Raw genomic sequence first — 56233 nt, 5'->3', positions numbered from 1 at the left:
TTCGACCCGGCGACGCTGTCGGAGCTGCTGACCGGGCGGAGCGTGGTGCGGACGCACCTGATGCGCCGCACCGTCCACCTCGTCACCGCCGACGACGCGCTGGCCTGGCGGGCCCGCCACGAGCCCATGCTGCGCCAACGGGTGCTCGGGGTCTACCGCCGCGAGCTCGACGGGGTGGATCTCGACGAGCTCGCGGCGGCGGCCCGGGCCGTGCTGGCCGACGGGGAGCCCCGCTCGATGTCCGGGCTCGCGCGGGCGCTCGCCGAGCGCTGGCCGGAGCCGGGGCCGCGGGCCCTGGGAGAGATGGTGATCACCGCCCTCGTCCCGGTGGCGCAGCTGCCGCCGCGGGGACTGTGGCGCATGAAGGCGGGGGTGCGTAACCTCCCGCTCTCCTTGTGGCTGGGCCGGGAGGTCGACCCGCCGTCCACGGACGGCTCCGATCCTGTGGGCCGGGCGATGGTGCGGCGTTATCTGGCCGCGTTCGGCCCCGCCGCCTCGGCCGACCTGCGCGCCTGGTGCGGCCTCGCCGGGCTGCCTGCCGCGGTCGCCGCGTTACGCGAGGAGTTGGTCACCTTCCGCGACGAGCGCGGCCGGGAACTGCTGGACCTTCCCGACGCGCCGCGCCCCGACCCCGACACACCCGCCCCGGTGCGGTTCCTGCCGGCGTTCGACAACGCGCTCCTCGGCTACCACGACCGCGGCCGGATCGTCGACGACGCCCACCGCGGCCTGTCGGTCGCCGGTGCTCGCGTCGTGCTGGTCGACGGCCGGGTCGCCGCGACCTGGAGCGTGGAGGCCGGCACCGTACTGGTCACCCCGCTGCGCCCCTTCTCCCGGGACGACCGCACCGCCGTCGCCGAGGAGGGGCGGGCGCTGGCGTCGTTCCTCTCCGAGGGCGACAGCCGACGCGTACGGATCGCGGCGTCCGACAGTTGAGCCCACGGCGCTGGGCGTATCGCCGCGTCCGGACAGCCCCGGGCACTGGGCGCATCGCCGCGTCCGGACCGCTCCGCCCCGGGCACTGGGCGTATCGCCGCGTCCGGACAGCCCTGGGCACTGGGCGCATCGCCGCGTCCGGACCGCTCCGCCCCGGGCACTGGGCGCATCGCCGCGTCCGGACCACTGAGCACGAGCTGTGCCGCTGAGCACCGAGCGCTTGCATGCCGGGTTCCGGGCGGGGCACCCATGGGCCGCGGCTTGCCGCGGGTCAGCGCTCGCTCCGCCGTTCCTCCCGTATCCGCCGCAGCCGATTGACCGTCACCGGGTCGTGCCGCAGGGCTCGCTCGTCGTCGAGGAGGGCGTTCAGGAGCTGGTAGTAGCGCACCGGAGCCAGACCCAGCCGCTCGCGTATGGCGCGCTCCTTGGCGCCGGCGGAAGGCCAGCCCCGCTGTTCCATGGCGAGGATGGCCTTCTCCCGGGCGGCGAGCTCTTCCATGGAGAAGAACGTAACCCGCGCCACCGACAGGGCTACTCCCGGGCCCGCTCCGCCGCGACCGCGTCGCGCTGCAGCTGCCCCAGCACCGCCGTCGGCCCGGCCGACCCCACCGCCTTGCCGATCTGCTTCTTGATGTCCGCCGACACCTCCGCCCAGGACGTCTTGCCCACGGGGTACAGCTCGGAGGTGGTGAGCTGCTCCAGGAACGGCACGAGCGCGGAGTCGGCCTTGTTCTGCCGCATCAGGTCGGACGCGGAGGACGTCACGGGCAGCAGGTTGTACTCGCGGGCGAACTTCAGGACGTTGTCGTCGTTGTAGACGAAGTCCAGGAAGTCCCGGATCTGCTCGCGGTGTTCGTTCTGCTTGAACGCCATCATCCAGTCCGCGACACCCATCGTGGCCTTGGACTTCCCGCCATTGCCGGGCATCGTCACAACGCCGAACTCCACGCCGGTGGACCTGGCCATTCCCATCAGCGTGGGGTGGCCGTTGAGCATCCCGACCTCGCCCCGGGTGAACGCCGCGAACGCCTCGGCACGGTTCAGCTTCCCGGGCGCGACCGGTCCGGTCAGTCCGTTGTCGACGAGGTGTTCCTTCAGCCAGGTGAACGTCTCGATGTTCTGCTCGGAGTCGAGGTTGTAGCCACCGACCTGGTCCGTGTATCCGTCACCCCCGCTGAGCAGCCACATCATCGTCTCCGCCTGCGCCTCCTCGGGCCCGAGCGGAAGCGCGTAGGGGTACTCGACCCCCTGCGCCTTGAGCGCCTCGGCGGCGCTCTGCAGCTGGGACCAGCTCTGCGGCGGGGTCAGCCCGGCCTTCTTGAAGAGGGTCTTGTTGTAGAAGAGCAGCCGCGTGGAAGACACGAAGGGCATGCCGTACTGCACCATGTCGACCTGTCCCGCCCGGCTGAGCTGCGGCAGGAAGTCGGCCTGGGTGGCGATGGAGAGGACGTCGCCGGCCCGGTACAGCGCGTCGTCGGCGGCGTAGTCGGCGTAGGCGCCGATCTGTGCGAGGTCGGGTGCCTTGCCGTCCTCGACCAGCTCCTTGACCTTGGCGTCGACGACGTTCCACGAGTAGACGTCGACGTCCACGTCGATCCCGGGATGGTCGGCCTCGAACTCCTTGACCAGGTCACCCCAGTAGACCTTGGAGCTGTTCGCGGCGGAATCACCGTAGTCCGCCGCAATCAGCTTGAGCGTCACGTCGCCGGTGGCACCCGCGGAGGTGCCGCACCCGGCGAGCGTGCCCGCCATGCCCAACGCGGTCACCACCGCGAGTAGTCCTGTACGCCGCTTCACGTGCTTCCCCAGCCCTGGATCGAAAGGCTCCTCGACGGAGTCCTTGGCTTGATCGACTCCCCGAGAGGAGTCCTCGGGGCCCTCGGCCTGACCGATCCCCGGGAGGAAATCCCTGGCCAAAGGCTCCGTGGAGGGACCCTTGATGCAGGGGCCTCCCAAAGGAACCGTTGGCCTGAAATGTGCTCCATAAGGTCTATACCATGCGAGTGGACTAGACCTCTAGAGGGTTCAAGCGCGACACTGTCACCCGTGAGACATGTCATCGCCCTCGACGTGGGCGGCACCGGGATGAAAGCCGCCCTCGTGGGGGCGGACGGCGGCCTGCTGCACCAGGACCGCCGGGCCACCGGCCGTGAACGCGGACCGGAGGCCGTGATCGAGGCGATCCTCGAGTTCGCGGGCGACCTGCGCGCCCACGGTGAACACCGCTTCGGCGAGCCCGCCGCGGCCGCCGGAGTCGCCGTCCCCGGCATCGTCGACGCCGACCGCGGGATCGCCGCGTACGCCGCCAACCTCGGCTGGCGGGACGTCCCGCTGCGCGACCTGCTCAGTGACCGGCTGTCCGGTATCCCGGTCGCCCTCGGCCACGACGTCCGCACCGGCGGCCTCGCCGAAGGCCGGATCGGCGCCGGCCGCGGCGCCGACCGCTTCCTGTTCGTGCCGCTCGGCACGGGCATAGCGGGCGCCATCGGCATCGACGGCTCGGTCGAGGCGGGAGCGCATGGGTTCGCCGGCGAGATCGGCCATGTCGTCGTACGCCCCGGCGGCACGGACTGCGCCTGCGGTCAGCGCGGCTGTCTGGAGCGGTACGCCTCGGCGTCGGCGGTCAGTCAGGCCTGGGCGCTGGCCAAGGGAGACCCGGACGCGGACGCCGCGGACTGCGCCAGGGCCGTTGCGGCGGGCGACCCCTCGGCGGCGGCCGTCTGGCAGGACGCCGTGGACGCGCTCGCCGACGGTCTTGTCACCGCCCTCACCCTGCTCGACCCGCGCACGCTCATCATCGGCGGCGGGCTCGCCGAGGCCGGGGACACCCTGTTCGTCCCCCTGCGGGAGGCCGTGCGGCGCCGCGTCACCTTCCAGAAACTGCCGGAGATCGTCCCGGCCGCACTCGGGGACGGCGCCGGCTGCCTGGGTGCCGGACTGCTCGCCTGGGACCTCCTGGCGGCCGCCGCGACTCCACCGGCAGCCGGTGGATCCGGCGCGACCCCAGCAGACCCGGCCACCCCAGCCACACCGGCCACCCACGTCGGCCCGAACGGCCCGGCCACCCCGGCGTCCCCCGCCACCCCCACCACCCCCACTGACCTTTCGGAGGTAACCACCTGATGGCCACTAGCAAGGTGCTCACCGGCGCCCGGGTGGTACTGCCCAGCGGGACGATGCCCGATGCCCGGCTGACCGTGGACGGCGCCCGCATCGGAACCGTCGGCCCCACCACCGCCGACGCCACACCCGAGGGCGCAGAGGTGCTGGACCTGACCGGGCACTGGGTGGTCCCCGGCTTCGTCGACCTCCACAACCACGGTGGCGGCGGCGCCTCGTTCACCTCCGGGACGGTCGAGGAGGTCCTCAGGGGCATCCACACCCACCGGCTGCACGGCACCACCACCCTCGTCGCGTCCACCGTCACCGATGAGATGGACCTCCTCGCCCAGCGCGCCGGGCTGCTGTCCGAACTGGCCGAGCAGGGCGACATCGCGGGCATCCACTTCGAGGGTCCGTTCATCTCCCCGTGCCGCAAGGGCGCGCACTCCGAGGCGCTGCTGCGCCACCCGGACCCGGCGGAGGTCCGCAAACTGATCGACGCGGCGCGCGGCCGGGCCGTGATGGTCACGCTCGCCACCGAACTCCCCGGCGGCGTCGACTCCGTACGCCTCCTCGTCGAGCACGGCGTGATCGCCGCGATCGGCCACACGGACGCCTCCTACGAGCAGACCGTCGAGGCCATCGACGCGGGCGCGACCGTGGCGACCCACTTGTTCAACGCGATGCCCGTGCTCGGCCACCGGTCCCCGGGCCCTATCGCGGCACTGCTGCAGGACGAACGGATCACCGTCGAGCTGATCAACGACGGCACCCATCTGCACCCCGCCTCCCTTGAACTGGCGTTCCATCACGCGGGTGCCGGCCGTGTGGCGTTCATCACCGACGCGATGGACGCGGCCGGGTTCGGCGACGGCGTCTACTCGCTCGGCCCCCTCGAGGTCGAGGTGCGCGACGGCGTGGCCCGCCTCGCCGAGGGCGGCTCCATCGCCGGCTCCACGCTCACCCTCGACCGCGCCTTCCAACGAGCCGTCACCGTCGACGAACTGCCGGTCGAGGAAGTCGTCACCGCGATCTCCGCCAACCCTGCCCGGCTGCTCGGCGTCTACGACCGGGTGGGCTCCCTGGAACCGGGCAAGGACGCCGACCTCGTCGTCCTCGACGACACCTTCGCGCTCAAGGGCGTGATGCGGCGCGGCGATTGGGTGGTCCATCCCCAACTGGGGTGATCTGTCCCGTCGTTGGGGGCGGTCGGCCGGCCTCCCGGGGCTGGGCCGACCGCCCCGTTTTTGGCATGATCGGGCCCCGGTATGTCGGCTAGCGCGTGTCGGTCCCCAGGCTGCGCACTACCTTCGGGGGGAGGTCCACGTGATCCTCACGGTCACGCTGAACACCGCTCTCGACATCACCTACCGCGTCCCGGCGCTGCGCCCGCACACCGCGCACCGGGTGACGGAGGTGACCGAACGGCCCGGCGGCAAGGGGGTGAACGTCGCCAGGGTGCTGGCCGCCCTCGGCCACGAGGTGACGGTCACCGGCTTCGCCGGCGGCGCCACGGGCCGCGCCCTGCGGGAGAGGCTCACCGGGGTGCCCCGCCTCACCGACGCCCTTCTCCCGGTCTCCGGCGTGACCCGCCGCACGACGGCCGTGGTCGACGCCACCACGGGTGACACGACTCAGTTCAACGAGCCCGGCCCGACGATTGCACCCACCGAGTGGTCCGGGTTCGTCGAGGTGTACGAGGAACTGGTGGGCGCCGCGTCGGTGGTGGCGCTGTGCGGGAGTCTGCCGCCGGGGGTTCCGGTGGGGGCGTACGCACAACTGGTGCGCGTCGCACGGTCCCTGCACGTCCCGGTGCTGCTGGACACCAGCGGGGAGCCGCTGCGCCGCGGGGTCGCCGCGCGGCCCGACATCGTCAAGCCGAACGCCGAGGAACTGGCCGAACTCACCGGCTCCCACGAGCCGCTGCAGGCCGCCCGCGACGCCCGCCGCCGGGGCGCCCGCACGGTGGTGGCCTCGCTCGGCGAGGCGGGCCTGCTGCTGGAGAACACGGAGGGCCGCTGGCGGGCCGCTCCCCCGCACCGCGTCCAGGGCAACCCCACGGGCGCCGGCGACTCGGCGGTCGCGGGCCTGCTGTCGGGGCTCGTGGAACGCCTGCCGTGGCCAGAGCGCCTGGCCCGCGCGGTGGCCCTGTCCACGGCGACGGTGCTGGCGCCGGTGGCGGGGGAGTTCGACCGGGGGGACTACGAGGCGTTGCTGGAGCGGGTCACGGTGACGGGCGGGGCGTCGGCGGCCTGACGTGCCGCCTGATCGCCGGATTTCCGGCGGACCGCTCGGGTTGCTGAGAACCTACTGCAGCCACACTTGATCAAGGTTGGCGTCACACTGATTCCCTGCGGCGCAGGAGATCTCCAGCACGTTGGTGCCCTCGTTCAGCGTGACGGGCGCCCACGTGGACTGCCAGCCCTTCTCGTAGTCGCCCTTCGGGGAGTTGATGAAGTTCTTCATCCCCAGCGGCTGGGTGTTGGCCTTCCCGTTGACCACGAGCGTGGCGTTGGCGTCCACACCAGGGATGCCATATCGAACATACAACCGATACTTGCCGGCCTTCTCCACACTGGCAGTCCAGGTGACTTTGGCTCCGACGGCGTTGAAGCCCTTTACGTAGATTCCACCGGCCGCCTGCGCACCCTTGATGTCGGAGGCTGTCTCCGGGCCGCCCTCCAGCTTCAGTGCCTTCGCGTCCGCCTTCGGCAGTTCGCCCTCCTCTGCCGCCGACTTGCTGGCGGTCGGGCTCGGCTGAGCGCTCTGCGACTGCCCCACGGACGGCGTGGCACCGGCGTTGTTGCCGGACTTGTCGTCCTCCCCGTCCCCGCCGAGCATCGCCACGCCGATACCGATCACCACGGCCGCGACCACGGCGATCGCGCCGATCAGCAGCCCCTTGGTGTTGGGCCCACGGCCCCGGCCGCCGGACGACGGCGGGGCGTGGCGGACCGGCGCACCGGTGGCCTCGGGCGCGGCGTAGTGCGGGCTGGGCGCCCCGTACGCGCCCTGCTGCGTCTGCTGCGGCACCTGCCCGTACTGGGCGGTCTGCGCGGTCTGCGACGGCGGGGGCGTGTACTGGCGCTCGCCGACCGCACGGACTCGGTTGGCTGAGGAGCGCGGCCCCGGGTAGCCGTAGCCGCCGCCGCTCGGCGGGGTGGCCCCGTTCGCCTGCCCGTCGGCGTACAGGTAGCCGAACGGGTCGTCGTCCTCGGGCGTGCTCGCGCCGTTGTTGCCGGGCGTCATCCCTAGGTACTCCTCAACAAAGTGCGGTTCGGAAACGGCAAAGACATGTGGATGAAGGGCGAGCCTACCCGCTCTTGGTGTACTGAAAGGGTGGCGTGCGCCTCACTGGCTCACCGACCTGCTGATCATCGCGCATCGCCGGGGTCCGAGTACATCGGCTGATCCCCGTGCGTCAGCCGGCACGTCTGTGCTGCCTGGGCCGGGAGCGCTTCTCCACGTACATGCGCTCGTCGGCTGACTTAAGGACCTCGTCGGCGGTCATGCCGCAGTGCGCCCACCCTATGCCGAAGCTGGCTCCCACCCGGACGGCCCGGCCGTCTATGCGGATCGGCGGGATGATCGCGTTGCGCAGCCGGACCGCGAGGTCCTGGGCGTCGGCGCGGCCGAGGCCGTCGGCGAGCACCACGAACTCGTCGCCGCCGAGCCGGGCGACCGTGTCCCCGTCCCGGACGCCGCTGGTCAGCCTGCGGGCGACCTCGACGAGGACGGCGTCGCCGGCGTTGTGCCCGAACCGGTCGTTGATCGACTTGAAGCCGTCGAGGTCGCAGAAGAGCACCGCGAGACCCTTGGTGCCATCGTCCGCCTCCCGCTCGTCGGGGGCGACGGTGTGCACATGGTGGTCGAAGGGGTCGTACGCGCCGGCGCCCGGCCGGGAGCCGAAGTCTCCGTGCCCGGCCAGGTCGTAGGCCCGGTGGTCGGCCGGGAGCTGGTCGTAGGCCGCGTCCAGGGAGTCCACCACGCCCTGCGGCAGGGTGAACGGGCGCTGGCAGAGCCGGGAGCTGAGCCGGGAGCGCAGTTCGGCGGAGTTGGGCAGGCCGGTGAGCGAGTCGTGCGAGGCGCGGTGGGCGAGCTGCAGCTCACGGCGCTTGCGGTCCTCTATGTCCTCGACGTGGGTGAGCAGGAAGCGCGGCCCGTCGGCGGCGTCGGCGACCACGGAGTTGCGCAGGCTCACCCAGACGTAGGAGCCGTCCCGGCGGCACATCCGCAGCTCGGCACGGCCGCCCTCGGCGGAGGTCCGCAGCAGGGTGCCGACGTCCTCCGGGTGGACGAGGTCGGCGAAGGAGTAGCGGCGCATCGCGGAGGCGGGGCGGCCCAGCAGCCGGCACAGCGCGTCGTTGGTGCGCAGGATCCGGCCGTGCTGGTCACCCCCCATCTCGGCGATGGCCATGCCGGAGGGGGCGTACTCGAAGGCCTGCCGGAAGCTTTCCTCGCTGGCGCGCAGGGCCTGCTGCTCGCGCTCCAGGCGGACCAGTGCCCGCTGCATATTTGCACGTAGACGCGCGTTGCTGATTGCTATGGCGGCCTGGAATGCGTACATCTGCAGCGCCTCACGGCCCCATGCGCCGGGCCGGCGGCCGTTGCGGGGCCGGTCCACGGACAGCACGCCGATCAGCTCGCCGCAGGCGCCACCCGGGACACCGGGCGTGTACATCGGGGCGAAGAGGCGGTCGGAGGGGTGCCACTCGTCCTCGAAGCGCGGTTCGGGGCCGTCGGTGTACCACTGCGGGACGTCGTCCTCGTCGAGGATCCAGCCCTCGGTGTGCGGGATGAACCGGAGATCGCCCCAGGCCTCGCCCATCCTCAGCCGACGCTCCCAGGAGGCCCGGGAGCCGACGCGGCCGGTGATGAGCGCCTCGGCGGCGGAGTTGCCCGCGAGCGCGGCCACGACCAGGTCGCCGTCCGGACGCACGAGGTTCACGGCGGCCAGCTCGTAGCCCAGCCCCGTCACCACTCCGTCGGCAACGGTCTGCAGGGTGTCGGCCAGGCTTCGCGCCGTGTTCATGTCCGCCATGACCTGATGCAGCTGCCGCAGGGTCGCAAGACGGACGTACGGCTCCGACTCGGTCTCCATGCTCGCTCTCCCCGAGACCTCGGCAACTCCAGGATTCTGATCGGCCTACTCGTCGTATCGTCACCGCCACTGAATCACAGCGCGCTCCCCACTCGGTACACAGTGTCAACAAAAACGGGCGCTTGTGACTCAAGTCACAGCAAAAGGTGAACAATTGCTGACTGTTTCTGTGTTTACACGCCCGTTTTACTGAGTCGGAATTCGACGCCATGAGAGGCCGACGCGCCCCTGCGGATTCGCTTTTGTGACGGGTATCACAGGGCCGGAATTCACGGTGCCCGCAGCGGCGGGGCCGACGGCAAGACGGCAGCTGCCACGGCGACCGCGGCGTCCTGCCGGCCTGTCCCTGTTCCTGGCCTCCTTGCCCGGCCGTAGCGAGGGTGCAGGGCCGGGGGCAGGGTCCAGGGCAAGGGGCCGGGGGCCCGGGCTACCGGCCGGGGGCCGGGCAAGGGGCCGGGGGCCGGGCTACCGGCCGGGCGCCGGGCCACCGAAACCGAGGACCGGGCCACCGGCCAGGCGCCGGCCAAGGGGCCAGGGGGGCAGGGGCCGGCCCACCGGAACCGAGGACCGGGCCACCGGCCAGGCGCCGAGCCACCGGAACCGGGGACCGGGCCAGCGCCAGGGGCCGGGCCACCCGCCGGGGGCCGGGCTACGGCCCGTAGCCGTGGTCCTAGTCCCGGTCCTAGGACCGGGCTCGGCCCGGGGCCCGATGCGGCGCCCCGGAGCCGGGGGCTAGCGTCTCCGCCGTGCCGAACCTTCGCCCCGCCCCCGCCCTGCCCACCTCCACCGCCCCCGGAGGGCATCCTGTGGGGGTGAGCGAGGACGAGTTCCGGGCCGCCATGTCGCGGCTCGCCGCGGGTGTGGTGCTGGTGACCGCGCACGAGCCCCAACCGGATCCGGAGGGGCCACGCGGCGAGGACGTCGGCATGACCGCGACCGCGTTCATGTCCGTCTCCCTGGACCCGCCACTGGTCCTGGTCAGCCTCCGCGAGGGCTCCCGGATGGACGAGCTGCTCGCCGAACAGCCCCGGTGGGCGGTGTCGGTCCTCGCCGAGAGCCAGCGCACGATAGCCGGCCGCTTCGCGATGAAGGGCCGCATCAGCGACCGCCTCCTGTTCGAGGATCTCCGTCACACCCGCGGCGAGGCCTCCGGCGCCCCCCTGGTCAGCGGCGCCCTGGCCACCCTGGAATGCCACACGGAGCAACGGGTTCCGGCGGGGGACCACACACTGGTGATCGGACGGGTCCTGACGGCATCGCTCCCGAGCGCGGACGGCCCACTGCTGTACTTCCAGGGCCGCTACCGCCAGCTGGGCTAGCCGGGGCTGGACTCACCGACAGGCACCGGCGCCCGCCACCGCCGCCGCCACCACCGCCGCCCGAAAATCGCTTGATCGGTCCGCGGAACACCCTCCTAGGGTGCGGCGTATGACGATCACGCCGCGCCTGGAGAAGATCACCTCGAAGAACCTCGACACCGCCCTCGGGGTGAGGATCCATCCCCACCAGGAGCACCTGGTCGAACCCGTCGTGAAGTCGCTCGCCGAGGCGTACGTCCATCCCGGCGTGGCCTGGCCCCGACTGATCGTGGACGGCGATCGGCCCGTCGGGTTCCTCATGGCCTTCTTCGACATCGACTGGAACGGCGACGGCACGGGAAGCGACCTGCGCTCGGGCCTCTGGCGGCTGAACATCGCCGCCGGCGAACAGGGCAAGGGATACGGCCGATTCGCGGTCGAGTCCGTGGCCGAGGAGATCCGGCGCCGGGGCGGCAGCCTCCTGCACGTCACCTGGCACGCCGGCCCAACGGGCCCCGAGGCCTTCTACAAGGGTCTCGGCTTCCGCCTGACGGGCGAGACGAGCGGGGGCCAGACGGTGGGCGTGCTGGAGCTGTCGCCCACCCCCTAGGGACCCTGGGGGCCCGGGGGTGGGGGAGCAGCTCGGGGACTGGAGAGACCCGGAGAACTCGGAGGGCCCGGGGAGACCCTGGGGACCCTGGGAGCCCGGGGAGATCGGGGGCGGAGGGCCCGGGGAGACCTGGGGGATGGAGGGCCTGGGGAGACCTGGGGAGAGCCTCGGGACCCGGGGAGAGCCGGGGAGACCCGGGAGGCTTTCGAGCCGACGAGGCCCTGGGCAGGGGCCTCAGTCGCCGAGCACCTCCACCTCCAGCCCCTCCAACTGCTCCTCCCCCGCGTACACATCGATCGCCGTGATCCGGTCGTGCGCGATCGTGAACGCCAGCACCCGGACCGGCCGGCCGGCCTCGAGCACCGCGAGGCCCACGTCCCCGTCGACCAGCACGCGCCGCGCCACCTGGGCGAGTTGTGCGTAGAAGCGGGCGCTCGCGGCGACCTCGGCCGCGCCGCGTACCGTCGAGCCCGCCGAACGGGCCACGGCATCCGGGTCCAGAACCGCGACCAGCCCCTCGAAATCGCCGTCGCGCGCGGCGGCCAGGAACGCGTCGACGACCTTGCGCCGGCGGGTGAGGTCCGTCTCGGGCGCATCCGCCGACCGCACCCGGCGCCGGGCCCGGCTGGCCAGTTGGCGGGCCGCCGCGGGAGTGCGCCCGACGATGGGCGCGATGTCGTCGAAGGGCACGGCGAACAGGTCGTGCAGCACGAACGCCAGCCGCTCCGCCGGGGCCAGCGTCTCCAGTACGACGAGCAGGGCCAGTCCCACCGAGTCCGCCAGCAACGCCTCCTGCTCCGGCCCGTCCCCGGCGGTGGGTTCCGGCCGCGACTCCAGGGGCTCCTCACGGCGTGATTTGCGAGCGCGCAGCATGTCGAGGCACACCCGACCCACGACCGTCGTCAACCACCCACCGAGATTCTCGACCCCCGTCGTGTCGGACCGGCTGGCTTTTATCCAGGCTTCCTGAACCGCGTCCTCGGCCTCGGCGGACGAGCCGAGCATGCGGAATGCCACCGCCCGCAACTGGTCGCGCTGCGCCTCGAAACGCTCGGCCAGGAATTCGTGTTCCGTCACTGCCCGCAGCTCCCCCAGTTCCCGCTCTGCCCCCAGTTCCCGCAGTTCCCGCAGTTCCCGCAGTTCCCGCAGTTCCCGCGGATCCCGGTGCTCCCCCGCATCCCGGTGTTCCGGCGACCTCCGCACATCCCGCCGCTCACGACCGTGCACGTCCGACGCCCCACCCCGGAATTCCCCGCCCATGGGTCACATCCCCTCACCGCGATCACCGCGATCACCGCGCTCACCGACTCCGTCACCCCTCCGACGGAGCCGGGACGGCCGATGTGACAACCCTCAGGTCCAGTCGCGACCGGAACGGCCCCGCTTGGTCTCGGAGCGCTGCTTCTTCTCCCGCAGACGGCGCTCGTTGATCCCGCGCGGGATCCGGGTCGGCCTGCGCTGCTTGGGCGGGGGCGCGGTCGCCTCCGCGAGGAGGGCGGCCAGGCGTACGGCGGCGCTCTCGCGGTTGCGCCACTGGGAACGGTGCTCGGACGAGCGCACGGTCACGACCCCGTCGACGAGGCGGTTCGCCAGCCGGGCGAGGGCCCGCTCCTTCCACACCGGGGGCAGCGCCTCGGTGGCGGCGAGGTCGAAGCGCAACTCGACCTGCGAGTCGCTGGTGTTGACGTGCTGTCCGCCGGGACCCGAGGAGCGCGAGAAACGCCACATGAGCTCGGCCTCGGGAAGCGGGACGGAGCCACGGATGACGTAAGGACCGGACATGGCTCCATGGTCCCGTGCCCGTCCGCCCGCAGTCACCCGGTTTTCCTAAGGCGGATCCGGGCGGAGAACCGGCGTACTCGGTAAAGAAAGCAAAGAGAGGGGGAACCTGTGGGACCTCTCTTCGCGTTCATGGTGGTGACGGTAGCTTCGTCCCCAGAACGAAGCCCATACGTACGCCCGCACGCAGCAGTCGTACGGATCGAGGGAAGGGACTCCCAACAATGGCTGTAAGCCTGTCCAAGGGTGGCAACGTCTCGCTCACCAAGGAGGCTCCGGGCCTCACCGCCGTCACCGTGGGCCTCGGCTGGGACGTCCGCACCACCACGGGCACCGACTTCGACCTCGACGCCTCGGCGATCGCGGTCAATCAGCAGGGCAAGGTCTACTCGGACGCCCACTTCGTCTTCTTCAACAACAAGCAGACCCCCGACAACACGATCGTCCACACCGGCGACAACCGCACCGGTGAGGGCGCCGGCGACGACGAGGCGATCAACGTCAACCTCGCGGCCCTGCCCGCCGACATCGACAAGATCGTCTTCCCGGTGTCCATCTACGACGCCGAGAACCGTTCGCAGAACTTCGGCCAGGTCCGCAACGCCTACATCCGCATCATCAACCAGGCCGGTGGCGCCGAGATCGCCCGCTACGACCTGTCGGAGGACGCGGCGACGGAGACGGCGATGGTCTTCGGCGAGCTGTACCGCAACGGCGCGGAGTGGAAGTTCCGCGCGGTGGGCCAGGGCTACGCCTCGGGCCTGGTCGGCATCGCCCAGGACTTCGGCGTCAACGTCTGATCAGCACCACACCACGTGCCCTGCCTGCCGTTCTTCGGAGCCCCCGGTCCCACGGCCGGGGGCTCCGGCACGGTCACCGCTCGGCAGGCTTGCCCTCCCCGTACAGCCAGTCCCGCCAGATCCCGTCGAAGTCCTCGCCCGGCGCCATGTCCTCCACGTACGCCGTGAACGCGGCGGTGTCCGCGTTGCCGTGCCGGTGTGCCTTCGCCCAGCCCTGGATGATGGCGTAGAACCGGTCGTCCCCTACGGTCTCGCGGATCTTGTGCAGGACCATCGCGCCCCCGTAGTACACCGGGATGTCGGAGATCCGTGCCGCGCTGGGCGGCTTCGCCGGCGGAAACGCCCAGACGTCCTCGCTCTGCTCCTCGTCGTCGAAGTAGTCGCCGTCGTAGAGCTCGTCGAAGGTCTGCCGGGCGCTCGGACCGCCGTGGTCCTCCTCCCACAGCCACTCGGCGTAGGTGGCGAAGGACTCGTTGAGCCACATGTCGCGCCAGCTGTCGGGGGTGACGGAGTTTCCGTACCACTGGTGCGCCAGTTCGTGGACGAGCGTGCTGAGGTCGGGAGCGAAGGTGAAGACGGGGCGGTTCTGGGTCTCCAGCGCGTAGCCGACCTCCTCGGCCGGGTCGACGATCGCGCCGACGGAGGAGAAGGGGTACGGACCGAAGTTGTGCTCCGCCCACTCCATGACCTCGGGGATCCGGTCGAGCACCGATGCGCTCTCCCTCGCCTCGGCTGGGTCGACGGCCGTGACGACCGGCAGCCCGCCGGGCAGCGCCGAACGTCGGGTCTCGAAACGGCCGATGGCGACGGTGGCCAGGTAGGTGGCCATCGGTTCGCCGACGTGCCAGACGAAGGTGGTGCGCCCGTCGCGGATCGACTCGCGGGTCGGCTCACCGTTGGAGACGGCCTGAAGTCCCCGCGGGACGGTGACGGTGATGTCGTAACGCGCCTTGTCGGAGGGGTGGTTGTTGCCGGGGAACCAGGCCATGGCCCCGGCCGGCTCACCCAGCGCCAGCGCACCGTCCGCGGTCGGCAGCCAGCCCTCCTGCGAGCCGTCGGGGTCGGTGATGCTCTCGGGCGTACCGGAGTAGCGGACCGTCGCCCGGAACGTACGCTCCTCGCGCAGCACGGCGCGCGGCCGAACCGTCAACTCCTGCCCGTCCCGGCTGAACCGTGCCCGTTTCCCGTCCACGGTGACGCCGTTGACGTGAAGACCTTGAAAGTCCAGGTGAAACGAGCTCAGATCCCGCGTGGCCCGCGCGGTGACGACGGCCGTGCCGACGAGATGCCGTTGCTTCGGCTCGTACGACAGCGTCAGCCCGTAGTGCGTCACGTCGTACCCGCCGTTGCCGAGCTTTCGGAAGTACGGGTCGCCGACACCTGCCGCCCCGGGAGTGCCGTGCGCACCACCGCTGCACCCGGCGAGCACGAGCATCGCCGCGCAGGAGAGCGTGAGTAACGAGCGAGCGGCACCCACGGTGCGCACTCGGGGGTGAGGCATGCCGAGATCCTATGGTCCTCTCGCCCATGACACCATCAGATCTGTGCTCGACATCGGCTACGCCCTCTCCACCCGCTTCCCCGATCCTCCGCAGACCGACTACCGCCGCGCGGACGTTCACACTCTGCGCCACGACCTGTTCTGCGGGGACGTGTACCTCGCCGACACGAAGGCGGACCGGGAGCTGTCCACAGCCTGGGGATGGGTGCCGGTGCTCGACTTCGCGTGGGCGTTGTGCGACATCGTCGAGCGGCTCGACCAGGACCCGATGGGCAGCCGGGCCTCCCGCCCCCAGCACGCGGAGCTGGACTTCACCGAGTCCACCGACCGCATGCACTTCGACCGTCGCTTCGGCTGGGTGGACATCGAGGCGGACTGGATGCACCGCGACGAGGCCCCGCTCACCTTCTCGCACACCGAACTCCGCCGGGAGGCCCGGGACTTCCTCCACGATCTCCTGGCCGACCTCTCCGACATGCACGAGGAGCTACGCGAGAATCCGGCCGTCTGGTCGCTGGAGGCCCGCTTCCCGAGGGTGTCCTGACGTCCCCGTCCCGTCCGCCGTGTCCCGTCCTGTCCCGTCCCTCAGGGTGTCCTGACGCGCCGGGGCCTCCTGGTACCCCGCCCCCAGGCTGTCCTGACGTCCCGGGGGCCTCCTGACAACGCGCGGCTGACGGCTATGGCGCGGGCTCGGGTGGCCCCGCCACAGGGTTCCTGACGTCCCGGGGATGTTTTGGACATCCCGCCCCCAGGCTGTCCTGACCTCCGGCGTCCGTCGTCGCCCCTCACTCCCCCGACAGGCCGACCACCCGCACCCCCAACTGCGCCGCGAACACCCCCGCCAGATCCAGCAGCTGCGCCGGACTGATCACGGCGCCCGCCAACCGGTCCACCCCCCGTTCGATCCCGAGCTCCGCCGCTCTGCGCAGGTCCACGTCCAGCAGAGTCGCCGCGCTGAAGTCCGCCCCCTTCAACGTGCAGTCCACGAACTCCACCCGCTCCAGACGGGCGCCCCCGAAGTCGGGTTCCACCAGTACGCATCCCTCGAAGACGACATCCCTGAGCTTGGCCTTGCGCAGGTTCAGATAGTCGATCTTGCCTCCGCGCACCAGCACCCGCTCCAGCGCCGCCCCGTGCAACTGCACCCCGCCCATCCGGGCGTCCACCAGCTCCACGTCACGCAGCGTCGCCGACGCGAGGTCCGTACCGACGCCCCGTATCCCGGTGAGGACCGTGTCCAGCAGCCGCGCGTGGTGCAGCGAGGTCTCGTCCAGCGCGCACCCCGTCAGCGCGCAGTCCATGAAGCGGGCGCCCGCGCCGTCCTGCCCCACGAGGTCCAGCTCGGCGAACGACAGCCCGTCGTAGTCCCCGTCCGGCTCCAGCTCCCCGCCCTCGTACGCCGCGAGTTCCGGCAGCCGCACCTCCGGCCGCCGCGCACCCTTGACCACCTGACTCCCCGTGCCCGCCCGCGCCACCCGGACCTCCTCACCGCTCGACCACCCACGACCCATCCTGCACCCCACCACTGACAATCCGTTCTGACCTGCGGTTCTCCGGGTGATGTCACATTCCGGGCCAGCCGTTCCGTCCAAGTCGGTGAAAAGGCCCGTCCACCGACGGGCCTTTTCCACTCTGCCCACGGATGAGAGGGAGACCCACAGCCATGCACCGCATCACCGTCATCGGCGGCGGCTTCGCCGGACTCACGGCGGCCATCACCGCCGCCGAGGCAGGCGCCAAGGTCACCTTGTGCGAAGCCCACCACACCCTCGGCGGCCGGGCGCGCACCGCCGACGGGCCGTACCGGACCAACGAAGGCCCGCACGCCCTCTACAACGGCGGACCGCACTGGACGTGGCTCGCGCAGCGCGACCTGATCGGCGCGCTCGCCCCGCTCCCGTCCCTGGAGGCGGCCAGGCTCAGGCTCCATCACAAGGGCGCCCTGCGCCGCACCCCGCCCTTCGCGATGCTCAGGCTGCTGCGTCACACGTCTGCCCAGGCACCCGTGGACGTCGACTTCATGACCTGGGCGACCCGGCAGGCCGGAGAGGAGGGCGCCCGGGCCGCCGCCATCCCCCAAGCTCTCGGCTTCGCTCGAGCAGGGAGGTGCCCCCATCTCCGCCGTCGCCCTCTTCCACCACGACCCCGGATCGCTGTCCGCGGCCTTCGTGCAGGAGCGCCTCCGCCGTGCCACCAAGCTGCCCCCGGAGGCGCACTACCCGCGCGGCGGCTGGGCGAGCGTCATCGACCGGATGGTCGCCCGCGCCCGGAACATGGGTGTCCGTGTCGAGACCCGGGCCCGCGTCGACACCATCCCCGACCAGCGAGGACCCGTCATCGTCGCCACCTCCCTGGCCGCCGCCCGCCGTCTCCTCGCGGACGACTCGCTGACCTGGCCGAGCGGTCGTACCGCACTCGTGGACCTCGCCGTCCGCACCCGCCGCGGCGACGCCTTCGTCGTGTCCGACCTGGACGCACCCGGCTGGCTGGAACAAGTTCACCGCGCAGGACCGCACACTCGCCCCGGCGGGCGAGCAGCTCATCCAGGGCCAGATCCCGATCGCGCCGGGCACCTCCCGAGCCGAAGGCGTCGCCCGCGCCGAGCACCTCATCGACCTCGCCTTCACCGGCTGGCGCGACCGCGTCACCTGGCGCCGGGAGGCCGTGGCGGACGGCCGCACGGGGGCCGTGGACCTGCCCGGCACCAGCTGGCGCGACCGCCCGGCCGTGGACCGCGGCGACGGCGTCTATCTCGTCGGAGACCAGGTCGCGGCCCCGGGCCTGCTCGCCGAGGTCTCCTTCAACAGCGCCCTGGAGACGGTCAGCAGTGCCCTGCGGCTGCGGGCCCTTGACCTCAAGCGCGCTTGACGTCGAAGGCTTCCCGTACACGGCAGCACAACGGCAAGGGGAGCCCATGTACGCCATACGTCAGCACGCCTTCGGCCCGGCCGAGAACCTCTCGTACGAGCAGACCGAGGATCCCGAGCCGGGCCCGGGCCAGATCCGTATCGCGGTGGCCGCCGCCGGAGTCCACCTCCTGGACACGGCCGTACGGGAAGGGATACGGGGCCCGCTGCCCGCCCTCCCCGAACTGCCCGCCATCCCCGGCCGCGAGGTGGCGGGCACGGTGGAGGCCCTCGGCACGGACACCCCCGGGCACTGGCTCGGCAAGCGCGTCGTCGCCCACCTCGGCATGGTTCCCGGAGGTTATGCGGAGCTCGCCGTCACGGATGCCGACCGCCTCCACGAGATCCCCGGCGATCTGGACTTCGCGCAGGCCGTCGCCATGGTCGGAACCGGCCGCACGACGATGGGGATCCTCCAGTTCGCCGAGCCGACGCCCGGCTCGGTGGTCGTCGTCCCCGCCGCGGCAGGCGGCATCGGCACGCTCATCGTGCAGTACGCCAAGCACGCGGGCGCCACCGTGATCGGCCTCGCGGGCGGCCCCGACAAGGTCGCCCGGGTCGCCTCGAACGGCGCCGACCTCGCCGTCGACTACAGGGACCCCGACTGGCCCCGGAAGGTAGAGGAGTATCGCGGGAAGGCCACGGTCGTCTTCGACGGCGTGGGCGGCGACGTCGCGCGCGAGGCCGTCGCGCTCCTCGCGCCGGACGGCCGGCACATCGTCTTCGGCTGGTCCGGCAAGGGACTGCACGACGGCGCGCCGTACCTCGTCGACGGCCTGTCCGAGCAGGTGCTCGGGCCCGTGATGCTGGAGAAGACCGGCGGCCCCGACCCGCTGCGCACACTCGAACTACGCGCCCTGGCGGAAGCCGCGGCCGGGCGTCTCGTGCCCGCCGTCACCCGGTTCCCGCTGGCGCGCGCGGCGGCCGCCCACCGGGCACTGGAGAACCGCGAGACCGTCGGCAAGGTCGTACTGGAACCGTGACGCTCGCACGGGACCCGGCTCACTCCTTGCCGAGCTCCGCCAGCGCCCCGTCCGTGAGCCGGTACACCGTCCACTCGTCCTGCGGACGGGCGCCGAGGGCCTCATAGAAGTCGATCGCCGGCCGGTTCCAGTTCAGCACCGACCACTCCAGGCGCTCGTAACCGCGTTCCACGCAGATGCGGGCCAGTTCGGTGAGCAGCGCCTTGCCGTGACCGCCGCCGCGTGCCTCGGGGCGCACGTAGAGGTCCTCCAGGTAGATGCCGTGGACGCCGCGCCACGTGGAGAAGTTGAGGAACCACAGCGCGAAGCCGACCGGCTCGCCGGACTCGTCCTCGGCGATGTGGGCGAACGCGGCGGGCCGCTCCCCGAACAGCGCCTCCCGCAGCTGCCCGGGCGTGGCCCGAGCCTCGTCCGGCGCCTTCTCGTACGTGGCCAGCTCGCGGATCAGGGCGTGGATCACGGGGACGTCGGCGGGCACGGCGGCACGAATCATGAGCGCAGGCTAACCGGCGGAGCCCCGGCTCATCCCCGGTCCCCCCGGACCCGGCGGGCGATCTCCAGGTCGGTCCCCCCGAGCGGCCGCCCCTCCTCCACGTCCCACAGCGCGTTCTGCAGCACCCGCCCCAGCGTCCACGCCGCGGCCCTGTTCCGGTCCAGGCCCAGCACCTCGGTCATCGCGTCGAACCGCCACCGCACCTCGTCCGGCTCGAACCGGTTGTCCAGCGCCGGCCAGAGGTCGAAGCCGGGGTCGCCCGCCAGCGGCTTGGGGTCGATGGCCAGCCAGGGCTCGCGGTCCGAGGCCAGGACGTTGTCGAAGTGCAGGTCCCAGTGGAGCAGCCGGTCGCCGGGCTCGTCCATGACCTCCCGTACCGCCGCCGCGCAGTCCGCGACCAGTCGCCGGTCGACCGGGTCCGTGATCCGCGCCAGCACCGGCGGGGTCCGCTCCAGCATGTCCGCGGCGATGTCACCGAGCCGTCGCATCCCCTGCGGCGCCGGCCCCGACGTCAGCCGGGCCAGCAGCCGTGCGATCACCAGCACGCCCTCCCGCGTGTCCGGCACGTACGTCAGCATCCGCCCCGCGTCGAGCCGTTCCAGCAGCATGGTCCCGGTCGCCTCGTCGTGGTCGAGAAGCCGTACCGCCCCGTCGCCGTCCCAGACCCGCAGGGCGACCGCCTCGCCCTCGGTCTCCGCATCCAGGTGCTGCAACTTGAGCACAGCCGAGGAACCGTCCGCCCGCACCACCGGCAGGACCAGCGCCGCCACCCCGTGCATCGACGGCCCGTCGATCCGCAGTCCCCAGCGCCCCAGAAACTCCTCCACCCGCCCGGGCAACGCGGCGATGAAGGCCATGCCCTCCTTGTTGTACCGATACTGCGCGGCCACCAACTCTTCCGGAATGTCAATCACACCGCGCCCCCTGACAACCGAAACCTCCACCGCCCTGCCAAACGGTCCAGGCCTTCACCCAGCAACCCACCTACCCCACCTCTCTCGGTTGCGAGGACGTCACTACCTGCTGGCCCGTACTTCGCAGGGCTCGGCGGACGAGCCGGCTAGCGCGCCACCCGGTAGCGGAGATAGACGACTCTCGAGCGGAAAGTGCGGGTCTCGACGAGTTCGAGATCCACCCGGCGCTCATGTTGGGGGAAGAACGGGATGCCGCCGCCAACCAGCACCGGGTAGACCATGGTCCGGTACTCGTCGATCAGGCCCGACGCGGCCGCCTCGGCGGCGAGGGTCGCGCCGCCGATCGCGATCTCGCCCTCCCCCGGCTCGGCTCGCAACCGCTCGATCTCCTCCGCCAGGCCGCCCGAGGCCAGGCGGGCATGGCCCTGCACCGCCGACAGGGTGGTGGAGAACACCACCTTCGGCAGCGGCTTCCACAGTGCGGTCCACTCGAGGTCGGCGTCGTCGAGCGATGGATCCTGGTCGGCGGTCTCCCAGTACAGCATCGTCTCGTACAGCCGTCGTCCCAACAGATGGACGTCGACCTGTCGAATCTCGTCGATCCAGAAGCGAAAGACCTCCTCGTCCGGCTCCCCCCAGTCGAAGCCGCCGTCCGGCCCGACGATGTAGCCGTCAAGTGAGACGCTCATCGAATAGGTCACGCTGCGCATCAGGAGTCCTCCTCGGTGACGGGTTCGACAGTACGACCGCCGGACGCCGCAGAACTCATCGCGACTCGCGGCAGACAGACTCGTGGGGGACAGCACTGAGACCACAGAACTGAGACCACCGACACCCGCGCCGAGCGTGCCCGGCGCCGCCGTCGCGTCCGTCGAACGGCAAAGCCCCGGCTCGGAAGAGATCCGAGCCGGGGCTTTGGTTCGAGCCCCCTGTCGGATTCGAACCGACGACCTACGCATTACAAGTTGTCGGATCTTGGTCCGGGGACGTCCACGCGCGTCCACTGAACGGCTTGCGTGCCTGGTCAGACGACTATGCGGACACAAGCGGACGTCAGTGGACCGGTGCGGATCCACCAGCCATCGAGCCCAGAACTGAGACCACGCAGGCACACACGACGAGGACAGGGAGGCCTGAACCAGCGTGACCGAACGTCACTGGCCTCTAGCGCTAAGTCAGTTGTAGCCGTCACCATGTCCGGATGGACACTCCGAAGGATCGCCGGGCCAACGTACCGGCACCCCGCTCTGATGACACCCTTCCCGCTGTCACGGTCCTGGGTGATAAGGCTTGCAAGGCACGGTTCGGAGTCGCATATGTGCGGGCAATCTTCAGTCAAGCGGGATTCCCTTTCAAGGAGACATCTCCCGACGAAGACGCAATGGCTATCGACGGTGACGTAGATTTCCTCGCCGCCTCCGCCCGCATCCAGATTAAATGCACATCCCAGTTCAAAATATCTGGAAGGGGGGCGACATGGCCTGCGGAAGTCCATTGGCGCGACCGGTGGAATAAATGCAAGATTCCTGTATACTTCATCCTCGTCATACTTGACCACAACGACAGATTTGACTGGGTGCAGCATCATTCGTCCGGAACAGATCAACAGGCAGCCGCCTTCTGGGTTCGCGTGGACAGCATCGGCTCGGCCGATAATGTCGTCATACCCAAAAAACAGCGACTGACAATTGCAACTCTCAACCAATGGGCGGAGGAGGTGGAGGAATGCTTCTCGCCGAGGTGAGTGAAATAACAAATCCAAGGCTTCCCACCATCGATCAGATTCGCGATTACCTTGAGTCTGAGGGTTGGAGCGCAAGGCCCCCAGGGCCCGCTGGGACCATGTGGTTTCGCAGCGGGGGCCGTATCGGAATTCCCGATATCGAAGGAGAGGACCCCTATCTTACTGAAGGAATCCTTGAACGCATCGCAAGGACGGAACAAAAAGACAAGCGCTTTGTGACGAATTACATCAGGTACTACCGAACCGACGTCACCCTATTACAGGCTGCCAGCGAACAGTCCCCGTCCGAGTCCATCCCCCTGGGGGTCGCATCGACGGTCATAAATGCTGCGCGATCAATCCTTAGGGCGAGTGGCACCACAGCGTGGAGCGAGCGCAGTCACATCGCTGGAAATTACGCCAGACAGGGAGACGCAGTCGTAGAGCGAGCCAGAATGGATCACACCGTCCGCGGACCGTTCATGATCCCTGTCTTGGTGCCTCTACCTCGAACGCAGACGCCCGGCATCCCGCATCAGGCGGACGACTCACAGGAGCTCTTCCGTGCGGCACCTGAGCCCTTCGAACGGCGCGTCACACGCACGCTGGCCCAATCGCTACTTGCGGTTCAGGAAGTCATCATCCAACCGGAAAAAATGCCGACGATGAGAGACCTGCATTTTGCAGTCGAACGCGGAGTGAGTCGAGAGTTCTGCACGGCGCTATCCAGAATTTTGGAAGAGCCTACCATTGGAGAATTTAAGGCTCAATTCGAGTGGGCGCCAGCCGTAAGCGCCCCAAAGACCATGCCGCGAACCGTAGAGGTCCCGTCTGGGGCTAAGGAAAAGATTGACCGTGCGGCCGAAATCCTGAAGAAACAGCGCGTCGAGCCACGTTCCATCTTCTCAGGTGGCATTGTTGAGCTTCGCCATGTCGCGGACGAGCCGTGGGGACATGTCACGATTGCCACAGTCCGGCACGGGCGGCCGTGTGAGATTCGCGTTCGGCTGGGCTATGAGCAGTACCAGGAGGCGCTAGCGTGGCACGGCCAGCACCGAGCAGTCATCGTAGAGGGTGCAGTTCGGGAAGGACCGAATCGTCGTCTGGTAGTAGACAAGCCAATTAGTTGCCGTCCAATTGACGAAGCACTCTTGCCGGAGGATAGCGGCCAGCCCTCCGTAATTCCCGAACAAGCTCGGCGCGATAGCTAGATACCGGTTGCTCCCTGAGGGGTGCAGCCCAAGGGATCAGGCCTGTCCCGCTGCCTCTGGCAATAGCCGACTTGTGAATCCGTTGGAGCGCAGTCGCTCGAATGCTGCCGCAACATCGTCAGGGGTTTCCAGTTCAATCATGAATCCCTGCTGGGGGTACACGATCAGCCGCTGCTGAGCACCGACCAGCATGTCAACGACGAGACGCGCATCCTGAATCGACTCAATGTACTCGGAGAGAGTCATTGGCGTGGAAGCACTGACCCACTCAACTTCGGGCCACACCTTCCGCGCCGTCGCATAGGCGCGCCGCTCCTCGTACGGCTTGCTGACAAGAAGGACAGACGAGACGGGTACGCCCTGCTCTCCAAGCAGGCTCCGAGAGAAGCGGATGTTTTCGCCCGTATTCCGGGCTTTCGGTTCGACAATGATGGCGTCGGCAGGAACCCCCAGCTCCACAGCACGGTCACGGTAGTGCTCAGCCTCACCGCGGGGCATCCGCTCACGCGTCGTACGGCTCGTCGCTCCGGTGAAGACGATGAGCGGTGCCATGCCACGGTGGTAGAGGTCTGCGGTCGTGTCGGCAACACCGAGATCGTGGCTGCCGAGTCCGATCGCTACAGAGCATGGGCGCGGCTCATGGCCCATCTGCTGGAAGTCCCAGAGCCGTTGAGCGTCCGCCCATGCCTGCGTTGAGATCACTTCGTGTCGCCTTCCTTGCTCGCCGAGTCGGGCACCTTGAAGTCGTAGGTCCATGCAAAGCGCGTAGCCGCATGGACGCCAATCGCAAACTCCACCACAGTCCCATCCGCGGTGTAGGTGGTGCGGTGCAACTCCACCACCCACTCACCCGGCGAGAGCTGCAAGAGTTGGGCCTCCTCCGCGGTGGGGACGCGCGCGAACAGCGTCTCCTGCATGCGGTCGATCTCGTACCCGGCGTCGTACAGGACTCGGAAGCCACCGCCCCGCCCGGCCGGCCCCGGCGTGGGGTCAACGATTCGCGTCCCTTCAACATGCTCGGGACGGTAATAGCTGGTCAGCGTGTGGGTTGGCTGCGTGCCTTCCTTGACCAGCCGAGCCCGCGCATAGACGTCCGCCCCCTCGGGCAACCCATGCGCTTCGGCCACGACCGCCGGCGCCTTCACCCGGCTGACGGTTTGGGTCTGCTCGTTCCGCCGGTACGTCCGTCCCGACGCGACGCGGTCCGCGATGAATGCGACTTCGTCACCGTCGCGCCACTTGGCCTTGTCGTACCGCGCGATACCAAGCCGTTTGAGGGGCGCGCGCTCACGCACGACGGTGCCATGACCGCGTGAGGAGGTCACCAACCCCTCGGCCTCAAGAGCCTTGTAGGCAGCGTGGACCGTGGCCTTGGAGCCTTCGCCTGCCTCAACCAAGTCTCTGATCTGCGGCAACTGTTGACCAGGTGCGTATTCGCCGGACCGGATCTTCTCCGCAATCCGGTCCGCAAGTTCTCGCCACTTCGGCGCCATGCGGAACCTCCTCTCTACGTGAACCAGTGAAACACAGTCCTAGGACTGTTGACAGTCCTAGGACTGTGGGTGCATGGTCTTCGTGAGCGGTTCGCAGTCCTAGGACAGCGAGTCGGGAGGCCCTTCTTTGGGCTGCTCGGAAAGCCCGGAGGACCCCGTGAAACGGGCCCAAAGGAAGCGTCCGTTGGTTGAGAACTGAACAGCGTATCGAGATCGACGGGGCGCGATTCCCCGTCCCCGTGACGACCGGGTGACAGTCGTCGGCGGCCACTTCGTGGCAGGTGAACATGTCCTGCCCTGCGCATCAGCGCTGGAGAACAGCCTTGGGGATCATCCCACCATTTCTGGAGGTCAGCCCCTCGGATGCCACCTGGTGCGCGCCGCCCTGCTGGCGTCAGAGCAGTGACGATGACGCGCCCGATTCACCGGCTCGGGGCCGGTCCGCTGTGGCAACGGCGGACCGGTGAAGCCTGGTCCGCCCCCGCAGCGCGGTTCCTTGCTGCGGCGGTTGCCTCCCCTGCCCGTCCGGCCCTGGCGGTCGTACGGGCAGGGCGTGGGGAGCCGGATCTTCCGACTTCAACGGCGCACGGCTCCCGGGGTGCCACCCGGGAGCCGTTTCGGGCCGTCCCCCGCTTGGAGAGGAACACGACCCAATGAGCCACATCGTGACTGTTCAGGAAGCTGTTACCGCGTTCGCTGATTGGCTGGAGCCGACGGATGCGGAGCTGGACGCGATCGACCAGGAGATGCCGGTCATCGCCGCGGACATCGAGTTGATGGACGCCTACATCGCCACCCTCGACCGCACCCCGAGCGAGCTGGACACGCGCCGCCTGCGCCGGGCCCGCCGCCGGGCGCTGGCCGCGCGAGTGGAGCTGACGAACCTGTCCGCCCCGGCCACGGGGGTCAGCGCGTGAGTACCGAGACCCCGACGCTGGACGATCTGACCGTGCCCATGCGCGCGCTGCGCCTGCTGGCCGCGGACTTCGGGCACCTCCCGGCGCCGACCGTGAGCATCTCGCCCATCTACCCGGAGCGGCTGGAGCTCTCGCTCCACTCCGGCCTGCCCGGCTTCGAGGCGTGGCGGGAGGCTCTGGGCATCGCCCCGGACGTGGTGCTCTACCGCGAGCAGAGCGACGGTCGCACACGCGTCCTGCGTGCGGTGGCGGCGTATGCGGGCGCGGTGGTGGAGCTGATCGGTTACGGCGACGTCTGCGCTCCGGTGCCGGTCGGGGGTGCGGCATGATCCGCATCGTCACCAGTGGCCGGCTCGCTCGGCTGCACGAGGATGCAGAGCAGGCCCGGACCCGTGCGCGGGAGGTTCAGGGACAGGCGGATGCCGCTTGGGGCCGCCACGTCCGCGAGACGTGGGAGCTGACCGCCCGCGCGGAGACGGCGGAGAGCGACGCCGGGATCCTCCGCGATCACGTATTCGAGCTTGAGGCGGCGCTCAAGGACGCGCGGGCGGCCTTCGCTGAACGCCGTGAGGAGATCCGCCGGCTACGGGAGGAGCTGGAGGCGGCCCGTCTGAACGGGCGGTGGTTGGTGTTGCTGCTGCACTACGGCGAGCCGCACAGCATCCACCGCAGCCAGCAGGACGCCTACGCCTACGCCGCCACCCAGGGTGCCCCCGTTCACGGATGGGTGGCGGGCGATGAACGCCCCGCTGCTGAAGTGTGTTGGCAGTTGATCCCGTTCACGCAGGACGAGGCTGTCACGGGCTTCCGTTCGGTGACGGTCCCCTCCCAAGAGCCGATGGGGGGTGCGGCGTGAACGGTGTTCAGATCCGTTCAGCGGAGCGCGCTTTGTCGGTGGGCATGTGGCTGATCGTGTGCGGCGCCATGCTGTACTCGATCCTCACGGTCACGCCGCTCATGGCCGCTCACACCCCTGAAAAGTGGGAGTGGACGGCCCCCATCCTGCCGCTCGTGGTCGATGCCGCGGTGGTCATCGTGGTCCGCCTGGACTCCGTTCTCGCCCGCCTCGGCGGGGACGGAGGGCGGTGGCCGGTGGCGCTGCGGTGGATGACCGGCGCGATGACGCTCGCCCTGAACACCGCCGACTCCGCACTCAAGAAAGACCTGGTCGGCGTGGCTGTTCATGCGGTGGCGCCGCTGCTGCTGATCGTCACCGCGGAGACCGGGCTTGCCTACCGCCGCGCCATCACCGCCGCCGTAACGACGCTGGAGGACAAGCAGCGGGCCGCCCGCGAACAGCGCGAGCAGGCGGCCCGCGAGCGAGAGGAAGCCTCCCGCCGGCAGGCGCGTGAGGAGCGTGAGCACGCCGCGATGCTGGCGCGTGAACAGCGTGAACACGAGGCCCGGTTGGCCGCTGAAGCGGCGGAGCGGGAGGAACGACGCCGGCGGGAGGAACGCGAGGAACGGGCCGCCCGTGAGCAGGCGGAACGGGAGATCCGTGAACGTCGTGAACGCGAGCGTGAACAGCGCGAGCGGGAGCGTGAACGCACTGAACGGGAAGCCTCCGAACGGGCCGAGCGCGAGCGCCGCGAACGCGAGCAGGCGCGTGCGCGTGAACAGCGCGAGCGTGAGGAGCGCGCCGCCCGTGAACGCGCGTCGCTGTTGGAGCGCGGGCCGGCCGCGGGCAAGCTGCCCGAGGACGAAGCCCGCGCGATCGTGACCGCCGCGTTCGAGGCGGGGTTGGCGGTGCGGGCCGCCGCGGAGTTGTGCGGCTGGTCGGTCGGGTGGGTGTCCACCCGCTACGCCGAACATCGCGACCCCGGCGCTGGCGGCGCTGAGTTGGCGATCGCGAGCCGCTGATGGCCGCCATCCCCGTCTACCGATGGCGGCTCGCCCCGGAAGGGTTGGCCACCCGCCGACAGCTCCGCGCCCTGGATCTACGGCCCGGTGGTCAGGACGTGGTCGCGCAGTTAGAGCGTCCGCGTCGCCGCCGCCCGCCGCTGGTCGCCTACCTGTACGAGATCCAGCGGGCCAAACCAGTCCGGCCCATGACGCCGGCCAAGTGGGCGGCCCTAGCCAAGGCCAACACCGCCCGCCGCACCTGCCCCGAGTGCCGCACGGATGCCGGATACGTCATCCCGCCCGCGCTCGGCAGGTGCGTGAGCTGCGCGTTCCCCGAGGAACAGCGCGCCGCATAAGCCCTGTTCGCAGGCCCGGCCAATCGCCTCCTACAGCACCGGCCGGGCCCTACTCCCCATAAGGAGTGCTCTCAGCATGACGGAACTCAGCACGGAACCGGTAGCCGTCGAGGCTCCCCCAACCACACCGCCCCCGCCGCCGCCCGCACCGCCGGAGAAGGCCCCGGCCGCGGCCGAGGTGGAGCACACGCCCGGTGGCTGGCCCATCGTCCCGCTCGCCCTGTCCGGGGCGAACAGCACGGTCGGCGCGGTCGCTGCTGCTGCCCTGGCTGGTGGACCGATTGCCGCGGCTGTGGCCGCTACCGGCATGGTCGTACTCGGCACGGTCGCCACCACCCGGTCCCGCAAGCCCAACCCGCGTCGTGAAGCCCGCCGGGCCGCTGCGCGCGCCGCCGGCCGCACGGCTGCACGGAACACCGGCGTCCGCCGCGGTGGCCCGGGAGCAGGCGGCAACCGCGGCGGAAGCCGTGCGTCAGGCTCTCGATCCGGCCGCGCCGGCCGGCCCGGCAGTGTGCCGGGCCGGCACCGGCGTGGTACCGGCCCGGCCGGTCGGCAGGGCAGCACCACTACCAGTACAAAGAGCCCCGGTAAGGCCGGTCACGGTGCGTCCAAGCGCACGGCTAGCGCTGTGGGCAAGGTCCCCGGCCGGGGCGCGCAGATCAGGGCCCTCCGGTCGGCGCAGCAAGCCGGGGGCGCATCCCGTGCGGACAAGCGGGCGCAGACCACCGCCGCACGGCGCGCGGTCGCTGACGCTCGCCGCAACGCCAAAGCCACCGTCGGCAAGGGCCAGTTGGGCAAGCGCGGGAACGGCGGGGGTCGCCTGTTGGGTGGTGCCGCCCGCAAGGCCCGCGCCGTACGGGATGCGGCGATCGCCAAGAACCGTGCGAAGCGGGACGCCAAGGCCGGCGACACCGTGGCGGCGCAGCGTGCCGCGGTCCGCAAGGCCCCCGCCCGCAAGGCCGCCCGCAAAGCGCTGCGCAGGTCAGCGGCCCGCTTCCACGGTCGGCGCCTGCTCGCCGCGCTGCTCGCCCTCCCGGTCGGCCTGCTCGGGCTAATCACCACACCAATCGGACGCAAGTTCGATATCCCGTGGCTGATGTACCCCGGGCGCCGCCTGTACTGGGGCCTGGTCAGGTCTGCCACCCAGCAGCGCGCGGAGCGCGACAAGACCACTCGCAAGAACTTGCGCGAACAGGAGGCCGCCGCGGATGCGGAGGCCACCGAGGACGGCACGGAAGGCATCGCGGACAGCGTTGAGCGGCCCGCGGCCACGGTCCCCACCAGCACATCCGAGGTGAGTGAAGGAGAGAACGTGTCCGGTTTCCGGTTCGAAGAGGTCGCTTCCGAGATGGAGCAGGCCGCCAACCAGTACGACCCCGAGAACGCAATGGAGATCCTCGCCATGGTCGAGGGACTCCCGGCCGCGCTGACCAGCGTGGCGAACGTGATGAAGATCCTCGCGGAGCGCTCCGACAGCGAGTTCCCGCTGGAGAAGGAAGTCGCGGACGGCTTCAACGACATCTTCGGCGCCCTGATGAGCGCCGTCGCCGTCGCGGAGGACATGGGCCCGCTGTTCAGGCAGGCGCACGAGCAGGACATCGCCCGGCACGAGGACCCCCGCAACGGCACCGAGGCTGAGAAGGGCTGGAACGTCTGACCATGAGCAGCACCGCCACCGCCAAACAGCAGAGCAGTGGCCCGGTGCTGGACTGGGCGGCCGGTCACGGACCCGTGACCGGCGCCCTGTCCGCCACCACCGGAGCCTTCGCCGTCGCCACCACCGGCGCCGCCACCGCCATGCCCCCCGGCTGGGCACTCGCCGTCGGCGCCGCCGGTGCCCTCGGCCACACCGTCGCCGGTATCCGCGTACGCAACGCCGGCCGCACCCTCGCCACCAAGGCCGCGTCCTGGCTCGTCGGCGCCGGATGGACCACCTGGGCCATGACCCACGGCCCGCTGACCTGGGCCGCCCTCGGCTCGCTCGCCACCATCGGTGTCGGCATCGGCGCCGCCGCACGATCCACCGCCCTCTACGAGGAAGCGCGGGAGGAGGAAGCCATCGCGGCTGAACAGCGCGCCATCTCCGCGGAGTTGTCCGCGGAGCGCCGTGCGATCGCCGCGGAATGGGTCGACCGCATTCAGCGCGTGTGCTCGATCACCGTGCGGGTCGTCGGTGTCGAGATGTGGGAGACCGGCGCCGGGTACTCCATCGACGCTGAACTCCCGCCCGGCGGCGCCACCTGGAACAAGATTGCCGCCGAGTCCCCGCGGCTGTCCGCAGACGCCCGGTTGCCGCACGGCTGCACCGCCACCGCCTCCCCCGGCATCCACCAGGGCCGGGTCATCATCGACGTGACCACGGTCAACGTCCTGGAAGAAGAGCGCACCTACCCCGCCGACTACGGGCCGCTGTCCGTACACACCGGCATCCCGTGGGGCTACCGCACGAATGCTCAGCAGATCCTCGCCTACCTGCGCGAACAGTGCGCGTTGATCGTCGGACCGACCGGATCGGGCAAGACGAACATGGTCCACTCGATCCTCGCCGGGTTCGCCCGCGCCGAAGACATCCTCACGTGGGTGATCGACCTGAACGCCGGATCGGCCGGCCTGCCCTGGGTCCTCCCGGCGATCAACGGGGAGATCCAGCGGGAGGACGGCAAGCCCGTACGGCCCGGCATCGACTGGCTGGCCGGCACATTCGACGAGGCCATGACGATGCTGGAGACAGCCGTGCGCGTGGCCAAGCAGCGCAAGATGGGCTACCAGGACCTTCTTGCCAAGGCCAACACCGATCTGCTGCCGGTCAGCGCGAGGATTCCTCAGATCATGCTCGTCATCGATGAGGGTGCGGAGATCCTGGCCAGCACTGACCGGCAGATCCGCAAACTCGGGGAAAAGATCCTGGAAGTCATCCGGATCGCCCGCGCCATGGGCGTGCGCACCGTCATCACCGCGCTCGGGGCCACCGGCGCCGTGCTGAACAACCTGATGATCCGCCGGGAAGCCAAGGTGCGCGTCGCCCTCACGGGCGGCGAGACCGAGGGCATGGACCTGTCCAAGATGTTCCCCGGCTCCCGCGGCCTGCGTGTGGACCAGGCCCCGCACAAGGGCGCCGGGTTCATGGGCACCCCCGAGTCACCGGCCGCGCTGTTCAAGGCGTGGCGGATCCTGCCGAACCAGATCCGGGAGATCACCGCCGCCACGTCCGACCGGCACCCCCGGCTCGACGACGTCTCCGCCAAGGCCGCCGGGCCCGCCTACGCGCGGCGCTGGGATGCCGACCGCACCGCGTGGATGCGCGACCAGGTCGCGGCGGACGACGCCGACGACCCGTCGTCGGCCGCGCCGGGGGCGCTGCGTCTGTCCGCGCTGAGCGAGCAGCCGGAGTCACCGGAGGATGCGTTGGCACGCCGGTTCCGTGAGGAGATCGACGCGCAGTTCGCCACCGCACCCGACCCCCGCACCCTCGAGCAGCCCGGCGGGGCGGATCGGCCCGCCGGGCTGAACCTGTCCGCGCTGCGGGGTGAGCAGGACAGCCCCGCGCAACAGGCCGCGCTCGCCGCGCTGATCGCCGCCGGGCCCGAAGGCACCGGAGCCTCCGCGATCGCCCGCGCCCTCGCAGACGCCTACGGAACGACCCGTCAGACGGTCGTCGGCTGGCTGAAAACGTGGATGCAGGACGGCACCGCCGTCCGTGTCGGGGAGGGCACCAAAGCCCGCTACGTCCACCGCTCCCACACTGCCGACGACTGATCACTTGTCGCTTGTCGCCCCCGCTTCACCGTAAGCCGATTGCCGGGGCCTGGAGCCTTGGAAACGGCTTGTGACCTGGGAGGCGACAAGCGACAAGACAAGACAAGCGACAAGGCAGACGACAAGCCGCACGACAAGAGAGACGACAAGCAACGCGACAAGCACAGCGTCCATCACGCACTCATCCGCACGGGCCCGCGCCACTCTCGGCGCGGGCCCGCGGCTCACCCGAGGGAGCCTGAAATGAGCCAGCACACCCTGCCCGGACAGATAGCCCCGCATATCCCCGCCGACGACTGGCGGCGCGCTCAGGCGACCGGACAGCCGGTCGTGTTCGTCGTCAACGGCACCCCGCCCGGCATCCCGTGGCGACGCATCGTCCTCCCGTTCGCGATCGCCGGGGCCGTGGTCGCCGGCGGCTGGGGACTGGCCGCCGCCCTGTGCTGGCTGCTCGACGTCGCCGCCCACACCGCCACCGTCATCGCGGGCGCCGCCGGACCGATCGGCATCGGCGGCATCACCCTCAAACTCGCCCGCTCCAAGGACCACTAACTACGCCAAGGGCGGCCCCCATTCCGCCAAGAACGCCGGGGCCGCCCTTGCCAACCAGTCCGCAACAGACCTGTTGGAGGTCTCCCAGCATGACCCAACCCACCGACATCCGGCGAGCCTTACCGCCGCCCGCATCCCGCCCGCCCGCCCGCGGGAGCTCCCGCCGCGAACAGCATGCGGTTCTACCTGACCACCCACAAACGGCACTGGCTGCGCCTCACCGACGTGCCGCTGTTCCTGAAGTCCGAGCACTTCGACCGCGCCGTCAAGTGGGACGTGGCCCAGGGCCCGTACGCGATCGACTCCGGCGGCTTCACGGAGCTCAAAGACAAAGGCACCTGGACCCGATCGCCCCGCCAGTACGTTCAGGACCTGCGCCGCATCTGGGAGCACGTCGGCCCCTACGACTGGGCCGCCCCCCAGGACTGGATGTGCGAGGACGCCATCATCAACGGCGGCTGGTTCGGCGGACAGTACTTCATCGGCACCCACCTCAGCGTCGCCGAACACCAGCGCCGCACTGTCGCCAACTTCCTCGAACTACGCGCCCTCGCCCCTGACCTGCGGATCGCGCCGGTCATCCAGGGCGACACCGTGCCAGCCTACGAGCGCTGTGTGGAGCTGTACGAGAACGCCGGCGTCGACCTGCGGGCAGAACCGGTAGTGGGGCTCGGCTCGGTATGCCGGTTGCAGTCCACCCGCAAGGGCGCCGCGATCGTCACGGCCATGGCCGCGCACGGCTTCAAACTGCACGGCTTCGGCTTCAAGATCCTCGGTCTGGAACGCGTCGGCCACCTGCTGGCCTCCGCGGACTCCGCCGCGTGGAGCTCCCACGCCCGCCGCCGGCCCGCGCTGCCCGGCCACACGCACAAGAACTGTGCCAACTGCATCGACTACGCGCTGCGCTGGCGCGAGCGCGTCCTGGCCGCCATCCCTGCCCAGCGGCAGACCATGCTGACCGACAGGAGCGTGGCATGACCGAACACCTGATGACGGCCGCACTCGCCGCCGCAGAGCGCGGATGGCACGTCTTCCCCCTTCGCCCCGGCACAAAGCGCCCCGCCCTGCATGGAGAAGCCGCATGCCCCCGCAGCGGCCCGTGCGCGGGCGGGCACCGCAAGTGGGAGCAGCGCGCCACCACTGCCCCCGACCGCATCCGGGCCGCCTGGTCTCAGGCCCCGTTCAACGTCGGCATCGCCACCGGTCCCTCCGGGCTGCTGGTCGTCGACCTGGACGTGCCCAAGGACAAGAGCAGTACGGACGCGCCTTGCGGCGCGGCGTCCTTCGGGGCGCTCTGCGAGCGCCACGGGCAGCCCGTCCCCCGTACCCGCACGATCCGGACTGCGAGCGGAGGGCAGCACCTGTACTTCACCCCGCCTCCGGCTGTGCGGCTGCACAACACCGCGGGAACGCTCGCCCCGCTGGTCGACACCCGGGCGTGGGGCGGGTACGTCGTCGCCTCCGGCAGCACCGTGGGTGGCGCCCGGTACGAGACCGTAGGGCCTGCCCTGCTACGGCCCCTGCCCGACTGGCTCAAGACACTCGTGGTGCCACCGCACCCCGCCAACCGGCCGACGGTCACAGCGGGCACCGGGCACCGCCGCCCGTACGTCGATGCCGCCCTCACCCGGGAGACCGCCGCCGTCACCACGGCCGCCGAGGGACGGCGCAACACGACACTGCTGCGCGCAGGCCGGGCCCTGGGACGGTTCGTCGCATCCGGCGACCTGACCCGCCCGGAGGTAGAAGCGGCTCTTCAAAGGGCGGGGGAAGCGGCCGGACTCACCGCCGCCGAGTGCCGCGCCACCCTCCGCAGCGCCCTCGACTGGTCCATCACCCACAACCAGCAGCAGGGGAGGGCGGCATGACCACCCCCGCCCGCCCTCACCTGAAGAGCACCACCAGCACCCCGGACGGCCCCCGCACCGCCCAACCGGCCACACCCCGACCGGCCGTGGGCGAACCGAAAGGCGCCGCCCGCAAGGGCGTCATCATTGCTCTTTGCTCCGGCTGGAAGCGCGGTGACGGCCGGTACCCGGTGGCCTGGCTGCGCATCACCGCGCCCTACGGCGCAGTACCCACCGCCACCTCACGGTGCGAGTGCGGACGAGACCGCAGCGCCGTAGGCCACGCCTGCGTGCTGGCCCTGATCACCGACCACGAAGACCACCGCGCCACCTGCCCGCTCCGGAGCTCCCAGGAAGGAAGGACCGCCGCATGACCGACACCACGCCCGTGCAGCCCATCGACGGCGCCGCACTGCTGGACGAAGTGGAAGCCTTCCACCGCCGCTTCAACGTTTTCCCCACCGAGGCCGCTTACGTCGCCGTCGCGTTGTGGGACGCGCACGCCCACCTGATCGATGCCTTCGACGGCACCGCCCGTCTCGCGTTCCTCTCCCCGGAGCCGGGGTCGGGCAAGTCCCGCGCGCTGGAGATCGTGGAAACCCTCACCCCCCACGCCGCGATCACTGTCAACGCGTCCGCCAACGCCCTGTTCCGGCTGGTCGACGGTACCGACGGGCTCCCAACGCTGCTGTTCGACGAGATCGACACTGTGTTCGGCGCCAAGGCGGCCGGCGACGAACAGGTCCGAGCGTTCCTGAATTCCGGCTACCGCCGCGGCGGCAGTTCGCTGCGCTGCGTCGGGGACGGCTCCAACCAGAACGCCGGATTCTTCTCGTCCTACTGCGCCGTGGCCATGGCAGGACTCGGCTCGCTGCCCGACACGATCCTCACTCGCTCCGTCATCATCCGCATGCGCAAGCGCGCCCCGAACGAGAAGGTCTCTCCCTACCGGCGTCGCATCCACGAGAAGGAAGGCCACGCCCTGCGTGACCGGCTCGCGAAGTGGGCCGACACTGTCCGGGACGCTGTCGCTGAAGCCTGGCCCGAGATGCCCGACGGCGTCTCCGACCGCCCTGCCGATGTGTGGGAACCCCTGCTCGCCGCTGCCGACGCGGCCGGCGGGCACTGGCCCGAGCGGGCCCGCGCCGCCTGCCTCGAACTGGTCCGCGCTGCCAGCGAAGGCGACGATTCCTCCGCCGGTATCCGCCTGTTGACCGACCTCCGCGACAAGGTGTTCTGCGGCGCCGACCGCATGCCCACTGCGGTCATCCTGGAATGCCTGCTCAACCTGGACGACAGTCCCTGGGGCGATCTGGACGACAAGCCCCTGAACGCCCGCACGTTGGCCCGGATGCTCAGCCAGTACGTGACACCGGCCAACAAGCCGATCAAGCCGCGCACGTTCCGCACCGCGTCCGGAACGCCGAAGGGCTACTACGCGGAGGATCTCGCGGACGCGTGGCTGAGGTACTGCCCGCCTCCCCCCGAGAATTCCGCAACATCCGCAACATCCACAACACCGCAGGTCAGCAGGACCGAATCTGTTGCGGATGACCCCCACGGCATCCGCAACACGACCGCTGAAACCGCCACACTCCCGCTCCCCACCGCCATCTGAGCAGCGCGAACCCGACAGCGCCGCCACGTCCACGCGTGGCGGCGCTATCCGCAACATGACGACGATCCGCAACAAATCCGAGCCCCGGACCAGGCATGTTGCGGTGTTGCGGATGTTGCGGATCCCCCAGAGCCCCGGATTGAGCCTGCTGAGGAGGCCCGCCCGAATGAGCACCGCGCTCCCGCCCGCAGACCAACTGCTCTACAAGCCGGAGGAAGCCGCCGCCGTCCTCCGCTTCGGCCGCTCGACCGTCTACGAGCTGATGGCCGAGGGAGTCCTGAAGTACGTCAAGCGAGGCCGCTCCCGCCGCATCCGTCGGAGCGACCTTGAGGCCTACGTGAACAGCCTCGAACCGCAGTCCAACTGAAGCTGAGCGCCCACCGAGGCGGCCCCGGACAACGCGTCCGGGGGCCCCGCGCGCAGGGATGCACACCTGAGCCCCCGCAAAGCGAACATGGAATCGTCCATCTACCTGGGCAGTGACGGTTGGTGGCACGGTCGCGTCACCATGGGCGTCAAGGACGACGGAGGCCCCGACCGGCGCCACCGTCGGGCCAAGACCGAGCCCGAAATCAAGCGCAAGGTCAAAGAGCTGGAGGCGCTCCGCGACAAGGGCCGTGCGCCGAAGGCCGGCCGCGTCCCCACCGTGGCCGGATGGATGGAGACTTACCTCACCGACATCGCGAGCCTGAAGCTCAAGCCGCGTTCCCTCGACGACTACTGGTCGAAGACCCGCAACGACATCATCCCGGGCGTCGGCCGGCACCGCCTCGACAAGCTGGCCCCTGAGCACCTGGAGCGGATGTACCGCGTCATGCTCGACGAGGGACACGCACCCTCCCACGTGCTCAAAGTGCATCGCATCCTTTCGCGCGCCCTGAAAATCGCCCACCGCCGCCGCATCATCACCGAGAACGTGGCCACCCTCGTGGACCCGCCCACCGTCGACGAGATCGAGGCGAACCCCTTCACGATCGAAGAGGCCAAAGCCTTCCTCAAAGCCGCCGCCCAGCGCCCCACCTTCATGCGCTGGATCGTCGGAGTCGGGATGGGGTTCCGGCAGGGGGAAGCCCTCGGTTTTCGGTGGGCGTACGTCGACCTCGAAGGCGAGATGTTCCACCCCCAATGGCAGCTCCAGAGGCTCACATGGCGCCACGGCTGCAAGGACCCGCACGCGTGCGGTGCTCGCCTCCACCGATTCGATCCGTGCCAGCCCGACTGCAAGGCACACAAGGGCTACAAGCGCGGGTGCCCGCAGCCCTGCCCGAAGAAGTGCACCAGGCACGCGAGCACCTGCCCCGAGCGAAAGGACGGCGGACTCGTCTTCACCCGGCCCAAGACGAAGAAGAGCCGGAACTCCGTGCCGATCCCGCCGCCGTTCATCCCCTTCTTGCTCGAGCACAAGGCGCAGCAGGAAGCGTTACGGGCCGCCGCCGGAGACGCGTGGGAGGAACACGGCGCTGTCTTCACCCGGCCGGACGGCCGACCGCTCGACCCGCGAGCCGACTGGGAGGAATTCAAAGAACTGCTCGCCGAGGCCGGCATCGACGATCGCCGCCTCTACGACGGAAGCCGTCACACGGCCGGGACGATCCTGAATGAGCTGGGCGTGGACATGGTCACCATCATGGAGATCCTTCGGCACACCCAGATCAGCCAGACACGGCGGTACGTCAAGGGTCGGTCGCACCTCTCGAAGGACGCGATGCGCCGGATGGGCGATACCTTCATGCCCCCGGTTCAGGCCCCTATTGAGACCACAACTGAGACCACAGACAGCCGTGCGGAGCGTGCCCGGCGCCGCCGTCGCGTCCGCTGAAACAGAAAGCCGCAGCTCGGAAGAGATCCGAGCTGCGGCCCTGGTCAGAGCCCCCTGTCGGATTCGAACCGACGACCTACGCATTACAAGTGCGTTGCTCTGGCCAGCTGAGCTAAGGAGGCGTGCCCGAGCAGTGTACCCAGCCCGCCGGGCGGCCCCGTCGAAAATTTCGGCGAACTTCATGGCACCCGGAGTGCTGACAGAGGACCTGAACGCCAGGTAGCGTCTCGACCCAGTTCACTCGCGTGGACTACACCACTACGGAAGCCCGTGGTGGAACACCACCTTTACAACGGATCGTCCGGCACGTTCCTGCCGGTGAAGGGGGCCTACGACACATGGCCACTGTCTCGTTCGACAAGGCGACCCGGATCTACCCGGGTTCCGAGAAGCCCGCCGTCGACGCGCTCGACATTCAGATCGAGGACGGCGAGTTCCTCGTTCTGGTCGGCCCGTCCGGCTGCGGCAAGTCCACCTCGCTCCGCATGCTCGCCGGCCTCGAGGACGTCAACGCCGGCGCCATCCACATCGGCGACCGCGACGTGACGCACCTGCCGCCGAAGGACCGGGACATCGCCATGGTGTTCCAGAACTACGCGCTCTACCCGCACATGAGCGTCGCCGACAACATGGGCTTCGCGCTCAAGATCGCCGGCGTGAACAAGGCGGAGATCCGCAAGAAGGTCGAGGAGGCCGCGAAGATCCTCGACCTCACCGAGTACCTGGACCGCAAGCCGAAGGCCCTCTCCGGCGGTCAGCGGCAGCGTGTCGCCATGGGCCGCGCCATCGTGCGTGAGCCCCAGGTGTTCCTCATGGACGAGCCGCTGTCCAACCTCGACGCCAAGCTCCGTGTGTCGACCCGTACGCAGATCGCGTCGCTCCAGCGCCGTCTCGGCATCACCACCGTCTACGTCACCCACGACCAGGTCGAGGCCATGACGATGGGCGACCGGGTGGCCGTCCTCAAGGACGGTCTGCTGCAGCAGGTCGACTCGCCGCGGAACATGTACGACCGCCCGGCCAACCTCTTCGTCGCCGGCTTCATCGGCTCCCCGGCCATGAACCTGGTCGAGGTCCCGATCACCGACGGCGGTGTGAAGTTCGGCAACAGCGTGGTGCCGGTCAACCGGGAGGCGCTGAAGGCCGCCTCCGACAAGGGCGACCGCACGGTGACGGTCGGTGTCCGCCCGGAGCACTTCGACGTCGTCGAGCACAACGGCGCCGCCGCCAAGGCCCTCAGCAAGGACAGCGAGGACGCCCCGGCCGGTCTCGCCGTCTCCGTGAACGTCGTCGAGGAGCTCGGCGCCGACGGCTACGTCTACGGCGCCGCCGAGGTCGGCGGCGAGACCAAGGACCTGGTCGTCCGCGTCAGCGGCCGCGCGGTCCCGGACAAGGGTGCCACGCTGCACGTCGTGCCGCGGCCGGGCGAGACCCACGTGTTCTCGACCTCCACGGGCGAGCGCCTGTCGGACTGACGCCGCACGCCGGGCCGAAGCCCCGGTAGGCAGGTCCAGCTGGACGATGCGGGCCCCGCGAATTCCGCGGGGCCCGTTTCCTTTGCCGACGGACACCCTGCCGCCCGTCCCCAATACCCGACCAGAGCGGTCATTTCGAGCATCGACGTCAACCCCACTCCGGGAATCCACCGGTTCGGAGTCCCTCGACAGAGTGACTAAATGTCGCCAAAACATTACGGGGCGCTACCCTCACTCGCGTGAAGCACTCCACTACCCACCCCGGGACCAGGAACCGGCACGGCCACGGCCCCGCTCGCCGGATCGGCCGGTCCCTCGCGCTCGTCCTGCCTGTCGTCCTGGTGCTGTCCGGGACCCTCGCGGTCACCCAAGTCAACTGGTCGGGGAACTCCTCGAACTCGGTGCTCACCGCCTCCGAGGTCTCCGAGGACGCCGCCGGTTCCGCGGCCTCCTCGAAGACGACGGCCGACTCCACGCACCGCGCGGCCCCGCAGGACGTCCTGCGCGACAAGCTGCTGCTGGAGCTGCACGAGAAGGACCCGGGCGCCGCGCTCACCCAGCTCCAGCAGGCCGTCAACGGCCGCCCGGCGCTGGCGAGGCACTGCACCGCCATCGCCCGCGAGCTGGGCCGGGCCGCCGTCCGCAAGTACGGCCCGTCGCGCGCCCAGTCGTACTCCCGGCCCGTCTGCGACACCGCCTTCGCCTCGGGCGTCGCGGCCGGCCCCAGCTGAACACCGGCGACCGGCACTCCCCGGCACCCCGCGGTGACGACAGCTACTACGGCCGACTGTCGCCTGCCCACAACACGGACACCCTGGACGCGACGTAAAGTGCGGCCATGACCCATCCGAACGCCTCACTGCGCCCTGTCCAGGCGGTCGTCCTGGCCGGTGGCCAGGGCTCCCGGCTGCGCCCGTACACCGACGACCGGCCCAAGCCGATGGTCGAGATCCCCGGCACCGGAACCCCGATCATCGGCCATCAGCTCGCCTGGCTCGCCGAGGAGGGCGTCACCGATGTCGTGGTGAGCTGCGGCCATCTGGCCGAGGTCCTGCAGAAGTGGCTGGAGAACTCCGAACTCCCGGTCAGGGTGACCACCGTCGTGGAGACCGAGCCACTGGGCCGCGGCGGCGGCCTCAAGTTCGCCGCCGCGCATCTACCCCACCCGGACAAGCCCTGGTACGCCACGAACGGCGACATCTGGACCCGTTTCTCGCTGCGCGACATGGCCGACTTCCACACCGAGCGGGGCGCCGTCGCCACCCTCGCCCTGGCCCGTCCGCGCCTCCCCTGGGGCGCCGTGAAGACGGACGGCTTCGGCCACATCACGGACTTCATCGAGGCCCCGCCGTCCACGTTCGAGATCAACGCGGGCGTCTACGTCTTCTCCCCGGAGTTCGCCTCCCTCCTCCCGGAGCGCGGCGACCACGAACGCACCACGTTCCCGCATCTGGCCCGCGAGCGCCGACTGGCCGGCTTCCCCCTCCCGCAGGGCGCCTACTGGCGTGCCATCGACACCGCGAAGGACCTCACGGAGGCCGCGAAGGAGCTGGCGGCACTGGGCCGTTGAGGTCGCGCCGGCCTACCGGACCGGCGAGCCCTGAGCAGTTCGGCCGTGGTACGGCCAAGGCGAAGGGCCCCGCACATCGGATGTGCGGGGCCCTTCGCCGTACCGGCCGCCGGGACGCGGCGGACGCTCAGCCCAGCAACCCACCGACCAGACGGCCGCCCGAGCTGCCCGAGCCACCGCCTCCGCCGCCGTTGCCGCCGCCACCGGAACCGCCTGAACCGCCTGAGCTCGTGCCGCCGCCGCTGCTTCCGGTCCCGCCGGTCACCGCGGAGCCGCCCGAGGACGTGGGACCGGCGCTGGTGCTCGGCGCCTGCTCGACCGGGGAGGAACGCTGCGGCGGGGCCTGGCCCGCCGTGCTGCCCTGGGTCTCACTGGGCACCCCGGCGCTGGTGGCGCCGGCCGTCTCGGGAGCCTCCGCGCCCGGCGTGCTCGCCGCTCCGCTGGGGCTCGCCGTAGTCGCGCCCTGCGTGGGCGAGTTCGAGGCGGACGGGCTCTGCCCGCGGCGCCTCTCACCGGGTTCGAGCGGAAGCGGGGAGCCGGGCAGCTCATTGCGCGGGGCCTCACCGGGTCCGGGCACGGTGACCCGGTCGGCGTCCCGGACCGCACCGCCGAGGAGCGAACCCACCAGCAGGGTGAGCCCGACGACGAGGGTCGCGACGAGCGCGCCGTGGCGCAGGACCCGGCGGCGGAGGTCCCAGATGGGCGCGCGCGGCCCGAGCGTGCGCCAGGCCTTGCCCGCAAGGCGACCGTCCACCGAGTAGACGGGTGCGCCCGCGATGATCAGCGGGGACCAGGCGGCGAGGTAGATGATGTCGGGCGCGTCGTACGCGGGGACGGTCTTCCAGCTCACCGTGACCAGCAGCGCGGCCGACAGCAGGGCGCCGAGGACGGCCGCGACCCGCTGCCACAGCCCCAGCACCGTGAGCACGCCCACGATGACCTGGGCGAAGGCGATGGCGAGCCCGGCGCCCACGGGGTGCTGGAGCGCCCACTCGCGCATCGGCTCGGCCACCGTCCACGGATGCAGCGAGTTCAGCCACTTGACCATGGAGCCGCGCTCACCGCCGTCGAAGTACACGGGGTCGCAGAGCTTGCCCATGCCGGCGTAGATCGAGATGCAGCCGAGGAAGACCCGTAGCGGCAGCAGCACGACCCCGAGGTTCATCCGCCGGCCGGGGTAGTAGGCGTGACGCACGCCCGCCGCGGACCCGCCCGCCGCCGAGTCCGCGTCGTACCCCCGGTGAGCCTGCTCCTCGTACCCGAACTCGTCCTGGCCGTACGGGGATTCGTAGCCCTGGGGACCCTCGTCGCCCTGGTCGCCCTGGTCGTCGTAGCGGGCGTCGTACGCGGACTCGTAGGGATACCCGTACGAGGGCTGGTACGGAGACTGTTGCGAGGACTCGTACGGAGCCCCGTGCGGGGAGTCGTGCGAGGGCTGGTACGACTCGCCGTAGGGAGCCTGGTACGCGGACTCGTGGAGCTCTTCGTAGGCGCTGCCGGCGCTGCGGAGCTGCTGCGGGAGAAGCCGGTGCGGGGGGCCGGTCACGGTGGGCGTCTCGACCGTGGGGTTGTCGAACTGGTCGAAGCGCGGGATGACCTGGGTGGCCCCGGCGTCGCCCAGGGCGTCGTCACCGTAGCGCACGCCGGCGGTGCGGACCGCCTGGAGCAGTCCGGTCGCGCCGGCGTCGCCGGGGGCGGACTTGCCGCTCCAGACGACGGGCGCGCGGCGGCGGGAACCGGCCTGCGCACCGACGACGGGGACGCGCGCGGTGTCCGCGGTGGTGCTCACGCGCCGTGCACCGCGCGCGTTGGGGGCGCGGGTGGCTGTCGGGAGCTGCACGCGGAAGCTCGCATGATTGACGATGACCTGCGCCGGATCGCTCGGCACCTTCACCATGCTCAGCGCGGGAGCGTCGTCGAATCCAGACGAGCGGTCCCCCGTGGGAGTGCGGGGTGTTCTGGTGTCCACACTCATCTAACCGAGTGACGTGTCGTTAGGACACTGCCTTGACCGCCCCGATGTGTCCGGACCCCGTCAAGATCGTCCAGGCCGCCCCGGAACGCTCCGTTCCAGTGTTTTTGCGGCCCTGACGAGGACGTCGCACGAACCCCGGACGGACGGTGGACGGACGGCGGTCAGGCATCGGACGAACCCCGGACCGACTCGCCAGGCGACTCAACTCCAACCCACCGGACAACACGCCAGGCGACGCAACTCGCTGGACCGACCGCCAGGCGACTCACCGGACCGACTGCCAGGCGGCTCGCCGGGCGGACGTCAGGCGCGCCGGCGGGCTGCCTCGTAGAGCACGATGCCTGCGGCCACACCCGCGTTGAGCGACTCCGCGCCGCCCGGCATCGGGATGCGCACCCGGAAGTCGCAGGTCTCGCCGACGAGTCGGGACAGTCCCTTGCCCTCGCTGCCGACCACGACGACCACGGGACCGTCCAGGGCCTCGAGTTCGCCGACCTCGACCTCGCCGTCGGCGGCCAGTCCGACGACCACGATCCCGGCCTTCTGATACGCCTCCAGCGCCCGCGTCAGGTTGGTGGCGCGGGCGACCGGCGTACGCGCGGCGGTTCCCGCCGACGTCTTCCAGGCGCCGGCGGTCATCCCGGCGGCGCGCCGCTCGGGAACGACGACGCCATGGCCGCCGAAAGCGGACACGGAGCGGACCACGGCACCGAGGTTGCGCGGGTCCGTGACTCCGTCGAGCGCGACGATCAGCGGTTCCTCACCGGCGTCGTACGCGGCCTCGGCCAGGTCCTCCGGGTGTGCGTACTCGTAGGGCGGGACCTGGAGGACCAGGCCCTGGTGGTTGAGCCCGTTCGTCATCCGGTCCAGCTCCGGACGCGGGGCCTCCATGAGGTTGATCCCGCCGCGTTCGGCCGCGAGCTGCAGTGCTTCCCGGACCCGCTCGTCGTTGTCGATGAACTGCTGCACGTAGAGCGTGGAGGCGGGCACGCCCTCCCGCAACGCCTCGACGACCGGGTTGCGGCCGACGACCAGTTCGGAGTTCGACCTGCCGCCACGTCCCCGGGGCGCCGACCGGCCCTGGGCCCGCCGGGCCTTCGCCTGCGCGGCCCGCTGTTTGGCGTGGCCCTTGCGCATTTCGGCGGGCGGCGTGGGGCCCTTGCCCTCAAGGCCCCGGCGCCGCTGGCCGCCACTGCCGACCTGCGCGCCCTTCTTGCCGGACATGCGGCGGTTGTTCGCGGCCATGACCTACCTGTCTCTGTGATGCGTCCTGCGGATGTGTACGCGGAACAACGGTTTGTCGTACGGGTGTTGTAGGGGCGCTGCGTCAGCGTGGTCCGAGGGTCCAGCGCGGACCCTGCGGGCCGTCCTCGATGACGAGTCCGGACTGGTTGAGCTGGTCGCGGATGGCGTCGGCGGTGGCCCAGTCCTTGCGGGCGCGGGCGGACTCGCGCTGCTGGAGGACCAGCTGTACGAGGCTGTCGACCACGCCGTGCAGGTCCTCACCCCGGTCGGACTCGCCGGCCCAGTGCGGGTCGAGCGGGTCCAGTCCGAGGACGCCGAGCATGGCGCGGACCTCGGCGAGGCGGGCCACGGCGGCTTCCTTGTCGTCGGCCGCGAGCGCGGAGTTGCCCTGGCGGACCGTGGTGTGGACCACGGCGAGCGCCTGCGGGACGCCCAGGTCGTCGTCCATCGCCTCGGCGAACGCGGGCGGCACCTCGGCGGCGGGTTCGACGACGCCTCCGGCCTTCTCCACCACGCGCTGTACGAAGCCCTCGATGCGCGCGAACGCGGACTCGGCCTCGCGCAGGGCCTCTTCGCTGTACTCGATGGTCGAGCGGTAGTGCGGGGTGCCCAGGTAGTAGCGGAGCACGATGGGCCGCCACTGCTTGGTCATCTCGCTGACGAGGACGGAGTTGCCGAGCGACTTGGACATCTTCTCGCCGCTCATGGTGACCCAGGCGTTGTGCACCCAGTAGTTGGCGAAGTCGTCCCCGAAGGCCTTGGCCTGGGCGATCTCGTTCTCGTGGTGCGGGAAGATCAGGTCCAGGCCGCCGCCGTGGATGTCGAAGGCGCTGCCCAGGTACTTGTGGGCCATGGCGGAGCACTCCAGGTGCCACCCGGGGCGCCCTCGTCCCCACGGCGTCTCCCAGCTCGGCTCCCCCGGCTTCTCCGCCTTCCACATGGCGAAGTCGCGCGGGTCCCGCTTGCCGGTCTCGCCCTCCTCCGAGGGCTGGCGCAGCTCGTCCAGGTCCTGGTTGGACAGCGAGAGGTAGCCCGGCAGGGAGCGGACGTCGAAGTAGACGTTGCCGTCGGCCTCGTAGGCGTGGCCCCGCTCGATGAGACCGCGCATCATCTCGACCATTTCCGTCACATGGCCGGTGGCGCGCGGTTCGTAGCTGGGCGGTAGGCAGCCGAGCACGGTGTAGCCGTCGTTGAACGCGCGCTCGTTCTCGTAGCCGATGGACCACCAGGGGCGCTTCTGTTCGGCCGCCTTCCTAATGATCTTGTCGTCGATGTCCGTGACGTTCCTGATGAACGTCACGTCGAAGCCGCGGTAGGTGAACCAGCGGCGCATGATGTCGAAGTTCAGGCCCGACCGGATGTGCCCGATGTGCGGTGCGCTCTGCACGGTGGCGCCACACAGGTAGATCGAGACACAGCCCGGCTTGAGCGGGGTGAAGTCACGGATCTGCCGGGCGCTGGTGTCGTACAGGCGAATAGTCACCCCTCCAGGGTAGTAGGCGCCGGGCCGTGCCCCGCGCCCCTTCCCTCGCTGAGGCACTCATTCGTGACATCCGTGGGCGCTTCCCTGAGCGCTCAGAGACTGCCGACGACCTTCCTCGGCCTGATCCGTACGACGACCCGCTCGGCGTCCTGGTCGGCGACGGGGTTGAACTCGGCGTACTTCTTGCCGGTGTACTTCAGCGACAGTTCGTCGATGAGGTGCTGCCCGCCTTCGGTGGTGGTCTCGGCGGTGCCGCGGATCTCGGCGTAGTCGTACGGCGAGTCCGCGGGCTGGGCGAGGACGGTCACGCGGGGATCGCGCCTGAGGTTCTCGTACTTGCGGCGGTCCACGGTGGTGGAGACGAGGATGTCGTCGCCGTCCCGCTTCACCCACACCGGGGACACCTGAGGGCTGCCGTCGGGCTGGATGGTGGCGAGGTCGATGAAGACGGGGCCGTCGAGCAGGGCCCTGAGCTTGTCGGAAAGTAAGGCTGCCACGGAGCACCTCCGCAATCGGGGACACACAAGCCCGGGACGCGTACCCCACCAGGCTGCGCTCATCCGCACGTCCTCCCGGCTCGCCCCTCCCGCTCGCCGAAGCCTCGCCGTAGAACCGCCGGCCCCGACGACCGTTCGGCTCACCCGGTCACGCGGGTCGGCACGCGGTTCCAGCGCCAAGCGCACGCAGCACAGCACGCGGTCACGCCGCCATCACGCCGTCATGCAGCCCGTCAGGCAGCGGTCGTGCGGCCGTCAACCGGTCACTCGGCTCGGGCCACGAGCGCCGTGGCCACCGCCATCAGTCCCTCCTCACGGCCGGGAAAGCCGAGCCCGTCCGTCGTCGCGCCCGAGACGGAGACGGGAGCGCCCGCGGCGGCCGAGAGGATCTTCTGGGCCTCCTCACGGCGCTTGCCGATCTTGGGTCGGGGGCCGATGACCTGGACCGCGATGTTGCCGATGGTGAAGCCGGCGGCACGGACGATCCGGGCGGCCTCCGTGAGGAGCGTCACCCCGGACGCCCCGGACCACTCGGGGCGTCCGGTGCCGAAGTGCTGCCCGAGGTCCCCCATCCCCGCCGCCGAGAACAGCGCGTTGCAGGCGGCGTGCGCGACGACGTCCGCGTCGGAGTGGCCGGCCAGGCCGGGGCCCTCGCCCTCCCAGAGCAGCCCGGCGCACCACAGCTCCCGGCCCTCCTCGAAGGCGTGGATGTCGGTGCCGATGCCGACCTGCGGCAAGGGGTACGGGTGCGGCTGCGACTGCCGCTGCGGCTGCGGCTGCGGCTGCGGCTGCGGCTGCTCAGAAGCCATCGTTGGCCCTCCGGCGTGCCAGGACCGCCTCGGCGAGGACGAGATCCAGGGGGCGGGTCACCTTGAAGGCCTCCTCGTGCCCGGGCACCACCACGACCCGCAGCCCCAGTTGCTCGACCATGCTGGCGTCGTCGGTGACGTTGTCCGTGACGGTCTCGTGGGCGCGGATGAGCGTGTCGCGGTCGAAACCCTGCGGGGTCTGCACGGCGCGCAGCCGGGACCGCTCGGGGGTGGCGACCACGGGCTCCGGCTCCCCCGGGACGACCGCGGCCTCGACCTGCTTGACCGTGTCCGCGAGGGGCAGTGCCGGTACGACCGCTACGGCGCCGTCCCGTACCGCTTCGATGACCGTGTCCACGGTGTCCACGGGCACCAGGGGACGGGCCGCGTCGTGCACGAGGACGATGTCGATTCCGGGGGGCAGGGCGTCCAGCCCCAGCTTCACCGACTCCTGGCGGCTGTCACCGCCCGGCACCACGAGGAAGTCCGTCCGTTCGGGCAGCGCGTGCGCGTCGAGCAGCGACTTGACCTCGCCCAGCCCTTCCGGCGGGGCCACCACCACGACCAGCGAGACCGCACGCGAGGCGGCCATCGCGCGGACCGCGTGGACCAGCATCGGGGTGCCGCTCAGTGCGCGGAGCGCTTTGGGGGCGCCGGGGCCGAGGCGCACGCCCCGTCCGGCGGCCGGAATCACGACCGCGGTGCGCGAAGGGCGCGTTTCGTGAGACATCGGTTCCTGTCAGGTTTGTGTGCTCGGCCCTGGTGGGTATGGCCTGGGCGTGCCCCGTGCTCGAGCGAATGCGAGAGCCGGGGGAGTGCCGGGCGCGAGCCTTGACCGGACCCTTCCGTGACTTCTGGTCGAGCCAGCCGCCCGGGCCCGGCACGCCAAGTATCGGGGATGAACAAGGGCTTACGGCAATTCGGGGCAGAACGCCCGGGACAGAACACCGGGCACGAACATGCCGCAGCGCCCGGCGACAGCTAATGCGTCATCGGGCACCGCGGCATTTCACTGCCCCAGAATCGTCCGGCGTGGGGACTGCTCGGTTGAGCCAGACCGGTTCGGATCTGAACGTCTGAGCACATCGGGGTGACGTGTCAGGTCTGATCGGACCGAATCGGACTCAGGCGGTCACCAGCGGTCAGGACGCGAGGACTTCGTCGAGGAGTGCCTCGGCCTTGTCCTCGTTCGTGTTCTCCGCGAGAGCGAGTTCGCTGACCAGGATCTGCCTGGCCTTGGCGAGCATGCGCTTCTCACCCGCGGACAGTCCGCGCTCGCGCTCACGACGCCACAGGTCACGCACCACTTCGGCGACCTTGATGACATCGCCGGAGGCGAGCTTCTCCAGATTTGCCTTGTAACGACGCGACCAGTTCGTGGGCTCCTCGGCGTACGGCGCGCGCAGCACCTCGAAGACCCGGTCCAGCCCGTCCTGACCGACCACATCACGTACGCCGACGAACTCCGCATTGTCCGCTGGCACACGCACCGTCAGATCGCCCTGAGCGACCTTCAGCACCAAGTAGGTCTTGTCCACGCCTTTGATCTGGCGAGTTTCGATGGCCTCGATCAGCGCGGCCCCGTGATGGGGATAGACCACGGTGTCGCCAACCTTGAACGTCATGTGACAGGTACCCCTTCCGTGGCTATCCAGGGTAACACGGATACGGCGTCTTCTGAATGGCGTTTTCGCAGGTCAGGGCATATCTCGGGGCTTGACAACAACAACAGGAACGTGCTGCGAGGGGGTACCGGAAGAGGGTATTCGCAGGTCGGAGCGGCTCTTCGGGCGGGGTGAAACGCGCACGTTACAACGGTTCAACCCGTCCTCCGGACGGTCGAACATCCCGGTTTGTCTGTTTCCCGGGGTGCGACTTCCGCTACTCCGTTCGGCCTGTGGCGGACGGTACGAGACGAATCCGAAATTGATCACCGGAGCATGGTGATCAAATTGTCGGTACGGCACTGCATTCCTTGCCGGAAAATCTGGTCCGCCGGGGCTGGAGGGCTTAGCGGGGCTTATGTGAATGCCGAGCCGGCGGGATCCGCGGCCGGATTCCCTGCCGGGTGCCGCGGGCGCCGGACGGCGTGCCGAGGGGCGGGCCAGCGGGCCAGCGGGCCAGCGGGCCAGCGGGCCAGCGGGCCAGCGGGCCAGCGGCGCGAACGGTGGGACCGGGGCCGGGGGCGCGCGGGCGGTGGGCCGGGCCGCGGAAGACGGACCCGGGCGCGGAAGACGGACCGGGCCACGGGCGGTGGCCCGGGCTGGGAGGCCCGGCGGGATAGAGGCGGGTCGGGTGCGGCGCCGTCCGGGTGGGTCGATAACCTATGCCCGCTGACAGCCTCTGGGGGCGGCTTGACAAGGGAGTCGCCCTGCACCGTCCACGTACAAAAGGAGTTGCCGCCGCCGTGAGCAGCAGCCTTCGACGCGGCGCCCTCGCCGCCGCCGCCATCGCGTTCTCGATCGCCTCGCTCGCCGCGTGCGGCGCCGGCAACAACGCCCAGACGCTCCAGATCCAGCCGGACAACGCCGCCACCTCGGTCGGTGACGTCAAGATCCAGAACGCGATCGTCATCACTCAGCCCGACGCCGAGGCGACGGGCCCGTCGGCGGTCTCGGCGACGCTGTTCAACAACGGCAGCACCGACCAGACCGTGGACTCCATCACGGTCGCCGGCGAGTCGGCGGTGCTGAAGCCCGCCGAGGGCTCCGGCAACGTGACCGTCCCTGCGGGCGGCTCGGTCATCCTCGGCGGCGAAGGCAACGCCTCGGCGGTGCTGTCCACCACCCCGGAGGACGTCAAGGACGGCAACGCGCAGCCGGTCACGTTCACCTTCAGCAGGACGGGCGAAGTCAAGCTGCGGGCCTTCGTCGTCCCGGCCGAGCACTACTTCAAGGAGTGGGGCCCCGCCGAGGTCCCGCAGGCGCCGGGTTCGACCGCCTCGGGGACGCCGTCCGAACCGGCCTCGGGCTCGCCGTCCGCATCCACGTCGACCTCGCCGGGCTCCACGCCGTCCGGTGCGGCGTCCGCGAGCACCGGAGCCACCCCGAGCGACTCGGCGTCGCAGTCGGCCGCCGGACAGTGACGCGGACGAACACCGCGTACTGGCGGAGCAGGTTCACGCAGGCCAGGTGCACCTGGGGCAGGTACAACCGGAACACGGACACATAGAAGAGGCGGCACCCCATCGGGTGCCGCCTCTTTCCGTGTGCACGTACGGGCATCGCCCGGCACGGCCTACGGCTCGAACTTGTAACCGAGGCCACGGACCGTCACCAGGTAGCGCGGCGCCCCGGGGTCCGGCTCGATCTTGGCGCGCAGCCGCTTGACGTGGACGTCCAGGGTCTTGGTGTCACCCACGTAGTCCGCGCCCCAGACGCGGTCGATGAGCTGCATACGGGTCAGCACGCGGCCCGCGTTGCGCAGCAGCATCTCCAGCAGGTCGAACTCCTTGAGCGGCAGGTCGACCTTGGAGCCGGAGACGGTGACCACGTGCCGGTCGACGTCCATCCGGACCGGACCGGCCTCCAGTGCGGCCGGCGTGACCTCCTCCGGCTCGCCGCGGCGGCGCAGGACGGCCCGGATGCGGGCGACCAGCTCGCGGGAGGAGAAGGGCTTGGTGACGTAGTCGTCCGCTCCTATTTCGAGCCCCACGACCTTGTCGATCTCGCTGTCCTTGGCGGTGACCATGATCACCGGGACGTTGGACCGGCCGCGGAGCTGGCGGCAGACCTCCGTGCCCGGCAGCCCGGGCAGCATCAGGTCGAGCAGGACGAGGTCGGCGCCGTTGCGCTCGAACTCGTCCAGACCGTCGGGCCCCGTGGTCGCGATGGCGACCTCGAAGCCCTCCTTGCGGAGCATGTAGGACAGGGCGTCGCTGAAGGACTCCTCGTCCTCGACGACGAGCACTCGGGTCACGGAAGGACCTCCGGGGCAGGAAGCGGTTCGTACGGGGAATTGACGGTGGTCGTCCCGTCTGACTCGCCGGTCTCGTCTTCTTCGTCGAGTCCGGGCATGTGCGTCGCGCGGTCGCGGGCCGCGCCCGCCTCCGGCAGCCGCAGGGTGAAGGTGGAGCCCTGTCCCTCCGAGCTCCACACCGTGACCTCCCCGCCGTGCGAGGCGGCCACGTGCTTGACGATCGCCAGCCCGAGCCCCGTACCGCCGGTCTGGCGGGAGCGGGCCGGGTCGACGCGGTAGAAGCGCTCGAAGACGCGCTCCCGGTCCTTCTCGGAGATGCCGATGCCCTGATCGGTGACGGCGATCTCGATGAGGTCCCCGCCGTTCGCGGGCACCCTGCGCGCGGCTATCCCGACCCGGGTGCGGGCCGGTGAGTAGTTGACGGCGTTCTCGACGAGGTTGCCGAGGGCGGCGGCGAGCTGGCCGCGGTGGCCGAAGACGTGCAGGTCGGCGGTGCCGCCCGCGGCCATGGTGATGTGCTTGGTGCCGGCCTGGTGGCGGCAGCGGTCGATGGCCTCGGCGACCAGTTCGTCGACGCGCACCGGCTCGGCGTCCTCCAGCGGGTCGTCGTTCTGCACCCGGGAGAGGTCGATGAGCTCCTGGACGAGGTTGGTGAGCCGGGTGGCCTCTATCTGCATGCGCCCGGCGAAGCGCTCCACCGCCTCCGGGTCGTCGGAGGCGTCCATCACGGCCTCCGAGAGCAGGGAGAGGGCTCCGACCGGGGTCTTGAGCTCATGGCTGACGTTGGCGACGAAGTCGCGTCGTACGGCTTCGATACGGCGTGCCTCGGTCAGGTCCTCGACGAGCAGGAGGACGAGCCGCGAGCCGAGGGGGGCCACTCTGGCGGAGACGGCGAGCGCCTCGCCACGTCCGTTCCCGCGCCGCGGGAGGTCCAGCTCGACCTGGCGTATCTCCCCGTCCCGTCGCGTGTCACGTGCCATCTGGAGCATCGGTTCGACGGCGAGCTTCCCGCCCCGGACGAGACCGAGGGCGTACGCGGCCGAACTCGCCTTGACGACGGCGTCGGCCTCGTCGAGCACGACGGCGGACGAGCGCAGCACGGACAGCACCGTGTCGACACCGGGCGGCAGCACGGGGTCCGTGTGCAGGGAAGTCCGGGTCGGTCGTTGCTGGTCGCGCTCGCTCCAGCGGAACGCCAGCATCGCGATCACGCCGGTGCACACCCCGGCGATCGCTGCCGCTGCGGCGACCGCCGCGTTCACGTCCATGCGTCAAGGTTATGCACGGTGCAACCTCCGGCCACAGCGTTCGAGGGCCGACCTGGGAGACTCGTCGCCCAGAGTTCACTGCCAGGACAATGCGGGTTCACTTGGTCCGCAGGAGGCGGATTCCGTGCGTTCGGGGACCAACCGGGAATCTATTATGACTGGCCGGATAACGGGTTGCGTCGGGCTGCGACTGACCGGATGGCGGACGGTTCAAGGGCCTGCCCGAGCGGTCGGCTCCAGTGCTCGGCTCCAGCGGTCGGCCTGGTGGTACACCTGGACATCGCACCGTCGCAGCGCCGTCGTACCGACGCCATATCGCCGTCGTACCGACGTCGTCCGCTCGCCGTCGCGACGCGGTGCGGGCAGGTCCTGCGAGATGAGGGCTGGGCGGGCCGGGCGAAGATGCGGGCGGCAGATGCCAGGTCGCCCAGAGTTCACCTCTGGGCCAATGGTGATTCACCTTAGGTGACGGAAAAGGATGCGTACGGGCCGGAAAGTGGGAACGTGGGGGTCACGGGCCCCTCGGCACCCCGACACGACCCCCGATGACACGTAAGCGAGGCACTCAGATGCGGGACGCGTACCACGAGGAACTTGACTCGATCGGTGACAGCCTGGTGGACATGGCCAGGCTCGTCGGGTCGGCGATCGGGCGCGCCACCACGGCCATCCTCGACGCCGATCTGAAGCTGGCCGAGACGGTGATCGCAGCCGACCAGAAGGTCGACGACCTGCAGCACGACCTGGAGGCCCGTGCGATAGCCCTGCTGGCGCGCCAGCAGCCGGTGGCGACGGACCTGCGCATCGTCGTGACGTCGCTGCGCATGTCCGCGGACCTGGAGCGCTCGGGGGACCTCGCCCAGCACGTGGCGAAGCTGGCCCGGCTGCGCTTCCCCGACCGCGCGGTCCCGCACGACCTGCACGCCACCATCCTGGAGATGGGCCAGCTCGCCCAGCGTCTGATGGCGAAGGCCGCGGAGGTCATCGTCACCAAGGACGTCGACCTGGCGCTGCAGCTGGAGACGGACGACGACGAGATGGACCTGCTGCACCGCACGCTCTTCCAGCACCTGATCGACGACCGCTGGAAGCACGGCATCGAAACGGCCGTCGACGTCACGCTGCTGGGCCGCTACTACGAGCGCTTCGCGGACCACGCGGTGTCGGTGGCGAAGCGGGTGGTGTACCTGGTGACCGGCGAACACGCGGACGACCTCCAGTCGGAGATGCCGGTGGGCGGCGTCGAGGGGGCGTGAGCCTCCGGGACGGCACATGAGCCGTGGGTACGCGCCCGCCCGGATCACGCGGGCGCGTAGCCTCCGCCTGTCCTTCCCCTGCGCGTCCCTCCGCGCCCACGCGCGTCCGTGCGCCGTTGATGCGCCCGACCAAGGGGTCGTCCAATGGCCGTAGGCACAAGCGCCGTAGGCACCAGCCTTCGAGGAGGGACCATGGCCGAATCCGCCAGGACGGACACCCCGTACGAGAAGAACCACGACCACACCCCCCAAGCACCCCGACTGCCCCTGCTGGGCGCCTGCGGCTGTGGCTCGGGGTGCGGCTGCGGCTGTCAGTCGGGGGCCCCTTGCCAGTGCGGCGGGTGCTGCGGCTGACCGTCTCGTCGGGGTGCTGCGCCGTGCCGGGCTGTGTCGTTCCGGACTGTGTGGTGCCGCGTAGCGCCGTGCCGGGCTGCGCCGCGCCAGGCGTGCCGGGCTGTGTCGTGTGATGCCCTTCCGTGGCGAGCAGGTCAGTTCGTACTGATCTCCGGCTTCACGGCGCCCCCCGGCACGGGCTCCGTGTCCGGCTCACGCGTTGCAGGCTCCCGGTCCGCCGACACCTGCTCCGCCGACTCCCGCGCCACCGACTGCTCCGCCGGCACCTGCTCCGCCGGCTCAGGCGGCAGCCTCCGCATCAGCGCCCCGTACCCGAGCGCCGCCGCCGTCCCGACCACCGCGCACATCCCCCACAGCCACTCGGCCCCGAACCGGTCGATGATCCAGCCCGCCATCAGCGGGGCGACGAGCGCGGCCACCGACCAGGACAGCGTGTACACGCCCTGGTAGCGGCCGCGGCCGTGGAGCGGGGAGAGGCGCACCACCAGGCTCGTCTGGGTGGGCGCGTTGATCATCTCGCCGAGCGTCCACACGCACACCGTCAGCACGAAGGCGCCGAGCGAGCCCGCGAAGGCGGTGATGCCGAAGCCGTAGCCCGCGATGAGGGAGGAGACGATGAGGAGGCGGCGCGGGTCCCGGTGTTCGATGAAGCGGGTGAGCGGGATCTGCAGGGCGACGATCAGTACGCCGTTGACGCCGATGGCCATGCCGAAGTCGGCCGGCGAGAACCCGGCCTGCCCCATGGCCACCGGCAGCCCCAGCCACCCTTGCTGGAAGATCAGCGCGACCAGGAACGACAGCCCGACGACACCCATGAACCGACCGTCGCGCAGCACGGTCCCGAGACCGGCCTCCGACGCGGCCTCCTTCTCCATCGGCTTGGACTCCGGCAGCCGGGCGAAGACGACGATCGCGCAGACGAACGTCATCCCGGCCTCGATCAGAAACCCGGCGAGGTAGCTGAACTCGGCGATGAAGCCCGCGCCCATGGCCGAGACCGCGAACCCCAGGTTGATCGCCCAGTAGTTGAGGGAGAAGGCACGGACCCGGTCCTCGGGCCGGACGATGTCCGCCATCATCGCCTGCACGGCGGGCCGGGAGGCGTTGGCGGCCATTCCGACCAGGAAGGCGACGGCCGCGATCGTGACCGGGTCCCGCATGAAACCGAGCAGCGCCACGAAGCCGGCGGTCGCCAACTGCGCGATGAGGAGGGTGGGTCGCCGTCCCAGCCGGTCGGTCATCACTCCGGCACCGATGGAGGAGATGACCCCGCCGAGACCGTGGAGCGCGACGACGAGACCGGCGTAACTCGCCGAGTAGCCACGGTCGAGCGTCAGATAGAGCGTCATGAAGGTGGCGACGAATGCGCCGAGTCGGTTGACGAGCGTGCTGGTCCATAACCACCAGAAAGCGCGGGGCAGACCGGAGACGGACTCTCGGACGGCGCGCCGAGCGCGGCTGACGGCGGTGAGTGGCATGCGGGTCCCTGCGGTGAGGTGAGCGGCTTGCCGTGTCGGCGCGCTCACGCCGTAAGTGGCTCTCTTGGCATGTACAAGTTACAAACTCGAGCCAACGCGGGACCAGTGAATAACGCCTGCCGCATACCGTCCGGCCTGCGGGCAGCCACACGAGCGGATGAAGCGGTGGATTACGCTCGGGGCATGGCCGACGCACCGTACAAGCTGATCCTCCTCCGCCACGGCGAGAGCGAGTGGAACGCGAAGAACCTGTTCACCGGTTGGGTGGACGTGAACCTCAACGAGAAGGGCGAGAAGGAGGCGGTCCGCGGCGGTGAGCTGCTCAAGGACGCCGGCCTGCTGCCCGACGTGGTCCACACGTCCCTCCTGAAGCGCGCGATCCGCACCGCGCAGCTCGCCCTGGAGGCGGCCGACCTCCTCTGGCTCCCGGTCCACCGCTCCTGGCGCCTGAACGAGCGCCACTACGGCGCCCTGCAGGGCAAGGACAAGGCGCAGACGCTCGCGGAGTTCGGCGAGGACCAGTTCATGCTGTGGCGCCGCTCCTACGACACCCCTCCGCCGCCGCTGCCGAACGACGCCGAGTACTCCCAGTTCGACGACCCGCGCTACGCCACGCTCCCGCCGGAGCTGCGCCCGCAGACCGAGTGCCTCAAGGACGTCGTCGTCCGGATGCTGCCGTACTGGTTCGACAACATCGTCCCCGACCTCCTGGCCGGCCGCACGGTCCTGGTCGCCGCCCACGGCAACAGCCTCCGCGCCCTGGTCAAGCACCTCGACGGCATCTCGGACTCGGACATCGCGGGCCTCAACATCCCCACCGGCATCCCCCTCTCCTACGAACTGGACGCCGACTTCAAGCCCCTCAACCCGGGCGGCACCTACCTCGACCCCGAGGCGGCCGCGGCGGCCATCGAGGCGGTCAAGAATCAGGGCAAGAAGAAGTAGCCTTTTTGATCATGCCCCCGACCTGCGCTGATGGCGCGGATCGGGGGCATTCTCACGGCCCGGGCCCACTGTGGGCAGTGTGCGGGCCGTGTCGAGAGGTCGAGACGCTGGCTTCGTGTCGGTGGCCAATCCGGGATCCTCACGCACGGCCACACCAGCGATCACCTGCCTGCGGAGAGGTCCCCGTAAAGGAGCCGGCCCGTGAGTTCGATGCACCGTGTGCGGGCCGCGGAGAAGCCATAGGGCATCTTGGTTACCGCTTCCAGGACACTCATCTGGGTGTCCTCCTCGTCGCCCGTCAGGTCGGCGTCGTAGATCTCGAAGAGCTTCTCCTCGGCCTCGTCCATTCCGGCCGCTTCCATGGCCTGTTCCAGGGCCTTGTGGTGGGCGCAGTGCTGCGCGG

Annotated in this window: 53 protein-coding genes, 1 tRNA gene and 2 pseudogenes (1 of these 56 cut by a window edge); 31 read left to right on the top strand and 25 right to left on the bottom strand. The window is 70.3% G+C overall.

Going from position 1 to position 56233, the window contains the following annotated elements:
- Nucleotides 1-936: the 3' portion of a winged helix DNA-binding domain-containing protein gene (locus EF387_RS37735; protein ID WP_128381118.1), read on the top strand. The gene continues 165 nt to the left of window position 1, outside the view; only the last 936 of its 1101 coding nucleotides appear in the window; the start codon falls outside the window, past its left edge; its stop codon occupies nucleotides 934-936.
- Nucleotides 937-1207: 271 nt separating this feature from the next.
- On the opposite strand, the gene EF387_RS37730 is transcribed toward EF387_RS37735, so the two are convergent.
- A complete protein-coding gene (locus tag EF387_RS37730) occupies nucleotides 1208-1435 on the bottom strand; it encodes a DUF3263 domain-containing protein (RefSeq protein ID WP_128381117.1) in 228 nt (75 codons plus the stop codon).
- A gap of 32 nt (nucleotides 1436-1467) precedes the next feature.
- Entirely contained in the window at nucleotides 1468-2688 is a 1221-nt protein-coding gene (locus EF387_RS37725; RefSeq protein ID WP_128381158.1) for an ABC transporter substrate-binding protein, read from the bottom strand.
- A 294-nt stretch (nucleotides 2689-2982) separates the two neighbouring features.
- Between EF387_RS37725 and EF387_RS37720 the strand changes: the two genes are divergently transcribed.
- The 3 genes from EF387_RS37720 (at nucleotide 2983) to EF387_RS37710 (ending at nucleotide 6294) form a co-directional block, all read left to right on the top strand.
- On the top strand, nucleotides 2983-4059 hold the full coding sequence (locus tag EF387_RS37720) for an ROK family protein (protein ID WP_274388976.1): 1077 nt from the start codon (nucleotides 2983-2985) through the stop codon (nucleotides 4057-4059).
- The gene (gene nagA, locus EF387_RS37715) at nucleotides 4059-5225 is read left to right on the top strand and encodes an N-acetylglucosamine-6-phosphate deacetylase (RefSeq protein WP_128381115.1); all 1167 of its coding nucleotides are present in this window, start codon (nucleotides 4059-4061) and stop codon (nucleotides 5223-5225) included. The genes EF387_RS37720 and nagA overlap by 1 nt, the downstream gene beginning before the upstream one ends.
- A gap of 139 nt (nucleotides 5226-5364) precedes the next feature.
- Nucleotides 5365-6294: a 1-phosphofructokinase family hexose kinase gene (locus EF387_RS37710; protein WP_128381114.1), complete on the top strand. Its 930-nt coding sequence runs from the start codon at nucleotides 5365-5367 to the stop codon at nucleotides 6292-6294.
- A gap of 51 nt (nucleotides 6295-6345) precedes the next feature.
- Here EF387_RS37710 and EF387_RS37705 read toward each other — a convergent pair whose 3' ends face one another.
- Together EF387_RS37705 and cdgB are read right to left on the bottom strand one after the other, a co-directional pair.
- Complete coding sequence (locus EF387_RS37705; RefSeq protein WP_128381113.1) at nucleotides 6346-7287, bottom strand: CBM35 domain-containing protein; 942 nt, start codon at nucleotides 7285-7287, stop codon at nucleotides 6346-6348.
- A 172-nt stretch (nucleotides 7288-7459) separates the two neighbouring features.
- Nucleotides 7460-9139, bottom strand: coding sequence for a diguanylate cyclase CdgB (cdgB, locus tag EF387_RS37700; RefSeq protein ID WP_128381112.1), 1680 nt, complete (start codon nucleotides 9137-9139; stop codon nucleotides 7460-7462).
- Nucleotides 9140-9885: 746 nt separating this feature from the next.
- On the opposite strand from cdgB, the gene EF387_RS37695 reads away from it, so the two are divergent.
- Both EF387_RS37695 and EF387_RS37690 read left to right on the top strand, forming a co-directional pair.
- Nucleotides 9886-10458, top strand: coding sequence for a flavin reductase family protein (locus EF387_RS37695; protein ID WP_420802668.1), 573 nt, complete (start codon nucleotides 9886-9888; stop codon nucleotides 10456-10458).
- A 109-nt stretch (nucleotides 10459-10567) separates the two neighbouring features.
- A complete protein-coding gene (locus EF387_RS37690) occupies nucleotides 10568-11047 on the top strand; it encodes a GNAT family N-acetyltransferase (protein WP_128381111.1) in 480 nt (159 codons plus the stop codon).
- Between the two features lie 234 nt (nucleotides 11048-11281).
- Here EF387_RS37690 and EF387_RS37685 read toward each other — a convergent pair whose 3' ends face one another.
- Both EF387_RS37685 and arfB read right to left on the bottom strand, forming a co-directional pair.
- The gene (locus EF387_RS37685; RefSeq protein WP_128381156.1) at nucleotides 11282-12124 is read right to left on the bottom strand and encodes a sigma-70 family RNA polymerase sigma factor; all 843 of its coding nucleotides are present in this window, start codon (nucleotides 12122-12124) and stop codon (nucleotides 11282-11284) included.
- Between the two features lie 276 nt (nucleotides 12125-12400).
- Nucleotides 12401-12829 carry an alternative ribosome rescue aminoacyl-tRNA hydrolase ArfB gene (gene arfB, locus EF387_RS37675; RefSeq protein ID WP_128381110.1) on the bottom strand — a complete coding sequence of 143 codons (429 nt, stop codon included), beginning with the start codon at nucleotides 12827-12829 and terminating at the stop codon, nucleotides 12401-12403.
- Nucleotides 12830-13050: 221 nt separating this feature from the next.
- Here arfB and EF387_RS37670 point away from each other — a divergent pair, with 221 nt between their 5' ends.
- The gene (locus EF387_RS37670) at nucleotides 13051-13626 is read left to right on the top strand and encodes a TerD family protein (protein ID WP_128381109.1); all 576 of its coding nucleotides are present in this window, start codon (nucleotides 13051-13053) and stop codon (nucleotides 13624-13626) included.
- Between the two features lie 73 nt (nucleotides 13627-13699).
- Here EF387_RS37670 and EF387_RS37665 read toward each other — a convergent pair whose 3' ends face one another.
- Nucleotides 13700-15127, bottom strand: a complete 1428-nt coding sequence (locus tag EF387_RS37665; RefSeq protein WP_128381108.1) for a M1 family metallopeptidase — start codon at nucleotides 15125-15127, stop codon at nucleotides 13700-13702.
- Nucleotides 15128-15170: 43 nt separating this feature from the next.
- Between EF387_RS37665 and EF387_RS37660 the strand changes: the two genes are divergently transcribed.
- Nucleotides 15171-15671 (top strand): hypothetical protein, encoded by a 501-nt coding sequence (locus EF387_RS37660; RefSeq protein WP_128381155.1) that lies wholly within the window; start codon nucleotides 15171-15173, stop codon nucleotides 15669-15671.
- Nucleotides 15672-15912: 241 nt separating this feature from the next.
- Here EF387_RS37660 and EF387_RS37655 read toward each other — a convergent pair whose 3' ends face one another.
- The gene (locus tag EF387_RS37655; RefSeq protein ID WP_420802667.1) at nucleotides 15913-16659 is read right to left on the bottom strand and encodes a pentapeptide repeat-containing protein; all 747 of its coding nucleotides are present in this window, start codon (nucleotides 16657-16659) and stop codon (nucleotides 15913-15915) included.
- A gap of 131 nt (nucleotides 16660-16790) precedes the next feature.
- Between EF387_RS37655 and EF387_RS37650 the strand changes: the two are divergent.
- Both EF387_RS37650 and EF387_RS37645 read left to right on the top strand, forming a co-directional pair.
- Nucleotides 16791-17995: pseudogene (locus EF387_RS37650) on the top strand (FAD-dependent oxidoreductase).
- A gap of 46 nt (nucleotides 17996-18041) precedes the next feature.
- Nucleotides 18042-19016, top strand: a complete 975-nt coding sequence (locus EF387_RS37645) for a zinc-binding dehydrogenase (RefSeq protein ID WP_128381106.1) — start codon at nucleotides 18042-18044, stop codon at nucleotides 19014-19016.
- 19 nt (nucleotides 19017-19035) lie between these two features.
- Here the strand turns inward: EF387_RS37645 and EF387_RS37640 are convergent, their stop codons facing one another.
- The 3 genes from EF387_RS37640 to EF387_RS37630 form a co-directional block, all read right to left on the bottom strand.
- Nucleotides 19036-19509: a GNAT family N-acetyltransferase gene (locus EF387_RS37640; RefSeq protein WP_128381105.1), complete on the bottom strand. Its 474-nt coding sequence runs from the start codon at nucleotides 19507-19509 to the stop codon at nucleotides 19036-19038.
- Between the two features lie 29 nt (nucleotides 19510-19538).
- A complete protein-coding gene (locus EF387_RS37635; RefSeq protein ID WP_162467276.1) occupies nucleotides 19539-20366 on the bottom strand; it encodes an aminoglycoside phosphotransferase family protein in 828 nt (275 codons plus the stop codon).
- A 203-nt stretch (nucleotides 20367-20569) separates the two neighbouring features.
- Complete coding sequence (locus tag EF387_RS37630) at nucleotides 20570-21133, bottom strand: dihydrofolate reductase family protein (protein WP_128381104.1); 564 nt, start codon at nucleotides 21131-21133, stop codon at nucleotides 20570-20572.
- A 491-nt stretch (nucleotides 21134-21624) separates the two neighbouring features.
- Here EF387_RS37630 and EF387_RS37625 point away from each other — a divergent pair, with 491 nt between their 5' ends.
- On the top strand, nucleotides 21625-22167 hold the full coding sequence (locus EF387_RS37625) for a DUF4365 domain-containing protein (RefSeq protein ID WP_128381103.1): 543 nt from the start codon (nucleotides 21625-21627) through the stop codon (nucleotides 22165-22167).
- 1226 nt (nucleotides 22168-23393) lie between these two features.
- On the opposite strand, the gene EF387_RS37620 is transcribed toward EF387_RS37625, so the two are convergent.
- Complete coding sequence (locus EF387_RS37620; RefSeq protein WP_128381102.1) at nucleotides 23394-24059, bottom strand: YdcF family protein; 666 nt, start codon at nucleotides 24057-24059, stop codon at nucleotides 23394-23396.
- Entirely contained in the window at nucleotides 24056-24850 is a 795-nt protein-coding gene (locus EF387_RS37615; RefSeq protein ID WP_128381101.1) for a GntR family transcriptional regulator, read from the bottom strand. Before EF387_RS37615 ends, EF387_RS37620 begins: the two co-directional genes overlap by 4 nt.
- 653 nt (nucleotides 24851-25503) lie before the next feature.
- On the opposite strand from EF387_RS37615, the gene EF387_RS37610 reads away from it, so the two are divergent.
- The 14 genes from EF387_RS37610 to EF387_RS37545 all read left to right on the top strand — a co-directional run bounded on the left by EF387_RS37610 (nucleotide 25504) and on the right by EF387_RS37545 (nucleotide 37557).
- On the top strand, nucleotides 25504-25767 hold the full coding sequence (locus EF387_RS37610; RefSeq protein WP_128381100.1) for a DUF6284 family protein: 264 nt from the start codon (nucleotides 25504-25506) through the stop codon (nucleotides 25765-25767).
- Between the two features lie 38 nt (nucleotides 25768-25805).
- Entirely contained in the window at nucleotides 25806-26096 is a 291-nt protein-coding gene (locus EF387_RS37605) for a hypothetical protein (RefSeq protein ID WP_128381153.1), read from the top strand.
- A complete protein-coding gene (locus EF387_RS37600; protein WP_128381099.1) occupies nucleotides 26093-26623 on the top strand; it encodes a hypothetical protein in 531 nt (176 codons plus the stop codon). The genes EF387_RS37605 and EF387_RS37600 overlap by 4 nt, the downstream gene beginning before the upstream one ends.
- Nucleotides 26620-27627, top strand: coding sequence for a DUF2637 domain-containing protein (locus EF387_RS37595; RefSeq protein WP_128381098.1), 1008 nt, complete (start codon nucleotides 26620-26622; stop codon nucleotides 27625-27627). Before EF387_RS37600 ends, EF387_RS37595 begins: the two co-directional genes overlap by 4 nt.
- Entirely contained in the window at nucleotides 27627-27965 is a 339-nt protein-coding gene (locus EF387_RS37590; protein WP_128381097.1) for an RRQRL motif-containing zinc-binding protein, read from the top strand. Before EF387_RS37595 ends, EF387_RS37590 begins: the two co-directional genes overlap by 1 nt.
- 76 nt (nucleotides 27966-28041) lie before the next feature.
- A complete protein-coding gene (locus tag EF387_RS37585) occupies nucleotides 28042-29622 on the top strand; it encodes a hypothetical protein (RefSeq protein WP_128381096.1) in 1581 nt (526 codons plus the stop codon).
- A gap of 2 nt (nucleotides 29623-29624) precedes the next feature.
- Complete coding sequence (locus tag EF387_RS37580; RefSeq protein WP_128381095.1) at nucleotides 29625-31721, top strand: hypothetical protein; 2097 nt, start codon at nucleotides 29625-29627, stop codon at nucleotides 31719-31721.
- A 243-nt stretch (nucleotides 31722-31964) separates the two neighbouring features.
- Complete coding sequence (locus EF387_RS37575; RefSeq protein ID WP_128381094.1) at nucleotides 31965-32273, top strand: hypothetical protein; 309 nt, start codon at nucleotides 31965-31967, stop codon at nucleotides 32271-32273.
- Nucleotides 32274-32447: 174 nt separating this feature from the next.
- Entirely contained in the window at nucleotides 32448-33251 is an 804-nt protein-coding gene (locus tag EF387_RS37570) for a deazapurine DNA modification protein DpdA family protein (protein WP_128381093.1), read from the top strand.
- Complete coding sequence (locus tag EF387_RS37565) at nucleotides 33248-34141, top strand: bifunctional DNA primase/polymerase (protein ID WP_128381092.1); 894 nt, start codon at nucleotides 33248-33250, stop codon at nucleotides 34139-34141. Before EF387_RS37570 ends, EF387_RS37565 begins: the two co-directional genes overlap by 4 nt.
- Nucleotides 34138-34494 (top strand): hypothetical protein, encoded by a 357-nt coding sequence (locus tag EF387_RS48795; protein WP_238431920.1) that lies wholly within the window; start codon nucleotides 34138-34140, stop codon nucleotides 34492-34494. The genes EF387_RS37565 and EF387_RS48795 overlap by 4 nt, the downstream gene beginning before the upstream one ends.
- Nucleotides 34491-35738 carry a DUF3631 domain-containing protein gene (locus EF387_RS37555; protein ID WP_128381091.1) on the top strand — a complete coding sequence of 416 codons (1248 nt, stop codon included), beginning with the start codon at nucleotides 34491-34493 and terminating at the stop codon, nucleotides 35736-35738. Before EF387_RS48795 ends, EF387_RS37555 begins: the two co-directional genes overlap by 4 nt.
- Before the next feature lie 166 nt (nucleotides 35739-35904).
- Complete coding sequence (locus tag EF387_RS37550; protein ID WP_128381090.1) at nucleotides 35905-36105, top strand: helix-turn-helix domain-containing protein; 201 nt, start codon at nucleotides 35905-35907, stop codon at nucleotides 36103-36105.
- 66 nt (nucleotides 36106-36171) lie between these two features.
- Nucleotides 36172-37557 carry a tyrosine-type recombinase/integrase gene (locus EF387_RS37545; RefSeq protein WP_128381089.1) on the top strand — a complete coding sequence of 462 codons (1386 nt, stop codon included), beginning with the start codon at nucleotides 36172-36174 and terminating at the stop codon, nucleotides 37555-37557.
- 48 nt (nucleotides 37558-37605) lie between these two features.
- Here the strand turns inward: EF387_RS37545 and EF387_RS37540 are convergent.
- Nucleotides 37606-37679 (bottom strand) — tRNA-Thr (locus EF387_RS37540).
- 216 nt (nucleotides 37680-37895) lie between these two features.
- On the opposite strand from EF387_RS37540, the gene EF387_RS37535 reads away from it, so the two are divergent.
- From EF387_RS37535 to EF387_RS37525, 3 genes are all read left to right on the top strand, one after another.
- Nucleotides 37896-39032, top strand: a complete 1137-nt coding sequence (locus tag EF387_RS37535) for an ABC transporter ATP-binding protein (protein ID WP_128381088.1) — start codon at nucleotides 37896-37898, stop codon at nucleotides 39030-39032.
- A gap of 239 nt (nucleotides 39033-39271) precedes the next feature.
- Complete coding sequence (locus EF387_RS37530; protein WP_128381087.1) at nucleotides 39272-39763, top strand: hypothetical protein; 492 nt, start codon at nucleotides 39272-39274, stop codon at nucleotides 39761-39763.
- Between the two features lie 107 nt (nucleotides 39764-39870).
- Nucleotides 39871-40602, top strand: a complete 732-nt coding sequence (locus EF387_RS37525; RefSeq protein WP_128381086.1) for a nucleotidyltransferase family protein — start codon at nucleotides 39871-39873, stop codon at nucleotides 40600-40602.
- Nucleotides 40603-40729: 127 nt separating this feature from the next.
- On the opposite strand, the gene EF387_RS37520 is transcribed toward EF387_RS37525, so the two are convergent.
- The 7 genes from EF387_RS37520 to EF387_RS37490 form a co-directional block, all read right to left on the bottom strand.
- A complete protein-coding gene (locus tag EF387_RS37520; protein WP_202918494.1) occupies nucleotides 40730-42571 on the bottom strand; it encodes a DoxX family protein in 1842 nt (613 codons plus the stop codon).
- A 309-nt stretch (nucleotides 42572-42880) separates the two neighbouring features.
- On the bottom strand, nucleotides 42881-43822 hold the full coding sequence (rlmB, locus tag EF387_RS37515) for a 23S rRNA (guanosine(2251)-2'-O)-methyltransferase RlmB (RefSeq protein WP_128381084.1): 942 nt from the start codon (nucleotides 43820-43822) through the stop codon (nucleotides 42881-42883).
- Between the two features lie 82 nt (nucleotides 43823-43904).
- A complete protein-coding gene (cysS, locus tag EF387_RS37510; protein WP_128381083.1) occupies nucleotides 43905-45305 on the bottom strand; it encodes a cysteine--tRNA ligase in 1401 nt (466 codons plus the stop codon).
- Nucleotides 45306-45397: 92 nt separating this feature from the next.
- Entirely contained in the window at nucleotides 45398-45802 is a 405-nt protein-coding gene (locus EF387_RS37505) for a PPOX class F420-dependent oxidoreductase (protein ID WP_128381082.1), read from the bottom strand.
- 263 nt (nucleotides 45803-46065) lie between these two features.
- Nucleotides 46066-46611, bottom strand: coding sequence for a 2-C-methyl-D-erythritol 2,4-cyclodiphosphate synthase (gene ispF, locus EF387_RS37500; RefSeq protein WP_238431919.1), 546 nt, complete (start codon nucleotides 46609-46611; stop codon nucleotides 46066-46068).
- Nucleotides 46601-47341: a 2-C-methyl-D-erythritol 4-phosphate cytidylyltransferase gene (gene ispD / locus EF387_RS37495; protein ID WP_128381081.1), complete on the bottom strand. Its 741-nt coding sequence runs from the start codon at nucleotides 47339-47341 to the stop codon at nucleotides 46601-46603. Before ispD ends, ispF begins: the two co-directional genes overlap by 11 nt.
- Before the next feature lie 412 nt (nucleotides 47342-47753).
- Nucleotides 47754-48236: a CarD family transcriptional regulator gene (locus EF387_RS37490; protein WP_003953493.1), complete on the bottom strand. Its 483-nt coding sequence runs from the start codon at nucleotides 48234-48236 to the stop codon at nucleotides 47754-47756.
- A 782-nt stretch (nucleotides 48237-49018) separates the two neighbouring features.
- Here EF387_RS37490 and EF387_RS37480 point away from each other — a divergent pair.
- On the top strand, nucleotides 49019-49696 hold the full coding sequence (locus EF387_RS37480) for a copper chaperone PCu(A)C domain-containing protein (protein ID WP_128381080.1): 678 nt from the start codon (nucleotides 49019-49021) through the stop codon (nucleotides 49694-49696).
- Nucleotides 49697-49848: 152 nt separating this feature from the next.
- On the opposite strand, the gene phoP is transcribed toward EF387_RS37480, so the two are convergent.
- Nucleotides 49849-50520: a two-component system response regulator PhoP gene (phoP, locus tag EF387_RS37475; RefSeq protein ID WP_010985401.1), complete on the bottom strand. Its 672-nt coding sequence runs from the start codon at nucleotides 50518-50520 to the stop codon at nucleotides 49849-49851.
- A gap of 5 nt (nucleotides 50521-50525) precedes the next feature.
- Nucleotides 50526-51797 carry a two-component system sensor histidine kinase PhoR gene (gene phoR / locus EF387_RS37470; protein WP_128381079.1) on the bottom strand — a complete coding sequence of 424 codons (1272 nt, stop codon included), beginning with the start codon at nucleotides 51795-51797 and terminating at the stop codon, nucleotides 50526-50528.
- Nucleotides 51798-52366: 569 nt separating this feature from the next.
- On the opposite strand from phoR, the gene phoU reads away from it, so the two are divergent.
- Nucleotides 52367-53053 (top strand): phosphate signaling complex protein PhoU, encoded by a 687-nt coding sequence (gene phoU, locus EF387_RS37465; RefSeq protein ID WP_128381149.1) that lies wholly within the window; start codon nucleotides 52367-52369, stop codon nucleotides 53051-53053.
- 488 nt (nucleotides 53054-53541) lie between these two features.
- On the opposite strand, the gene EF387_RS37460 is transcribed toward phoU, so the two are convergent.
- Complete coding sequence (locus tag EF387_RS37460; RefSeq protein WP_128381078.1) at nucleotides 53542-54885, bottom strand: MDR family MFS transporter; 1344 nt, start codon at nucleotides 54883-54885, stop codon at nucleotides 53542-53544.
- A 183-nt stretch (nucleotides 54886-55068) separates the two neighbouring features.
- Between EF387_RS37460 and EF387_RS37455 the strand changes: the two genes are divergently transcribed.
- Nucleotides 55069-55830 (top strand): phosphoglyceromutase, encoded by a 762-nt coding sequence (locus tag EF387_RS37455; protein WP_128381077.1) that lies wholly within the window; start codon nucleotides 55069-55071, stop codon nucleotides 55828-55830.
- Nucleotides 55831-55991: 161 nt separating this feature from the next.
- Here the strand turns inward: EF387_RS37455 and EF387_RS47190 are convergent.
- A pseudogene (locus EF387_RS47190) lies at nucleotides 55992-56233 on the bottom strand (MerR family transcriptional regulator); the annotation flags it as partial.

It is taken from the genome of Streptomyces cavernae, assembly GCF_004023625.1.
Classification (GTDB): domain Bacteria; phylum Actinomycetota; class Actinomycetes; order Streptomycetales; family Streptomycetaceae; genus Streptomyces; species Streptomyces cavernae.
The sequence above is the reverse complement of the archived record's forward strand: the minus strand, read 5'-3'. Positions and strand labels throughout refer to the sequence as shown.

Bases quoted from the DNA above. Each gene is read 5' to 3' on its own strand.
- EF387_RS37455 (WP_128381077.1), top strand. From the start codon at position 55,069: ATGGCCGACGCACCGTACAAGCTGATCCTCCTCCGCCACGGCGAGAGC.
- EF387_RS48795 (WP_238431920.1), top strand. From the start codon at position 34,138: ATGACCACCCCCGCCCGCCCTCACCTGAAGAGCACCACCAGCACCCCG.
- EF387_RS37580 (WP_128381095.1), top strand. From the start codon at position 29,625: ATGAGCAGCACCGCCACCGCCAAACAGCAGAGCAGTGGCCCGGTGCTG.
- ispF (WP_238431919.1), bottom strand. From the start codon at position 46,611: ATGGCTTCTGAGCAGCCGCAGCCGCAGCCGCAGCCGCAGCCGCAGCGG.
- EF387_RS37600 (WP_128381099.1), top strand. From the start codon at position 26,093: ATGATCCGCATCGTCACCAGTGGCCGGCTCGCTCGGCTGCACGAGGAT.
- EF387_RS37550 (WP_128381090.1), top strand. From the start codon at position 35,905: ATGAGCACCGCGCTCCCGCCCGCAGACCAACTGCTCTACAAGCCGGAG.
- arfB (WP_128381110.1), bottom strand. From the start codon at position 12,829: ATGTCCGGTCCTTACGTCATCCGTGGCTCCGTCCCGCTTCCCGAGGCC.
- EF387_RS37590 (WP_128381097.1), top strand. From the start codon at position 27,627: ATGGCCGCCATCCCCGTCTACCGATGGCGGCTCGCCCCGGAAGGGTTG.
- EF387_RS37630 (WP_128381104.1), bottom strand. From the start codon at position 21,133: ATGCGCAGCGTGACCTATTCGATGAGCGTCTCACTTGACGGCTACATC.
- EF387_RS37670 (WP_128381109.1), top strand. From the start codon at position 13,051: ATGGCTGTAAGCCTGTCCAAGGGTGGCAACGTCTCGCTCACCAAGGAG.
- EF387_RS37665 (WP_128381108.1), bottom strand. From the start codon at position 15,127: ATGCCTCACCCCCGAGTGCGCACCGTGGGTGCCGCTCGCTCGTTACTC.
- EF387_RS37640 (WP_128381105.1), bottom strand. From the start codon at position 19,509: ATGATTCGTGCCGCCGTGCCCGCCGACGTCCCCGTGATCCACGCCCTG.
- EF387_RS37605 (WP_128381153.1), top strand. From the start codon at position 25,806: ATGCGCGCGCTGCGCCTGCTGGCCGCGGACTTCGGGCACCTCCCGGCG.
- EF387_RS37705 (WP_128381113.1), bottom strand. From the start codon at position 7,287: ATGACGCCCGGCAACAACGGCGCGAGCACGCCCGAGGACGACGACCCG.
- EF387_RS37690 (WP_128381111.1), top strand. From the start codon at position 10,568: ATGACGATCACGCCGCGCCTGGAGAAGATCACCTCGAAGAACCTCGAC.
- EF387_RS37565 (WP_128381092.1), top strand. From the start codon at position 33,248: ATGACCGAACACCTGATGACGGCCGCACTCGCCGCCGCAGAGCGCGGA.
- ispD (WP_128381081.1), bottom strand. From the start codon at position 47,341: ATGTCTCACGAAACGCGCCCTTCGCGCACCGCGGTCGTGATTCCGGCC.
- nagA (WP_128381115.1), top strand. From the start codon at position 4,059: ATGGCCACTAGCAAGGTGCTCACCGGCGCCCGGGTGGTACTGCCCAGC.
- EF387_RS37625 (WP_128381103.1), top strand. From the start codon at position 21,625: ATGGACACTCCGAAGGATCGCCGGGCCAACGTACCGGCACCCCGCTCT.
- EF387_RS37570 (WP_128381093.1), top strand. From the start codon at position 32,448: ATGCGGTTCTACCTGACCACCCACAAACGGCACTGGCTGCGCCTCACC.
- EF387_RS37460 (WP_128381078.1), bottom strand. From the start codon at position 54,885: ATGCCACTCACCGCCGTCAGCCGCGCTCGGCGCGCCGTCCGAGAGTCC.
- EF387_RS37645 (WP_128381106.1), top strand. From the start codon at position 18,042: ATGTACGCCATACGTCAGCACGCCTTCGGCCCGGCCGAGAACCTCTCG.
- EF387_RS37730 (WP_128381117.1), bottom strand. From the start codon at position 1,435: ATGGAAGAGCTCGCCGCCCGGGAGAAGGCCATCCTCGCCATGGAACAG.
- rlmB (WP_128381084.1), bottom strand. From the start codon at position 43,822: ATGGCCGCGAACAACCGCCGCATGTCCGGCAAGAAGGGCGCGCAGGTC.
- EF387_RS37615 (WP_128381101.1), bottom strand. From the start codon at position 24,850: ATGGCGCCGAAGTGGCGAGAACTTGCGGACCGGATTGCGGAGAAGATC.
- EF387_RS37525 (WP_128381086.1), top strand. From the start codon at position 39,871: ATGACCCATCCGAACGCCTCACTGCGCCCTGTCCAGGCGGTCGTCCTG.
- phoR (WP_128381079.1), bottom strand. From the start codon at position 51,797: ATGGACGTGAACGCGGCGGTCGCCGCAGCGGCAGCGATCGCCGGGGTG.
- EF387_RS37610 (WP_128381100.1), top strand. From the start codon at position 25,504: ATGAGCCACATCGTGACTGTTCAGGAAGCTGTTACCGCGTTCGCTGAT.
- cdgB (WP_128381112.1), bottom strand. From the start codon at position 9,139: ATGGAGACCGAGTCGGAGCCGTACGTCCGTCTTGCGACCCTGCGGCAG.
- EF387_RS37575 (WP_128381094.1), top strand. From the start codon at position 31,965: ATGAGCCAGCACACCCTGCCCGGACAGATAGCCCCGCATATCCCCGCC.
- EF387_RS37555 (WP_128381091.1), top strand. From the start codon at position 34,491: ATGACCGACACCACGCCCGTGCAGCCCATCGACGGCGCCGCACTGCTG.
- EF387_RS37635 (WP_162467276.1), bottom strand. From the start codon at position 20,366: ATGGCCTTCATCGCCGCGTTGCCCGGGCGGGTGGAGGAGTTTCTGGGG.
- phoU (WP_128381149.1), top strand. From the start codon at position 52,367: ATGCGGGACGCGTACCACGAGGAACTTGACTCGATCGGTGACAGCCTG.
- EF387_RS37585 (WP_128381096.1), top strand. From the start codon at position 28,042: ATGACGGAACTCAGCACGGAACCGGTAGCCGTCGAGGCTCCCCCAACC.
- EF387_RS37490 (WP_003953493.1), bottom strand. From the start codon at position 48,236: ATGACGTTCAAGGTTGGCGACACCGTGGTCTATCCCCATCACGGGGCC.
- EF387_RS37725 (WP_128381158.1), bottom strand. From the start codon at position 2,688: ATGGCGGGCACGCTCGCCGGGTGCGGCACCTCCGCGGGTGCCACCGGC.
- EF387_RS37535 (WP_128381088.1), top strand. From the start codon at position 37,896: ATGGCCACTGTCTCGTTCGACAAGGCGACCCGGATCTACCCGGGTTCC.